The sequence below is a fragment of the Catenovulum adriaticum genome, from assembly GCF_026725475.1.
Taxonomy (GTDB): Bacteria; Pseudomonadota; Gammaproteobacteria; order Enterobacterales; family Alteromonadaceae; genus Catenovulum; species Catenovulum adriaticum.
The window spans coordinates 1613977-1671647 of sequence record NZ_CP109965.1 but is presented as its reverse complement, the minus strand read 5'-3'; the positions used below and the strand labels follow the sequence as shown (position 1 = coordinate 1671647).

The following is a 57671-nucleotide window of genomic DNA, read 5'->3' as shown; positions in this document are numbered from 1 at the left end:
GTTAAAAAGAGGTGTTGATGGTTTAAGATTAGATGCCATTACTTTTTGTTTTCATGATCAAGCATTACGAGATAACCCAGCTAAACCGGAAAATGAAAGAGCAGGGCGCGGGTTTAGCGAAGACAATCCTTACGCTTACCAATATCACTACTTTAATAACGAAAGGCCTGAAAATTTAGGCTTTATAGAAAAAATTAGAGCCCTGTTAGATGCTTACCCAGGCACAGTTTCTTTAGGTGAAATCTCATCAGAAGATTCTTTAGCGACTATGGCAGAATACAGTAAAGGTGATGATCGTTTGCACATGACCTATAGCTTTGAGTTGCTAACAGATGATTTTAGTGTTGATTATATTAAAAATACAGTATTAACGTTGGAAAACGCGTTAACTGATGGCTGGCCTTGTTGGGCGGTTGGTAATCACGATGTAGCACGTGTTGTTAGTCGCTGGGGAAATAATACAAATAATCCAGATTTTGCCAAAATGGTGACGGCTATGTTGGGGTGTTTACGAGGCAGTTTATGTATTTATCAAGGTGAAGAGCTAGGGTTAACCGAAGCTAATGTACCTTATGATGAATTACAAGACCCTTACGGGATTGAATTTTGGCCTACTTTTAAAGGGCGAGATGGTTGCCGTACTCCCATGCCTTGGGATAGTAAAGAAATTAATGCGGGCTTTTCACAAGGTCAGCCTTGGTTACCAGTTGACCCTGCGCACCTTGAAAAGTCAGTCAATGTGCAGCAAGCACAGCCAGACTCAGTATTAAATGCTTACCGGGCCTTTATGCATTGGCGTAAAGCACAACCCGCGTTAGTATTAGGAGATATTGAATTTTTAGATTGGCATAGCAGCTGTTTAGCCATTAAGCGGATTGATCGTTTATCGGGCCAAACTATTATTGCTGTATTTAATCTATCATCTAATCCGGTCACCTTTGTATCCGGTTTAGCAGAAGATGCGCAACAAATTAAACTAGAACTTCATAATAACGGAGAAATTAACGGCCAAGAGTTGACAATTCCCGCATTTGGCGTATTTTTCTCTACCTTCCAATAAGCCTTAGCATTAGCTTCGGGCGGTTTGCTCTAATCCTGACTGTTTTAGTCAAGTATAAACTTGACTAAAACAGTCAGGTAATAGATAATAGCAACATCGACCACGGAGAATAATGTAATATGAGACTAACATCAAAAGGGCGCTACGCCGTAACAGCCATGCTAGATGTTGCTCTGCATACAGAAGCGGGGCCTGTTCCACTTGCTGATATTTCAGAACGACAAGATATCTCTTTAAGTTATCTCGAACAATTATTCGCTCGGCTTAGAAAAAATGGTGTTGTTAGTAGTGTGCGAGGACCTGGCGGCGGCTATTTACTCGGGCGTGAAATGAGCAACATTTCTATTGGTCAAATCATCAGTGCCGTTGATGAGTCTGTTGATGCAACTCGTTGTAACGGTAAATCTGGTTGTCAGGGCGGTGCCCAATGTTTAACTCATAGTTTGTGGGACGAGTTAAGTAATCGCATTGCGTCGTTTTTAAATGACATCAGTTTACAAGAATTGGTCGAAAAGCAAGAAGTGAAACAAGTTGCTGAACGTCAAAACAATAAACAAAAAACACATTCAGCTTTTGCTTTAGGTGATATTTCATTAGATGAAATCAGCTAAGACCTATTAAGTTAATAATTTATCTATTTATATGATTGTTTGCGGAGAGATTAATGAAGTTACCGATTTACCTTGATTATTCAGCCACAACCCCGGTAGATCCACGGGTTGCTGAAAAAATGATGCAGTGTTTGGGACCAGACGGCGTGTTTGGTAATCCCGCATCTCGTTCTCACCGTTTTGGTTGGCAAGCAGAAGAGCTTGTGGATATTGCACGTAGCCAAGTCGCTGACTTAATTAATGCTGACCCAAGAGAAGTTATTTTTACATCGGGTGCGACCGAATCAAATAACCTTGCAATTAAAGGTGCGTCTAAATTTTACAGTAAAAAAGGCAAACATATTATTACTGTAAAAACAGAGCATAAAGCAGTATTAGACGCCTGTCGTGAAATGGAGCGTCAAGGCTTTGAAGTGACTTATTTGGATGTTGAACAAGACGGCTTAATCAACATAGATACATTTAAAGCAGCGCTTCGTGAAGACACTGTATTAGTGAGTGTTATGCACGTAAACAATGAAATTGGTGTTATTCAAGATATTGAAACTATTGGCGAATTATGTCGCGCCAATAAAACTATTTTTCATGTTGATGCGGCCCAAAGTGCTGGTAAAGTTGACATAGATTTAACACAGCTTAAAGTGGATTTAATGTCGTTTTCTGCACATAAAGTTTATGGTCCTAAAGGGATTGGCGCTTTGTATGTTAGACGTAAGCCACGTATTCGTTTAGAAGCACAAATGCACGGTGGCGGTCATGAACGTGGTTTCCGTTCAGGCACGTTAGCAACTCACCAAATAGTGGGTATGGGCGAAGCATTCCGCATTGCTAAGGCCGAAATGACAGCTGAAAACGAACGTTTAATGGGACTTAGAGATAAGTTGTTAGCCGGTGTTAAAGATATTGAAGAAGTTTATATTAACGGTTCGGTTGAACATAGAGTTGCTGGTAATTTAAACATCAGTTTTAACTATGTTGAAGGTGAATCTTTAATTATGGCGTTAAAAGATATGGCAGTTTCATCAGGCTCAGCTTGCACTTCAGCGAGTTTAGAACCGTCTTATGTATTACGCGCATTAGGATTAAATGACGAGTTGGCGCATAGTTCAATTCGTTTTAGTATGGGTAGATTTACCACTGAAGAAGAAATTGATTATGTGGTTGATGTTATTCAAGATGCAATCACCAAACTTCGTGAAATGTCGCCTTTATGGGACATGTTTAAAGACGGTGTTGACCTAAGTAAAGTTGAGTGGGCTCACCACTAAGATAAGAGGTATTGAATCATGGCATATAGTGAAAAAGTAATTGACCATTATGAGAATCCTCGTAATGTAGGTAGTTTCGAAAAATCAGATAGCAGTGTTGTTACTGGTATGGTTGGTGCGCCAGCATGTGGTGACGTAATGAAATTGCAATTGAAAATTTCAGATGATGGTATCATTGAAGACGCAAAATTCAAAACTTACGGCTGTGGCTCTGCTATAGCTTCTAGCTCATTAGTAACTGAATGGGTTAAAGGTAAGTCAATTGAAGAAGCCTCAACGATTAAAAATACAGATATCGCACAAGAGCTTGCGTTACCACCAGTTAAAATTCACTGTTCAATTTTAGCTGAAGATGCAATTAAAGCCGCGCTTAACGATTATAAATCAAAGCGTAGCTAAGCCTTGTTTTATTCATTAAATTAGGAGTTATACCCAATGGCAGTGACATTGACCGACGCCGCAGCCACCCGAGTTAAGCACTTCCTTGACAATCGAGGAAAAGGCATAGGTTTGCGCTTAGGGGTTAAAACCTCGGGCTGCTCGGGTATGGCTTATATTATTGAATTTGTAGATGAACTGAATGCTGACGATCAGGTTTTTGAAGATAAAAGCGTTAAAGTGATCGTTGATGCGAAGTCATTGTTATACCTTGACGGTACTGAACTTGATTTTGCAAAAGAAGGTTTAAATGAAGGTTTTCAATTTAATAACCCGAATGTATCTGATGAGTGTGGTTGTGGGGAAAGCTTCCACGTTTAAACCCAAGTTCAAGCAAACTTTATAACGAGCATCGATAGGTGATAAATGAATTTTTTTGAGTTGTTTAACTTAGAAGCGGGTTATGACCTTGATGTTAAATTATTAGCTGAGCGCTACCGTCAGTTGCAGCGTGCTTTTCATCCTGATAAATATGCATCTGGGAGTGAATCTGAACGTTTATTGGCGGTAAAAAAATCAGCTCAAATCAATGATGCATTTTCTACACTGAAGTCACCCGTTGCTCGTGCTGAATATCTACTTAATTTAGTAGGTATTGATTTAGCACACGAAACGAAAACGCTGCAAGATCCAGAATTTTTAATGCAGCAGATGGAGTATCGTGAGCACTTAGAAGATGTGCAAGCAATGAGTGACCCTTTTCCCGCAATTGTTGATTTTGAAAAAACATTAGCGCAAGAACAGGCAACACTTCAACAATCCATTAGTCAGCAGCTCGCTGACGCTGCATACGACGATGCAGCCAACTCAGTTCGTAAATTAAAGTTTATTATTAAGCTTAATCACGAGCTCGAACGACTTGAAGACCAAGTTACTAACTAACAATCAATTAAATCAATCATTATGGCTTTATTACAAATATCTGAGCCTGGTCAAACTACCGCTCCTCACCAAAGAAAGCTGGCGATTGGTATTGACTTGGGTACAACAAATTCTTTAGTTGCAACAGTACGAAGCGGTGAAGCTCAGCCCTTAGCGGATGAGTCAGGCGTTAAAATGCTGCCGTCAGTTGTACAGTACGCAGAATCTGAAACACGGGTTGGCTACGCTGCGCTCGCGCAAGCTGAAGCTGATCCTGAAAATACTATTATTTCGGTTAAACGCTTTATGGGGCGTTCGTTAGATGATGTATTAACGACTTATCCAGAATTACCTTACCATTTTGAAGGAGACTCAGCTCAACTGAGCAGAATTAAAACTCGCCAAGGCGATAAATCGCCTATAGAGGTTTCCGCTGATATTTTGGCGAATTTAAAACTTAGAGCAGAGCGAGTATTAGGCGACGAATTACAAGGTGCTGTAATTACCGTCCCCGCTTATTTTGATGATGCTCAACGCCAAGGTACAAAAGATGCTGCACGCATTGCAGGGTTAAAAGTTTTACGCTTATTAAATGAACCTACCGCCGCCGCTATTGCTTATGGACTGGATTCAAAGCAAGAAGGTGAAATTGCCGTTTACGATTTAGGTGGCGGCACTTTTGATATTTCAATTTTAAAGCTGGATAAAGGTGTATTTGAAGTTTTATCAACTGGCGGTGATTCCGCATTAGGTGGCGATGATTTTGACCAAGCCATTGTTGATTGGATTAAACAAAATGCGAAATTAACTCAAACATTATCATCGCGTGAGCGTCGGGTTTTAAAAGAGCAAGCCAAAAAAGCGAAAGAAGCTTTATCAGATGCTGACTCAACGCAAGTGCAAATTAAGTTAGATGATGGGAATCAAATCAATCTAAGGTTGACCTTGGTTGAATTTAACGAGTTAATCGCGCCTTTAGTGCAAAAAACCATGATCGCTTGCCGACGCGCGTTGAAAGATGCAGAATTAAAGCCCGATGAAATAAAAGATGTAGTTTTAGTGGGTGGTTCAACTCGCGTACCTTTAGTGAGAGAAAAAGCGGCTGAATTTTTTGGTCAAACGCCATTAAATTCAATTGATCCTGATGAAGTTGTCGCGGTTGGCGCTAGTATTCAAGCCGATATTTTGGTTGGCAATAAGCCAGATTCTGATATGGTTTTATTGGATGTAACGCCATTGTCTTTAGGCCTTGAAACTATGGGCGGTCTAACTGAAAAAATCATTGGCCGTAATACAACGATTCCCGTCGCTAAAGCTCAAGAATTTACTACATTTAAAGACGGTCAAACAGCTATGGCTTTACATGTAGTTCAGGGTGAACGTGAATTAGTTAAAGATTGTCGATCGCTTGCTAAATTTGAATTACGCGATATTCCACCAATGGCTGCTGGTGCTGCGCACATTCGAGTCACATTTCAAGTGGATGCAGATGGATTGCTATCGGTAACCGCAATGGAAAAATCAACAGAAGTGCAAGCCAGTATTCAAGTTAAACCTAGCTATGGCTTGGAAGAATCTGAAATACTAGATATGTTGAAATCGTCAATTGATAATGCACAAGATGATGTTGAAGCTCGACGTTTAGCCGAACAAGTCGTGGAAGCAGCTAGAATGCTCGAATCATTAGGAAATGCATTAAAGGCAGATGGTCATTTGCTAGAGGACGATGCAAGAAATGCTTTATATGCAGAGTTAACTCAATTACAAACGCTTTCTCAGCAATCAGATGTAGACGCAATAAAAAAACAAATTGAAAAAATTGATCACTTGAGTCAAGATTTTGCTGCTGCGCGTATGGATGAATCAATAAAACAAGCCCTTAAAGGCCAACAGGTAGACGAGATATAAAATGCCACAAATTATTTTTTTACCTCACCCAGAGCTTTGCCCTGATGGTGCGGTATCGGAAGCTGAAACAGGTGAAACTGTATTAGACGTTGCTTTAAAAAACGGAATTGATATTGAACATGCTTGTGAAAAATCTTGTGCATGTACAACTTGTCATGTCGTTGTTCGTGAAGGTTTTGACTCATTAAAAGAAAGTGACGAATTAGAAGACGACATGTTAGATAAAGCTTGGGGATTAGAGGCTGAATCTAGGTTAAGTTGCCAAGCTTATGTTACAGACGAAGACTTGGTGGTAGAAATACCCAAATATACCATCAATATGGTGAGTGAAAATCACTAAATAAAAAGCCAGCAACTTTGCTGGCTTTTTTATAACCAAAATTATAATAAATTTTAACCAGTTATATATGAATTCGTTAACTTTATCGCATTTAGTTGAAATTGCTTGACGAACCCTATAAAAAGCTTGGTAAGATTAAAGAACCTCAATGTAAATATGACTCAGGAATATAATAATGGCAATTGAACGCACTCTATCTATTATCAAACCAAATGCAGTTAGCGCACGTAAAATTGGTGCAATTATACAACGTTTTGAAGCGGCTGGTTTTTCGATAGTCGCTTGTAAAATGGTAAAATTAACTGAAGAGCAAGCCCAAGGGTTTTATGCTGAGCATAAAGAACGTGATTTTTTCCCAAGGTTAATGCAATTTTTATTAACAGCGCCTGTGGTTGCTTTGGTACTTGAAAAAGAAAATGCAATTGAATCTTACCGTGAAATTATGGGCGCAACGGATCCAGAATCTGCGGCGACAGGTACAATTCGAGCTGATTATGGTCAAAATGTAACAATTAATGCGGTACATGGTTCAGATAGTCCTGAAAGCGCAGCGCGTGAAATTGCTTACTTTTTTGCAGAAAGCGAAGTAAACAGCTACGAATAGGCCCAGTATTTATCGATTGTGCAAATTTACCGCCAATGCGGTGTTTATTTTATCATCGAATTGATTGGCAAACTGCGCTATTGATTGCATTGTGCTGTGAATTCCGTAAAATTACTGGCTGTTTGTTTATGTTAGGTGTTAGCAATGTCGTCCAATGAAACCAAAATTAATTTACTTGATTTAGATCGCGCCGGAATGCGTGATTATTTTGCTTCTATCGGTGAAAAAAGCTTTAGGGCAGATCAAGCCATGAAATGGATTTATCACTATGGCATGGATGACTTTTCGCAGATGAACAACTTTAGCAAGGCTTTGAGAGCTAAGTTAGAGCAAGAATGTACTATAGAAGGCCCGGAGATTTCAGTTCGCCAAGCCTCTAAAGATGGTACTATTAAATATGCGATGAAACTCAAAGGCGGCCAAGAAGTAGAATCGGTTTGGATTCCAGAAGGCGAACGTGCCACTTTATGTGTGTCTAGCCAAGTTGGTTGTGCACTGGAATGTACGTTTTGCTCAACCGCTCAACAAGGTTTTAATCGAAATTTATCAGTAGCAGAAATTATTGGGCAGGTGTGGCGAGTTGCTAAAGATATTGGTCCGGTCAAAGTGACGAATAAGCGACCTATCACCAACGTGGTCATGATGGGGATGGGTGAACCTTTACTTAATCTAAATAATTTGGTTCCAGCCTTAGATTTAATGATGGATGATTTAGCTTTTGGCTTATCTAAACGCCGGGTAACTGTGAGTACTTCAGGTGTTGTACCAGCATTAGATAAATTAAAAGAAAAAATTGATGTTGCACTAGCAATATCTCTGCATGCGCCAAATGATGAGTTGCGAAACGAGATTGTCCCTATTAATAAAAAATATAATATTGAAGCATTTCTTGCCGCCTCTCGTCGTTATATTGATGGTTCGAAAGCGAATGAAAAAGTGACTGTGGAATATATTATGTTGGATCATGTCAACGATAGCACAGATCAAGCGCATCAATTGGCTAAAGTGCTTAAGGGTACGCCAGCTAAAATTAATTTAATTCCATTTAACCCGTTCCCTGGCAATGAATATGGTCGTTCTAGTAATTCAAGAATTGACAGATTTGCAAAAGTTTTATCCGAATATGGTTTAACGACGGTTGTACGTAAAACACGGGGTGATGATATTGATGCAGCCTGTGGTCAGCTAGTTGGCGAAGTGGTCGATAGAACGAAGCGAATGCTGAAAAAACAGCAAAAAGGCCAAAATATTGATATTCGAACGGCCTAATATGATTCGCTTTTATCACAAGCCGCTTATTTGTTTAGCGGCTTGTTTGTTATTAGCTAACACAGGTTGCGTTCAACATAAAACCTATGTTGGCAGCGATAAGCCTGTGGTTGATAAACAAGTTAACCAAATTGAAGCTGCGCAAACTCGAATTTCGTTAGGGTTAGCTTATTTACAAAAAGGCAATGCAGCTCAAGCAAAATATAATTTAGAAAAAGCATTAGAATTTGCACCTGATTTAGCGCAAGCGAATTATTCGCTTGCTTATTATTATCAAACGGTCAATAACTTGGATAAGGCACAATATTATTATGAAAAAGTAATAGCCTTAGACGAGCAAAATGGCGATGCGTTAAATAATTATGGTGCTTTTTTGTGTGATCAAGGCAATATTGAAAAAGCGAAAAAACTTTTTTTACAAGCCGTTGAACTTGATAGTTATATTAGGGTCGCACAAACGTATGAAAATTTGGGACTGTGTTTATTAAACACAGATAAACCAGAATATCGTGAGCAGGCAAAGTCATATTTTATAACTGCTTTGGGTTATGATCGTAAAATGACCAAATCGATAGCCAGTTTAACTCAAATTGAAATTGATCGACAAAATTGGGATAAAGCGTGGCAGTATTTCAAAATGCTAGAACAGCTTAATAAGCAGAGCCCTGTGTATTTATGGCTTGCTTATCAGCTTTATCAACAAAAAGGAATGGCGTCACAAGCAAAACAATATCAAACTAAATTGATGACAAAATTTCCCAATAGCCCACAAGCCAAATTTTATAAAGAATCTGTATTAAAATGATGAGTGAATTAGAGCAACAAGAGCAAGCAAAAGAGACTGGCATTGAAACTCAAACGCCAGGTCAGTTACTACGTCAGGCACGAATTCAAAGTCAATTATCTGAGCAAGATGTAGCCGATAGCTTAAATTTAAAATTGATTGTTGTTCAAACAATAGAACAAGATCACTTTGATCAAATGCCCGCCGCCACTTTTACAAAAGGCTATTTGCGATCATATGCAAAGTTGTTAGGTGTTGATGATCAACAGGTTATTAGTTTATATGAAAAGCAGGGCGTTAAACCGGCCGATCCTAAGTTGGATATGAAGAGTTTTTCAAAACGACCCAAGCTAGATAATGGAGATCATAAATTTTCATTTGCGCCTTTTTTATTGTTACTTATTATTTTAGCCGCAGCTGGCTTCTTTTGGCTTAAAGGTGACAGCCTGTTGTCAGTTGAGCAAAATGCTGAAGCACAAAGTCGTTTGTCGCCTGTTACTAATGGGTTGCCTAACAACGCTTTGCAAGCAGGTAATAACATCCAAACGAATAAATCAGTTGTAACGCCAGCAGAAAGTGCAAGTACAAAAGAATCAAATTTGGTTCGAGTTGAGAATAGCAATCAAATTGAAGATATGAGCGTCGCTAAACCTGAAGCAACTAATCCAACTACTGAAGCTGTTTCATCGATTGATGCACAAAATGCAAATTCAGGTCAAAGCAACGAGCAGACGACTGCTAGAACCGCTTCACAAAGCTTAGACATTAAAAGCGCAGAAACAGCTATTTCAAAAGCCGATGTTAATCAGTCTAATTCAAACAACATTCAAACCAATGATGTGGCCCAAGGCGAAACGCTAGATTCTGCCTTAGCGAATCAAATCAGTATGGAATTTACAGAAGACTGCTGGATTAATGTTGTCGATTCAACGGGCGAGCGAATAGCATATGGTGTTAAAAAAGCAGGACGCAATATGCAAGTAACCGGTGTTGCGCCATTTAAAGTTACGCTGGGTGCGCCTGAAAATGTTGCTGTTCGCTTTGAAAGTCAAAATGTCGATATGAGTCAATTCAAAAAAGGCATGGTCGCTCGTTTTTCATTACCGCTAGAGAATGGATAATTATGTTTAAAGAAACGCCAATTCAACGTAAACAAACCAAAAAAATCTGGGTCGGCTCTGTACCTGTTGGTGGTGATGCGCCAATTGCCGTGCAAACCATGACGAACACATTAACCACAGATGTTGCAGCAACAGTTGCTCAAATTAAACGTGTAGAGCAGGCTGGTGCTGATATTGTCAGAGTTTCAGTGCCGACCATGGAAGCGGCAGAAGCGTTTAAATTAATTAAACAGCAAACTAATATCCCTTTGGTTGCTGACATTCATTTTGATTATCGAATTGCCTTAAAAGTTGCCGAGTATGGCGTTGACTGTTTACGTATTAACCCTGGTAATATCGGTAGAGAAGATCGAATTAGAGCGGTAGTCGATTGCGCTAAAGACAAAAATATTCCTATTCGAATAGGGGTTAATGGCGGCTCACTTGAAAAAGAAATTCAAGAAAAATATAAAGAGCCCAACGCTCAAGCATTATTAGAATCCGCAATGCGTCATGTCGATATTTTAGATAAATTGAATTTTGATCAATTTAAAGTCAGTGTTAAAGCATCAGACGTATTTTTAGCGGTAGATGCATATCGGTTGTTATCACAACAAATTAATAATCCTTTGCATTTAGGTATTACGGAAGCCGGCGGTGCTCGAACGGGTGCCGTAAAATCTGCAATCGGGTTGGGTATTTTATTAAATGAAGGTATCGGTGATACGATTCGAATTTCGCTAGCAGCCGATCCAGTAGAAGAAATTAAAGTTGGGTTCGATATTTTAAAATCGCTTAGAATACGTAGCCGAGGCATTAATTTTATTGCTTGTCCAAGTTGTTCAAGACAAGAATTTGATGTGATAAAAACCGTAAATGCATTAGAACAGCGACTTGAAGATATTACGACCTCGATGGACGTATCTATCATTGGCTGTGTTGTAAATGGGCCGGGTGAAGCTTTAGCGTCTGATATTGGGCTTGCAGGCGCGGCTCAAAAAAGTGGTTTTTATGTTGATGGTGAACGGCAAAAAGAGCGAATTGATAATAATAATATTGTTGATCGCTTAGAAAAACATATCCGTGCTAAAGCATCCATGAGCGAAGAAAAAAACAAAATTGCGATTCAGCAACTAGATGAATAAATTGGCTTTTAGCCTACAAGCGAATAGAGCAGCGATAGTTTTACCTTTTATAGTAAAAACTTTATAATTCGGCCTTTATTTTAAATTATTAAATCCCGCTAAAGTTTTAAACTTGAGTGAAGTTAAGCGAGAAGAAAAGCGTGTCAAAAAATATTCAGGCGATTCGAGGCATGAACGACTGTTTGCCAAGTCAAACTCCAATCTGGCAAAAAGTAGAATCAGCACTTAGAAACGTAGTCAATAGTTATGGCTATAGTGAAATCAGAATGCCAATCGTAGAAGCTACCGAGCTATTTAAACGTTCAATTGGTGAAGTGACTGATATTGTCGAAAAAGAAATGTACACTTTTGACGATCGAAATGGTGATAGTTTAACCTTAAGACCTGAAGGCACAGCAAGTTGTGTTAGAGCGGGTAACGAACACGGTTTACTTTATAATCAAATCCAACGCTTGTGGTATATGGGACCTATGTTTCGTCACGAGCGACCTCAAAAAGGACGTTACCGTCAATTTCATCAATTCGGAGTTGAAACCTTTGGGATGAATGGTCCTGACATTGATGCGGAATTGATTGTGTTAACGGCGCGGATGTGGAAAGTATTAGGTATTGAAAACCAAGTTCGATTAGAAATCAATTCATTAGGTTCAAACGAAGAGCGTGCAAATTATCGAGAAGCCTTGATTGAATTTCTAAAACAGCACGAAACGGTTTTAGATGATGATTGCCGTCGCAGAATGTTAACTAATCCATTGCGTGTATTAGATACAAAAAATGCAGATGTTCAATTAATTTTAAAAGATGCGCCACGGTTAAATGATTACTTTGGTGACGAGTCAAAACAACATTTTTCAAATTTATGTGAACGTTTAGATGCATTTGGCATCCAATACCAAATTAACGAACGTTTAGTGCGTGGTTTAGATTATTACAACTATACGGTATTTGAATGGATTACCGATAGTTTAGGTGCGCAAGGCACAGTGTGTGCAGGCGGCCGTTATGATGGATTAGTAGCCCAGCTTGGTGGTAAAGCAACACCGGCAGTAGGGTTTGCAATGGGGCTAGAACGTTTAGTTTTAATGTTAGAGACTCTGTCTTTAACCCAAGATGTGCGCCGTACCGTTGATGTGTATGTGGTTATGCTTGGAGAGCAGGCTGAAATTAAAGCCCCTGCATTAATTGAACAGTTAAGAGATGAGTTACCCGATGTGCGAATTCAAGTGAATTGTGGTGGTGGCAATTTTAAAAAACAATTTAAAAAAGCAGATAAAAGTGGTGCTGAGATAGCGTTGGTGTTTGCAGAAGATGAAATTGCAAACCAAACGGTCAGTGTAAAACACCTACGTAAACAACAAGAACAAACAACCGTTAATTTGAGTGATGCCGCTCAAACTATAACAGCAGCACTGTAAGGGGACAGTCATGGAAATTTATTCTACAGAAGAACAACAAGTTGAAGCTATTAAATCATTTTGGAGTAAATACGGTAACGCGATTATCGGTGGGGTAGTGGTTGGTTTAGCCAGTATCTACGGTTGGAATTGGTACCAATCAAACCAAAAAGCAGAGCAAGAAGCTCAGTCTTTAGCTTATCAAGATGCTACTGAAAACTTGTCAGTCGCTAACAGCGAACAAGTACAAACTTTTATTGAAAGTGAAGCTGATTCTGGCTATGCAAGTTTAGCGGCTCTACAACTTGCAAAATCATTCGTTGAAGCTGGTGAATTAACACAAGCTTCAACTCAACTGAAATGGGTTGCCGATAATAGTAATGATCCAGCACTGATTGATTTAGCGACTTACCGTTTAGCACGAGTGTTAATTGCTTCAGGTGATAGCGAACAAGCATTAGCGCTTGTTCAGCAGCCTGAAACCACAGCTTTCACTGCCCAATTTTCTGAGTTAAAAGGTGATATCCTGTTAGAAAAAGGTGATGAATCAGGTGCACGTAGTGCATATCAAACTGCAGCAGATAACGATGGCTTAGCAGGAAACCCAGGTTTAAAAATGAAACTTGATAACTTAGCGCAAGATAACGGGACGGTTTCGTTATAATGAAGTTGAATTACGCGAGTAAAAAACTAGCCATTAGTTTGGCGTTGTCAGCTGCTTTAGCAGGATGTGCGTCAAATGATGAAGATCCTGATTTGTTACCGGCAGATCGGCCTGAAATTCAAAATCAATTCTCGACTAAAGTTGAGTGGCGTGCGTCGGTGGGTGAAGGCGTAGAGGACTATTACTCGCGTTTAACACCTGCAACAGGCTACGAAAAAATATTTGCAGCGGATCGTTCTGGTTTAATCGCTGCTTATGAGCAAGACACAGGTAAGCTAGTTTGGAAAACAGATACTAGAGCCGAAGAAGATAGCTATTTACGTTATATTGGCATCAATTTATCGCCAGATGTTCGTATTTCTGGGATGGTAACATCTTATGAAAAACTATTTGTCGGTTGTGAAAATGGTCAAATATTGGCGCTGGACGTTAATTCAGGCGAAATTTTATGGCAAGCTGATGTGTTAGGTGAGGTTTTATCTCCGCCTATTGCAGAAGAAGGTAAAGTGATTGTAAACCTAGGATCGGGTAATACCGTGGCACTAGACGCTGATGATGGTTCTACCTTATGGGATTCATTATCCGATGTACCTTCATTAACCATTCGCGGTGCGTCATCACCAACGTATGCGCAAGGTGGCGTATTTGTCGGTGGTGCGAACGGCAAAGTACTTACTTATGCGGCAGCGACAGGTCAGTTAGCTTGGGATGTTCCTATCGCCAAACCGCAAGGTGCAACTGAACTAGCACGTATTGTAGATGTTGACGCAACCCCAGTTATTTCTGGCTATAATTTGTTTGCGTTGTCAGCGGGCGGGTCATTAAGCGCTGTTGATATGCGTAGTGCCCGAATTGTATGGAAGCGTGATTACGCCGGTTATCAAAATATCAGTTTAGATGGTTCACAGTTATTATTAAGTGATGAACGGAGTGTTTTATACGCAGTAGATACCCGTACCGGTGTTGAAAATTGGTCTAATCTTATTTTACGTAATCGTCAGGTAACGGCAGGTGTTGTTTATCAGGATTATTATGTAGTAGGGGACTTTGAAGGTTACCTTTACTTTTTTAACAAAGAAGACGGTAAGCTCAGCTACATGAGACAGCTAAATAGTAATGAACTGCTGGCTCAGCCGATTGTTGAAGATGGCAAACTTTATGTTCAAACTCGAGATGGCAACTTATTTGCCCTGAGCATAGTTGAATAATCACAACAGATGAGTGCAAGTTGGCCATTTACGGTCATTGGCGAAGTTGATTCGCCTTTTAAAGAAAAATTTTCAGTACCTCGTCAGCCTAATTTGGCTGACGAGGTTAGAGGGCGAGTAGTTTTTTTCTCACCTTTTAATCAAGCTGCTTTGTTTTCAGGCCTTGAACAATATAGCCATATTTGGTTGCAGTTTGTATTTGACCAAACGGCGAAACAAGGCTGGAAACCAAGTGTGCGTCCGCCACGTTTAGGCGGGAATAAAAAACTAGGTGTCTTTGCAACCCGTTCACCATTTCGTCCTAATCCCGTGGGACTATCCTGCGTTAAATTAGAATCGGTTGAAATTGATAATAAGCAACAAGCTTCATTGATTATATCGGGTTTAGATTTAGTGGATAAAACTCCGATCCTTGATGTTAAACCTTATGTGCCTTATGCCGATTGTTTAAGAGATGCCAGCAGTGAGCTTTCAGCTGAGCCTCCTAAGCATTTATCTGGGGTTACTTTTTCACCCGTTTTAACTGATTTGTTGGCTGATATACATCACATAGAACCGAGTTTTCAAAAGGTGGTTGAGCAGGTGTTGTTGCAAGATCCTAGACCAGCTTATCACCAGCAATCCCAATCCGATCGAATTTATGGCGTGCGTTTATTTAAATGGAATGTGCGTTGGACGGTCAGCAATAATACATGCTATGTGAGCGATATACATTTATCTTAATCATTTGCTTGCCGGTAAAATGCCCGACTAAATAGTAAACCTGCTAAAGCGGCTAGAAAAAGCATTAACCTACCATTTGAACTTTGTTTTTGTAATATGTCATTTTGTGCGGTTTGAAATGCTTGGCTATGAAAGCTAATTCTCAAATAACCTAAAGGCTGGTTATTGTCATCGCGTATTTCAGTTACCGTTGGAATTATGCCTACTGAGCCATATGCATTTAGGCCACTAGCATCAGCAACGGATAAACTATTATTGGAACGGGCAATTGCAATGCCTTGGTTATCGTATAAAGCAGCATCAATCACACGCTCAGATAAAACAATCTGATTAAGTACTTGAGTTGCTTGCTCAAATCCATCCAATTCGGTAAAACGTTGGCTTAATAATTCACTGAATGCTTTAGCTGTTTTATAGTTATCATTTTTATACGACACTTCAAAATAGCGGTTTTGATCTAACCACAGCCCAACAATAACGAACACAATTAAGCTGCCTAAGCAGGCTTGAACTATTTTTCGGACGATCCAGCGTTTGTCGTTTCGGTACAGGCTTTTTATTAAATTCATTAAGTGACGTTTAGTTCCAAAGTATAACTGCCAGAATATTAAAGGATAGTAGCGGATAACGCAAAATCCATTTATGAAAGATAAACCAGACGGACAGCAGATTGCTGGTGTAAAAGTTTATTTTTTTAAGTACAATATCGAAAAAATTATCAGCAAGAGAATTACGTGAACCCATTCGTACAGTTAAATGCACAAGCGATACAAGCTGATCAGCCTATTGCTCAATTATTTTCTCAACCTATTTCAGCACTTGGTAATCAAACCATAGAACTAGAGCCGTTAAACCCACTAAATTATCGTTTAACGCAAGCGAGTTTGGTTCATTCTCCTGAATTAGTTATTTATGCTAAAGCGATCACTTTGGCACAATGTCAGCATATAATTCAATTATGCCAGGCAAACCAAGTTGAATTTATTTCCGCTCGATTGATTAATGCGATAGATGGTGGCGACGACTGTGCAATCAGTTGGCAATTAGCTAAACCATTAGAAACTTCATTATTAGCGCAAATTAAAGTATGGGCAGAACAGCAAAAGATTGAAGTTTGGCAATTATTACAGCGCCCAAACTTATCAGAACCCGGTTTACTATTAATGGATATGGATTCAACAACGATAAAAATTGAATGTATTGATGAGATAGCCAAATTAGCGGGTGTAGGAAAACAAGTAGCCGAAGTAACTGAATTAGCGATGCAAGGCAAACTTGACTTTGCTGAAAGCTTACGCGCTCGTGTTGCCACTTTAAAAGATTGTGATGAAGCAGTGTTACAATCTGTAGCCAACAACTTACCTTTAATGCATGGCTTAGAGCGACTCATTTCAGCACTTAAAAAACATGATTGGAAAGTGGCAATTGCATCAGGTGGTTTTACTTTTTTTGCGGATCAATTGAAAACACAATTAGGTTTAGATGCTGCAGTTGCTAATAGCTTATCGATAGAGTCAGGAAAATTAACCGGCAAAGTAGAAGGGGAGATTGTTGACGCTCAAGTCAAAGCTCGAACTTTGACAGAACTGGCTAATGAATTTGATATTGCTCAGAGCCAGACGGTTGCCATGGGTGATGGTGCTAATGATTTAGTGATGATGGATGCTGCTGATTTAGGGGTTGCCTTTGAAGCTAAACCAATCGTTCAGCAAAAAGCTGATGTAGCTATTAATCACCATGGTTTAGATGCACTACTTTTTATGTTAAAGGCTTAACTATTTATAAATAAGCTATCTATACTATCTAAATAGTATAGTGCTAAATATACCCAAGACAGGCATATAAATTCGTATAAACTTGTCTTGGGTAAACATTTAATTGGTAATAATTATACGCTAGCCAGATTATTTTAAGCGTTATTCTTGATGTGCAAGTTGGTGTTTAAGCTGAATTTGCTGTTCTGACTTTTGCTTTGAAAAGTTAAACCTAAGCATCACTTCTTGAGTGATGTCAATGATATCGCCAACGCCCTCTACTGACCAAAGCTCCTCTTCTAATAGTTTGGCTTTGTGAATTGCATACTGGCTAATATACAATAGTTCATTAGCAATAAAATCTGTATCAGGTCTTCCGGTTCGCGACAAATAAATTCTTAACGCGAAAAAGGCAGTGCTATTTTGGCATGATTGCTTAATAAAGTTATATTTAGCATCATTATCACGGAAGCTTGCGTAGGATATGGTTGTAAATCGCCTATCAATTTCTGTTTCATATAATTTAACTCGAACAAAAATATCGCGGTATTTAGGTTTATCATTTCGTTGTAGACGCCTTAGCATATCCACTATTAAACTATTAAATAAATTGTGCTGCAAGATTGGATGAAGGTTTAGCATATCTGTGTTTGCTTGGTATGAAAGTAAACTCACAACCGGGTTAGGAAGTTGTGAAAAACCAACGGTTTTTAGTTCATGTTTAACGCCATGTTTATGAACAAAATAGCCAGTATTTACAATACGCTGAATACAAATATTTCTTAATGCTTCAGCAAGGTCAGGTATTAATGAACTTTCATCATTTGCTACTAATTTTTCGCGATTGTGACTAATTAACGATTCAAAAAAGCGTTTAGCTTTATGTTTTTTATATTTATCTTGATGAATTTTTAAGTTTATTAGGGTTTTATTTTTATTAATATCAACGACTTCGTATTCTAAGTTTTTTAATTGTTGTTGCTTGCCTTTTAATTCAAGTGTCGGGAAATTAACTTGCACTTTGTTCGAAATTTCAACGGCTAACGCAGATGCTAGCTCTACTTGTAAGCCTTCGGTTGAAAAATTCTGTGTCATTCCGTCTATTTGTTTTTTTGCAAAGCTAATACTGACTTGTGTTTTGTAATTAAAGCGAGTTTCTTTTCGTAAATTAACATAACGAATCGGAATTTCTTTTATAGGTTCAAAACGTTCGGTCTTATCATGTTTAAACTGGTTTAGCTGATTAACATCTTCTAAATTATAATGATTTTGCTGATACCAGTATTTACTTTCTTCGTTATTTAAATCAGTTAAAAATGCGATATATTTTAAATCTTGTATTTGTTTATGCAGTTTGACTGATGTGGTTTTTGGCTGGTTGTCATTGGGTAAGGTTTGAGCGAGTTGAGAAAGCTGAGGTTTTATATCAACTAACTGTATTTTATAACTCATCCAATTATTTTTATGAGACGCAAAACCAAAAAATAATGATTTGAGCTCAGAAGATTGTTCAAGCTCTGTTTCTGTCGCTGAATAAAAGTGGATTTTACCTTTGTAAATATGGGTGAACGCATAAATTAATGACTCTTTTACTCGTCCAGGTTTGTCTGATAGGTTTTTAAGCCTAGTATGACTAAGCAATTGAGTTAAGCAGTTTTGATTGTTTTCATCATACCATTGTCGGCAAAGATCAATATTATTGTCGGTGAGTAAAGCAAATTTTGCACTGAGCTTTCCCTGTTCGCTAGCATTAATATAAATAGGAAGCGAACAAATACGGGGCAAATAATATTGCTCATAACCTTTGTTTATAATGGCTTCTATGGTGTTATCTAAGTTAAGTTTGTAGCGCCTTTTATTGCCGTTAATAAATTTATGTAAAAAATTATCAAAGCTTTTGGTGCTTTGTTGATCGCGGAGACGCTCGCAGCTTAAGTAATAAAAATCATTTTTTTCTTCAATTTGAGTTACTTGGTATTGGATTTTATCTTTTAAACCCAGCGCGAATTCTCGTTCAAGCCCAGTCAATTCCAAATAAAAAATTTGTCCGTGTTCAAACTGAACCGGTTTTAATACTTTTATTCGACAGCCACTGACGGATAAATCGGTTGTTACCGCTTGAATCGACTTTTTTAAGTCAACTTCAATTTCAACTGGCATTGAATAATTCATTCGTTCTTCTTTTCGTGGCCCTCGATCGCCAAATAAAACGGTATTCGTTAACGGGTGATTATCTTCATTTGGTTGTGGTAAAGCGTTAGCTGGGCTGGCATCTTGCAGTCTTTGCTGCTGTTCTTGCTTATGCATAACCCTGTGGTTGTTTTCCGCATTGTGAACTTGTTCGTAGACACCGACACTGTAATGGCCATAGGTTTGAATGCCTTGCTCAAATAGTTCTATCGCTGTGCTATCCATAAAATGAGTAATACCATTATGCTGATATTCTCGGCAATAGCCATTAACATGTCCACGCAAATCAATCCGTCGAGTGCAGGGAGCACTTAACCGAGTTAATTCCATTTTGACTAAAAAACGCTGGGGTCGTGTTAAATCGGGCGTTAGCTCGGTAAAAATTGAGTTAAAGTCATGATTTTTGAGAAGTGGCTTTAACGAGTTTATCAACTCTGCATGCTCAGCTAAAGCTGGATCTAAATTATCCATATTTATCCATTCATTATCTAATCAGTCTATTGGGTCACTAACCATCTGTGTTAAGCTTAAAAGCTCATTAATAGGTATATATATCAATATCTTTCTAAGTTTAATGTAAACTGAGAAATTATGTAAATAAATCCGGGTTTTTTATGGCAAAAGCAAAAACAGCATGGGTATGCAACGAGTGCGGTGCTGATTATTCTCGATGGCAGGGCCAGTGCAAAGAATGTAAAGCATGGAACAGTGTAACGGAAATTCGTTTGGCCAAAGGTCAGTCCGGTTCGGCACGTTTGCAAGGGTATGCAGGGCAGGTTGAAAGTAAAATTGAAACCTTAGAGTCGATTGAATTAACTGACTTGCCTAGATTTACCAGCGGCTTAAAAGAATTTGACCGTGTGTTGGGGGGCGGAATTGTTCCTGGTTCAGCCGTGCTTATTGGTGGCTCTCCTGGTGCTGGTAAAAGCACAGTGTTATTGCAAACCATGTGTTTTTTAGCACAAAATATGACAGTGTTATATATTACCGGTGAAGAGTCATTACAACAGGTTGCAATGCGAGCTGATCGTTTAGGGCTACCAAAAGATCAATTAAAATTATTGTCTGAAACAAACGTTGAAACCATTTGCCAGCTAGCTAATACCATCTCACCTAGCGTTATTGTAATTGATTCAATTCAGGTTATGCATATGCCAGATGTGCAATCTGCGCCCGGCAGTGTTTCTCAAGTTAGGGAATCCGCTGCATTTTTAACACGCTACGCTAAACAAAATAATGTTGCTATTTTTATGGTTGGGCATGTCACTAAGGACGGGAGCTTAGCAGGCCCTAAAGTATTAGAACATTGTATTGATTGTTCTATTTTATTAGATGGCTCATCAGATAGTCGTTACCGTACTTTACGGAGTCACAAAAACCGTTTTGGCGCTGTTAATGAGCTGGGCGTTTTTGCAATGACTGAAAAAGGCATGAAAGAAGTATCAAACCCCTCTGCCATTTTTTTATCTCGAGCCGAGGTACCATCTTCCGGTAGTTTAGTGATGGTTGTTTGGGAAGGAACTCGCCCTTTAATGGTTGAGCTTCAAGCTCTGGCAGACGATTCAGCATTAGGCAATCCAAGGCGCGTTGCGGTTGGTTTAGAGCAAAACCGACTCGCTTTATTACTGGCCGTTTTACACCGTCATGCGGGTTTACAATTAGGCGATCAAGATGTTTTTGTGAACGTGGTTGGGGGGGTTAAAGTATCAGAAACCGCAGCCGATTTAGCTCTACTATTAGCGTTAGTGTCCAGTTTTAAAAATTTAATATTGGCACAAGATTTAGTGGTGTTTGGTGAAGTAGGTTTATCAGGTGAAATAAGACCTGTTCCAAACGGGGTTGAGCGTTTAAAAGAAGCCGCTAAACATGGGTTTAAGCGTGCTATTATTCCAAAACAAAATGTGCCTAAAGGTGGCATCGACGGTGTCGAAATTATCGGTGTTAGCCAGTTAGTTGAAGCTGTAGAAGTTATTTAACTCATTTAACCAAATATGAATTAAATGAGTTAAAAATTAAAAGGTTATGCTTAGCATAACCTTTTTAACACACCACTGATTTTATTGATTATATATTTAAAAATAAGTTAATCATCAGCCTCTAAAATAACATCGACATGATTATCACGTTCGTCTAAATGAAAGCTTATATGAATGCTATTACAGCATGCAGGACAATCTTCGTAATAATCTTGATCACCATTTGAATCATCTAAAGTGATATGAATATGGTGGCCACAATGTGGGCATTCAGTTGATTTATCGATTAAATGCATTCTAAACTCCTTAACTTTAACCAGCAGTAAATTTCATTTGAATTAACAATATTAAGTGTTCACTTAGGGAAGGTATTTGCATCTTGCTTAAAAAGCGCAACGACGCAATGGATAGACTTAGTACATCCAATACCTCACGAACATAACAAACTAGGTTTCGCTTTCGTTATTTAATCAACCTTTAACTAAATATAGCCTAGCTCTTGTTAATTAGAGAGGATCATTGCTGATTATATCCAGTTTAAAACGGATATATATGTAGAGTGTGATTTACATTTAATTTTGACAAGTTAATTGGGTTAATACTTGTTTAGCTTGCGCAACATATGGGCCTGAAAATAGGTTCGCATGATTTAATATATGATAAAAATTATAAATTAGCTGTCTTTTATGATAACCGGGTTCTTGCGGAGTAATGCTATGGTATCCGCTATAAAAAGCTTTAGGGTAGCTTCCGAACAATTCTGTCATGGCTAAATCGGCTTCATAATCACCATAATAACAAGCCGGATCAAAAATATATGCTTGTTTGGTATCAAAACCAATATTCCCGCGCCATAAATCGCCATGCAGCAAACTGGCTTGGACTTTTCTTGGCCTGAGTAAATTGTGAATTAAAGCGACAATGTCGTCAATATCACCAATTTTAATGTTTTTCTCAGCTAATAATTCAAGTTGATAGCCAATGCGCTGCTCTGCAAAAAAGTTGGCCCAATTGTTATTCCAGCGGTTATATTGTGGCGTGTGGCCAATAAAGTTATTGTCATCATAGCCAAACATAGGCTGCAAACTGACTTGATGCATGTTAGCAAGTTCAATACCCGCCTGGTGCCAGCTATCATCAGCGGGGGACGCGTTAAAGGGTATATAATCTAAAATTAGGTAAGCATGAGCTTTCGAATCACCAGCTTCAATGACTTTTGGTACATGGATTGTTTGTGTGTGGGTAATGCTATTGAGTGAGGCGGCTTCACAGTTAAAATTTTCAATAAAAGCAGCCTCATTCACTTTAACAAAATATTTTCGTGAACCTTGGCTAATATAATATGCTTGGCTAATGTCGCCGCCACTTAGCATTTGTTTTTGTTCAATTCGAAAAGCTTGTTGGCTGTGTTCGCTAATTGCTAATTCAATTTGATGCCACATGGGTAAAGTCCTTTGTGTTTGCTAATTTGAGCTTAGCAAGCAATAGGCTAATTTTCTATGGCTGCGCTGCTTTTTTAATATGTTCATAGATATGCATTAGCCCATTATTACGAGATTGACTTAATTGTTGACTTAAACCTAACTCGCTAAAGTAGCCGGTTATATCAAAATTCAGTATTTGACTAGCGGTTTTGTGATTTAAAGCGGCCAATAATAGCACGATAAGGCCACTGACAATCCGAGAGTCACTGCAGGCATCAAAATAATAAACTTGGTTTAATTGGCCGGTTGATAACCAAACTTGACTTTCACAACCTTGAACTAAATTTTTTTCTGATTTTTCTGTCGCAGAAGTTTTATTTAGTTGGCTACCTAGTTTCATTAAGTAGCGGTATTTTTCTTGCCAAGGCCCAAGCTTTTTGATTTGTTCAATTAATTGCTCAGGCGGAATTTCAACGGTGTTATTCATTGTGTCGCTTGTCTGTTTGTTGTTTAGTTATTCAATAAAGTCAGATAATTGATCTAGGCAAGCTAAAAAGTAGTCAATTTCTTCCACTAATGTATAAGCGGCGATTGAAACTCTTAAGCTACCTTTGGGCGATATACTATCCATTAATGGCATTGCACAGTGGCTACCAGCTCTTAGTGCAACACCCAACTGGCTTAAAATTTCAGCTGCATCTGCGCTGTGCCAGTCAGTGATAATAAAACTAACTGCGCCCTGTAAATGTTGAGTTGCTAATATTTTAATGTTGTGGCGTTGCTGTAACTGAGAGAGTAAGTAATCAAGCAGTTGGGTTTCATACGCGCGAATATCGTCGGTCATTTCATTTTGAATAAAACTTAACGTTTGACCAAAGGCGAATACACCAGCAATGTTAGGCGTGCCAGCTTCAAATTTATAGGGCAATTGATTAAATTCAGTGGTGTCTTGTTTGACACGTTTAACCATTTCTCCGCCAAATTGATAGGGATGCAGTTGTTCAAGCCAACTTTCCTTTACGTAACACACGCCCAAACCTGTGCCCGCAAACATTTTATGAGCTGAAAAAAAGTAACAATCACAATTAAGCGCTTGCAAGTTAATGTTTATATGGTTTACCGCTTGCGAACCATCAATAATAGTAAAAATATCGGCTTTTTTTAATTTTTTAAGTATCGGCTCTATCGGTTGCGTCACGCCCGTCGCATTAGCAACGTGACAAAGCGCAACAACTTTTGTTTTTTCGTTAACAAGCTCATCCAGTACATCAAAATTTATTTGTAAATTTGCATCTAGTTTAGCAATTTTTAAAATAAGTCCATGCTGTTTGGCAATTTGCTGCCAAGTAACAAAGTTAGCATGATGTTCGGTGAGTGAAATGATGATTTCGTCGCCCGCTTTTAGGTGACTTTGCGCAAGACAATGTGCAATTAAATTGGCCGCTTCGGTTGCGCCTTTTGTCCAAATAATTTCTTTTTCACTGTTCGCATTGAGCCACTGAGCACATTGTTTTCGAATGTTTTCAAATTGATGACTCGTACCTAACGCTAATTGATGCGACGACCTATGCACATTGGCATGCTGATATTGATAATAATGATTGATCGCAGATAAAGCGCTTTGGCATATATGAGTAGTCGCCGCGTTATCTAGGTAAGCCTGATTAATGGGGCGCGTTTTATCTACTTCATCAAAAAAAGGAAAATTTTCGCGAAAATGAACAATATAATCAGGGGTTTTCATTAAGACATATCCAGCCCAAAGGCAGTTTAAAGACAGGTGCAAACTAACTTAAGCGCAATAAATTACGTTTATTTTACAGCGCACATTATATAGCTATGATAGCAAAGCCTTTTAAAAAACAAAATCTTGCTTTTTAATAAACCAATCATCTTCGGCTGTTAATTTTTGTGTTATTTGCTCGCTCGTTAGAGGCTTAGAAAAATAGTAGCCTTGAATATATTTACATCCTTGCTGGTTTAAAAAGGTTAATTGCTCTTTATTCTCAACACCCTCTGCAATCACTTTTAAATCTATGCTATTTGCCAAACCAATAATCGCTTTAACGATGCAAACATCATTATAATTTTGGGGTAGCTCTTGAATGAATGAGCGGTCAATTTTTAATGTATCGACTGGGAAATTTTTTAAATACGAAAGCGATGAATAGCCGACACCAAAGTCATCAATAGATAATGAAACCCCGCTATTGGTAAGCTTTCGCATAAAGTTTTCATGTTGAATGATGTTTTCAATAAATACTTGCTCTGTTAATTCTATTTCAATTGCACTACTCGGTAGCTCATAGCGGGTATATGCTTGATAAATATCTTGATAAAGGCTGCTTGCTTGAATTTGTCTTCCTGATAAATTAATCGCCATTGATAGTTCCGGATACCCCATATCGTGCCATTGTTTTAATTGGGCACAAGCTTGTTCTAATATCCATTTACCTAATGGAATAATCAATCCGGTTTCTTCTGCTATCGGAATAAAAATATCGGGACGTACGAACTCGTTTGTTTCTGGATGACGCCATCTTAATAAAGCTTCAAACCCAATACAGCTAACACTTTCGCTATCAAATTTTGGTTGATAGTGAAGTTCAAATGTTTTGTTATCTAACGCTTGTCTCAGTAATCTAGCTAATTCAACGCGATTTAAAATGCTCTGATGTAACTGATTATTGTAACGATAGATACAGTTTTTACCGTTATCTTTAGCTTTATTTAAGGCACTGTCTGCGTTTCTAATGAGGTCGGTCAGGTTATGGTTTTGACTATCGGCGTATGTATAACCAATACTAGCGGAAGTACTAAATTCATAATCATCTAACTCAAAGCGCGTGTCTAAGGCTTTTAATATTTGCATTGCGGTACGTTCAAGCATGACTAAGGAAGGTACGTCATCGATATAAATTCCAAACTCGTCTCCACCAACGCGAGCTAAATAATGAGTTTCGTTGAGTTCTGCTTTTATATTTGTACAAATTTTAGTTAACAAGCGATCGCCCGATGCATGCCCCAAAACATCATTTACGTCTTTAAACCTGTCTAAATCAACCAACATAACAGCGACTTGTCTTGGTTTTTTATTCGTTAGTTTATTTTTAATATGTTTGTCAAACGCCGCTCTGTTAGCTAAGCCGGTCAATTCGTCATAATTGGCGGTTTTAATTAAATCTTGCTCAACCTTTTCTCGTTCTGATATTTGGTATTCTAAATCCTGATTTATTTTATTTAAAAATCGACTGTAGCTGCGCGCGGATATGAGTAATTGGCATACAAATGCGAAAATAATAGACAATAATAAACCAATCCACGCGGTATAAGTTGAATACGCGCTTGAGATTATGCCAAGTTGTTTACTTGTGGGCCATAACTTAATTTGCCAATTGTGGTTAAAGACTTTTATGTCTCGAGTAATTGCAATTTCATCGCCAGAAGACGTTTGATTATGAGAGTGATAAATTTCTCTATCATTGGCTAAAACACTAAATTGATAACCCGACAGGGTCGTTGTTTGAGCAATTGAATTTAAAAATTCTTTTTGCTTAATTACACCTGAAATATAACCTTGTATATCTTCGCCGGCACCAATAGGCGCATATATTAATAAACCATCAATACCTTGCACTAACTTCCAATTGCTTACTGCGGCTATCTCGCCTGTTCGTGCAGCTTGCTCAAGTACATCATTAATAAAGGGAATTTTGGCTAAGTCTAAATTAAATGCGGGTTGGTTGGTAATAAGTGGCTCAATCCAACGAATAGTCTTGTGTTTATCAACCCATACAACGGCCTGTAAATAATTGTGGTTATCAATAATGAGTTTGGCTTGTTGATGCCATAAATAAGCGTCGGGCTGGCCAAAAGTTAGCCATTGCTTAGCCATCCAGTTATATAAAAACATTTGTTCGTTTAAAGCGGAATCAATTTGTTCAGTTAATTTGTTAACTTCGACACTTAACGTATTCTTAACTTCTTGAGTTTCATGTTTTTTAACGATATTGACACTTACATAGGTAATCCCAATTCCTAGTAAGAGTATAAATAGCGCATGTTTTAAGTGTAAAAATAACTGCATTAATCGATCTTATTAAAATTTAGACTTTAACAACGGGGGTTAAATTGATGAATTAATAAACGTTTAATTCAATTTTTGCAACTCAATAATTTATATTTGGATGATAAATATGCAAAAAAATGGTTGTAAAGTTTATTCGTTTAAATAGCTGTACGCGAGGATATATTATATCGAGGGAAGATTCTAAATTATTTTACTAAAAATGATTGAAAAAAGCCCCAACTGCAAACAAATAGGGCAAAGCACATTTACACTAGCATTTTATATAGGCAACTGGACTTGCAAAAAGTTCACTTACCGTAATAATTATTTTGTTTTAATGTTAATTGACATTCTTATGATTTAAACGTAAATTTTAAACAAGTGTTTGAATTTGGAATGGTGACGTGAAAAAACTTGATACAAAATCACGTATTTTAAATGCCGCAGAGCAATTATTTGCGCGGTATGGTTTTAATAACACATCGCTTCGCCAAATTACGAGTGAAGCGAATGTTAATTTAGCCTCTGTTAATTACCACTTTGGCTCTAAAAAATCTTTGATTCAAGCGGTAATGGCTCGCTACCTTGAAGTATTTATGCCGACCGTTTTTTCTGAATTGCAATTATTGGTCAATAATCAAGATTCGGATAATGCTCAGCCTAGTGTTGATCAATTATTGAATGCATTTGTTAATCCGTTATTGGCGTTAAATAAAATTAATAATCAAAGTGCGCGTCATTTTATGGTTATGATTGGCCGCGGTTATTCTGAAACGCAAGGCCATTTACGAAGATATATTAGCGAACAATATAGCCAAGAGCTCAATCAGATTATTGAATTGTTTGCTAAAACATTACCGCACTTAACTAAAAGTGAATTGTTTTGGCGCTTGCATTTTTCACTCGGTTCTCTTGTATTTATGATGACTTCTGATTCAGCGTTGTCAGAAATAGCCGAGGCAGATTTTAGCGAAAAAGCATCGACAGAATATATCGTGAATAAATTGATTCCTTACATAGCAGCGGGTTTACAAAGTTAACCATAAACAGAGTAAAGCAAGAGTGATTTAATAATCGCTGAGTACAAAAACACACCATAATGCAGTGGCAATTTTAACTTAATTTTTTACAGGCTGGAGGTCGATTTATGTGGTTTTTAATATTACTAATTATCGCAATAGGCATTTTATTTGGGGTTAAAGATATCCGACAAAAGTATATCACTGAACCCGTGTTTAAAATGTTTAAGCGTATTTTACCTCCGATGTCGGAAACTGAAAAACAAGCAATGGAAGCCGGTGATGTATGGTGGGACGGTGACATTTTTTCTGGTAAACCAGATTGGCAAAAGTTGCATCAATATCCTGACGTGAAGCTTTCAGCCGATGAACAAGCTTTTATTGATAATCAGCTAGAAACTTTATTATCTATGCTGGATGACTTTAGCATTGTCCACGAAACCAAAGATTTACCTGAATCGGTTTGGCAATACTTAAAGCAAGAAGGTTTTTTTGCCATGATCATCCCCAAAAAATATGGTGGGTTAGAATTTTCAGCGACAGCCAATTCAACCATAGTGACAAAAATAGCAACGCGCAGTGTCAGCACGGCTGTTTGTGTGATGGTGCCAAATAGCTTGGGTCCTGGTGAGTTATTAATGCATTATGGTACACAAGACCAAAAAGATAGATGGTTACCAGGTTTAGCTAATGGTACAGATGTTCCTTGTTTTGCATTAACCGGACCTGAAGCCGGATCGGATGCAGGTGCTATCCCGGATAAAGGGATTATTTGCGAGCAAGAATTTAATGGCGAAAAAACACTTGGTATTAAACTGACTTGGGACAAACGATATATTACATTAGCGCCAGTGGCGACCGTATTAGGTTTAGCTTTTAAATTATATGACCCTGAGCATTTACTTGGTGAAGAAGAATCGTTAGGTATTACTTGTGCGCTTATTCCTACTGATCATCCGGGCGTTAACATTGGCGATCGTCACATGCCGATGGGTTTGGCTTTTATGAATGGCACAACCACAGGTAAAGATGTATTTATTCCAATTGACTGGATTATTGGTGGTCCAGATTATGCCGGTAAAGGTTGGAGAATGTTGGTTGAATGTTTATCTGCAGGCCGCGGCATATCGCTTCCAGCATTAGGTTCTGCAGTTGGTCATTTAACCACTAAAATGACCTCAGCTTACTGTTATATCCGTAAACAATTTGGCTTGTCGATAGGCCGATTTGAAGGCGTACAAGAATCGTTAGCTAGAATGGGCGGCACCGCTTATACCACAGAAGCCGCACGACGTTTTACGACGTCAGCGTTAGATACAGGTTTTAGTCCATCTGTTGTAACAGCCATTTCTAAATACCATTTAACCGAAATGGGTCGTGAAATGATAAATGATGCAATGGATATTCATGCAGGTAAAGGTATTCAATTAGGGCCTAAAAATTACTTAGCGCATTTGTATTGGGGTGTGCCGGTGGCTATTACGGTGGAAGGCGCTAATATTTTAACCCGTAATTTAATGATTTTTGGCCAAGGGGCTACTCGTTGTCATCCATATGTGTTTGCAGAGATGCAAGCAGCAGCTGATCCTGACTATCAAAAAGGGTTAAATACGTTTGATGGTTTATTAATGAAGCATATGCTTCATACCGGACGAAATTTTGGTTATGCCTTATTTCATGGCTTAACTTTAGGTAAGTTGAGTAAAGCGCCGGTGGCTGGTGAAACTGCACAATATTATCAACAGTTAAACCGTGCGAGTGCTGGTTTAGCTTTAGTGTCTGATATTTCGATGCTTATTTTAGGTGGGGCGCTGAAACGAAAAGAGATGATTTCGGCCCGCTTAGGTGATATTTTCAGCCAACTTTATCTAGCATCTGCTGTACTTAAACGATATGAAGCAGATGGTCGTCAAGTATCTGATTTGCCATTTGTGCACTACGCAATGCAAACCGCACTTTATAAAATTGGGGTGGCGTTTGATGGCTACTTTAATAACTTTAGACCTAGATGGTTAGCGCATGTAATAAAACGAGTGGTGTTTCCATTTGGTATCCATTATAAGCAACCATCGGATATTTTAGCTCGCGCTTTATGCCGAAGCTTGTTAAAACAAAATGAAACTCGGGAAAAAATTACCCACTTATGCTACATAGGTAAAGGTGAAAATGATCCGACACGTGTAATGGAATCGGCTTTTATTGCAATGCAAAAATGTCAACCAATTGAGCTTAAAATTAGCGCAGCGCAAAAAAATAATAAGATTCCACGCAGGGTGCCTTTTGTTGAAGCGATCGAGTTAGCGCTTACCGCCAACATTATTAACGAAGATGAGGCTAAGCAAATTAGAGACGCTGAAAAATTACGGCAATCGGCGATTGCAGTAGATAGCTTTTCGGCTGAACAGTTGTCTAAATAAAGCAAATTAGAGATAAACAATGATGAAAGCCGAGATTATTCTCGGCTTTTTTATGACTATTGTTCAAATCCACAGCTTTGATGATTTCAAGCCTTATTATGATATGTTACATTTCAATCAATTATTCATTTTAATGTACTAGTGTATGAGCGCTTTAATGCTTGATCTGCATGGCTATGAAATAGATGCAGAAGAAAAAGAAATTTTACAACACCCTATGGTTGGAGGATTAATTTTATTCAGCCGTAATTTTGACAATGTGAAGCAACTAACCGAATTAACCCAACAAATAAAAAAGCTTGCCAGACAACCCATTTTAATTGCGGTTGATCAGGAAGGGGGGCGAGTTCAGAGATTTCGTCAAGGGTTTAGTCCAATTCCTGCGATGCACGATTTACATAAAGCAAAATTGGGCCTTAGCACAACGCAGCTTTGTCTTGAAATGGGGTGGCTGATGGCGAGTGAAATGCAATCAGTCGGGATAGATTTAAGTTTTGCCCCCGTATTGGATTTAAATGGCATATCTGAAGTTATTATGAATCGAGCTTTTCATAGCCAATCCGATAAAGTCATCGAATTGGCTGGGGCGTTTATTCGTGGAATGAAACAAGCCGGTATGAAAGCAACAGGCAAACACTTCCCAGGACATGGTAGTGTAAAAGCTGATTCACATATTGCAGCGCCAATAGATTCACGTTCTAAAAACACTATTTTTTCGCAAGATATGCAAGTTTTTAGCTCACTCATCGCACAAAACGATTTAGATGCCATTATGCCTGCACATGTGATTTATTCACAAGTTGATGATAAACCAGCAGGCTTTTCACCGCATTGGTTACAACACATTTTAAAAGAAAAATTGGATTTTAATGGGGTCATATTTAGTGATGATTTATCCATGCAAGCTGCGAATATCGCGGGTGATTATGTGGGTAAAGCGCAAGCGGCTTTAAGTGCTGGCTGTGATATGATTTTAGCCTGTAATAACCGAAGTGGCGCAGTGCAGATATTGGATGCATATCAGACATTGCAAACTTTTATCAAACCAAGTTCGGACAAAAAAATTAAGGCTTTGCTGAGTCAATATTCGCTCAATAAGTTACAGTTAGAGCAAACCGCTCGCTGGCAACAAGCAAATAAATTGGCCCAGCGCCTTTCAGAATAAACCAATTTATTTTTATAAAATATATCTAACTCTAATATGGAGACTCTGCTGCTATTATGGCAAATACTCAAAATTTAAACGCACGCTCTATTTTATTCGTTTGTTTAGGCAACATTTGCCGCTCGCCGACCGCGCATGCTATTTTTCGCCAACTAGCTCAACAAGCTGGCTTGTCAATTGAAATAGACTCTGCAGGCACGGCTGGTTATCACAAAGGTGCAGCGCCAGACAAAAGAGCAAAAGCCGCAGGGGTAAAGCGTGGATACGACTTTTCTAACTTATCGGCCAGGCCCGTGATCACTGCAGATTTTAAAAAGTTTGATTTAATTTTAGCGATGGATCAATCTAATTATGATGAGTTGGTTGCAGCTTGCCCTAGTGAGCACCAGCATAAAATTCAGCTATTTCTAGATTTCGCTGAGCAATATCCCGACGAGTCTGAGGTTCCAGATCCTTATTATGGTGGTGCGGCAGGCTTTGAATATGTACTTGATTTAGTTGAAGATGCCTCCAAAGGATTATTAAATCAACTTAGCCGTTAATATCCAGTAAAATTGATGCTAAAAGCAGTATGTTTTTGCACAAATTTGCGGTAGGGTTAACTTACTTTCATTCAATTAATTTATAGGATTTACTAACGTGTCAGATTGGTCACCGAGTTCATGGCGAAACTTTCCCATTTTGCAACAGCCAAACTATCCGGATCATGCTCATTTAAAACAAGTTGAAAGCCAACTAAGTACTTATCCACCTTTGGTTTTTGCGGCTGAAACTCGATCCTTATTTGACCAATTAGGTGATGTTGCACAAGGCAAAGCATTTTTATTACAAGGGGGTGATTGCGCCGAATCATTCACCGATTTTAATGCACCTAAAATTCGCGATACTTTTAAAACCTTATTACAAATGGCAGTGGTGTTAACCTTTAGTGGGAGTTGCCCGATTGTAAAAGTCGCACGAATGGCCGGGCAATATGCCAAACCAAGATCTGATGATATGGAAACACGAGATGGGATTGCGTTGCCAAGCTATCGTGGCGATATTGTAAATGGTTTTGATTTTACCGAAAGCTCACGTGTGCCTAACCCTGAACATTTATTAACGGCTTATCATCATTCATCGGCAACCCTTAATTTATTAAGAGCGTTTGCGCAAGGTGGTTTGGCTGACTTACACCAAGTTAATCGTTGGAATATGGACTTTATTGGTAATTCACCTATTAGTGAAAAATACCATGATGTTGCGTTGCAAATTCAACAAGCACTTGAATTTATGGAAGTGATTGGCATAAACCCCGATAACACACCAAAAATTAAAGAAACTGACTTGTACACCTCGCACGAAGCTTTACTGCTAAATTATGAAGAAGCACTGACTCGTCGTGATACTTTAACCGGGTTATGGTACGACTGCTCTGCCCACATGGTTTGGATTGGTGAAAGAACTCGTCAATTAGATCACGCACACATTGAGTTTTTCCGTGGGATTAATAACCCCATTGGGGTTAAAGTTGGGCCGAGCATGAAACCAGACGAATTAATTCAGCTGATTGATGCGCTAAACCCCAACAACATACCAGGTCGTTTAACGTTAATTACGCGAATGGGCGCAGATAAATTAGCAGCCAACTTACCGGCATTAGTGAAAAAAGTGAAACAAGAAGGTCGCCACGTTGTTTGGATTAGCGACCCCATGCATGGAAATACCATTAAAGCGGCTAACGGTTATAAAACGCGTAACTTTGATAGTATTTTGTCAGAGATCGAACAGTTTTTTGCCGTACATCGCAGTGAAAATAGTTACGCCGGTGGGATTCATTTAGAAATGACCGGCCTTAATGTAACTGAATGTACAGGTGGCGCTTATCAAATTTCTGAAACAGATTTAGCTCAGTGTTATCAAACGCAATGTGATCCACGCTTAAATCAAACTCAGGTATTGGAAATGGCATTTAGAATTTGTGATACTTTAAAAACAGCTCGAGCTGATTATTTAGCGACCAGCTAATTTAAGTTTAAAAAGTTGCGCTTATTCTTGATAGATAAGCGCAACTGCATTATCAACCCACATTTTCAACTAAAGCCTTAATTGATTTTGATTATTTAATCAGCAATGTTATTGCAAAATTCAGCTAATTTTAGATCTTTTACTGCTTAAACTGTTTTTAATTAATTAAGCCAGTATAATATTGGGCTTAATTACTTTTAGCTAGGCAAACCAACTCGATGCATTTATTCGTAAACGACTTAACCATAATTGACTTTTCTTATCTTGATACCAAACGAGGCATCGTGGGTGAAAGTTGGATAGTAGATGTTGCTTTAATTGGCCAGTTAAACGATCAAAACATGGTGTTGGATTTTGGGGTAGTCAAAAGCCAAATTAAGCGCATTATTGACCAAGAGTTTGATCACAAACTACATATAGGCGAAGACTCATCTGCGTTGGTAAGCAAAATCATGCAGCAAGATAACTTAAATATTTTGTATAAAACCGACGCGCTTGAGTATATTTTTATGTCGGCGCCGCCTTCAGCTTACTGTTTTTTACAGGCCGATAAAGTTAATATTGACGAAGTACTACCACTTATTCGCGCTACCATTATGCGCCATATGCCAGAAAACGTAAAAGATATTGAAATTACACTTAGACCAGAACAAATTAATCAAGCGTATTATCACTACAGTCATGGCTTGAAAAAGCACGATGGTAATTGTCAGCGAATTGTTCATGGCCACCGCTCAAAAGTAACGGTTTATGAAAATGGTCAAGTGAGTGAGGCATGGCAAAGTTATTGGGAAAAACGCTGGCAAGATATTTATATCGGTAGTGAAGAAGATGTTTCGGTTGAATTATTAACCGAGTTTTGTCATCAGCATCATTTAAACAGTGATCAATATGTCGGTTTTGAATATTCAGCCAGCCAAGGTGAATATAAATTAGTTTGCCCAACGAGTTTAGTTGATTTGATTGACCGAGACACAACGGTTGAGTGTTTAGCTGAATTTATGCTTGAAGTCATGCAACAACGAGCGCCTAACAGTCAATTTAAAGTGATGGCGTATGAAGGGGTTTCTAAAGGTGCAATTGCGCAAAATAATTAATCGAAGATTAAGCGATTTAACTCAGTTTACATCAGTTTTATTTACAGGCATTTTGGGGCTGTTACTAGCCTCAATGGCCAACGCACAACCTACATCAGCACAGGTTAAAGTTAGCGCTCAAGCGCTACAGCAAGGCGGCTTTGTAAAAGGTCGTTTAGCAAATTGCCAGTCATATAAAGTAGTTGATAGCCAAACCACACAACAAGGTTTATGTACCGAAAACGGAGATTTTGTATTTGGTTTTGGTCGTGACGCCGATTTAAAACAAACAGTCACTTTTACTTTGTCTAATAACCAGCAAATCAATTATCCTCTTAAATTAACTAAACGCAGTTACAAAGAAGATAAAGTAAACGGTGTGCCAAGCAAAACAGTCAACCCGCCTCAATCCGTTTTAGATCGAATTAGTAAAGAAAACGGCGAAATTTGGCTTGCGCGTAACCAAGAATCTAACAAAACCGCTTTTTTACAAAACTTTATCTGGCCAGCCAAAGGGCGTATATCTGGAGTTTATGGTAGTCGACGCATTTTTAATGGTGTCCCCAAGCGACCTCATTTTGGCTTAGATGTGGCTGCGCCAACGGGTACACAAGTAGTAGCACCGGCGGATGGTGAAATTACCGTTGCTCACAAAGATATGTTTTATTCTGGTGGTACGCTTATTTTAGACCATGGGTATGGGCTTTCATCTACCTTTATTCATTTATCTAAATTACATGTCAAAAAAGGCGATACAGTGAGTCAGGGTGATCTGATTGGCGAAATAGGTCAAAGTGGACGCGCTACCGGTCCTCATTTAGATTGGCGAATCAATTGGTATCAAATCCGACTCGATCCTCAATTTTGGGTAAAAGCGGGTGGTAATCAGTAAATCAGCAACAGGTATTTTAAGTTGATATAAGCAGTTAAATACTAAGCTTGTTCATATCTAATTTATCTTAAATTATGTTGTCTTTGGCTGATTCAACTCTCAGCTGCTAACCGTAATTGCTTTGGATGAAATCCTGCCGGATTAAAAACTTTAGCTTTAATCCGTCAGGCATTTGAGCTGGGCGAACATGCTCACTTTTTTAACTGACAATTATTAAGAACAACAGCCTTAATGGTATAAGGCTGTATGTAGTTAAACTATCTCTTGCCAGTTTTTCGCTTTTTCTGCATTAACAACAGTTAATTGGCTAAGTTCGTTAATTGCATCACTTAATTGAATAATGGAGTTAAATAGTTCACCATTTCTAATATAAGAAACTGTGTATTCTTGATTTAATGCGAGATTATTAACGACGTTTTCAAAATTAGCTTTGTTCACCACAATATTATCAATGGCAATAATATTATCTTGAACGCTAATACCTGCTTTTTCTGCAGGCGAATCTTCCAGCACTTGCATTATATCTACGCCTAATTTTGATTCTTTAAACATAAACCCCAGATAAGGGCTATGTTCATTAGATGAAACTTCTAGCAATGATGCTGCTTTAGAGGGTACTTGTTTTAATTCAACCCCAAAATCAGCTAATAATTCAGTTAATGGAATAGGGGATTTATCATTTAATAACTGATAAAACTCGTCTTGGATGCTTGTCGAATTGTTACCTGAAGCTGTTGTATCTGAAAAAATAAGACTATCTACAATATTAATAATAGTATCTAATTGCGTCCCTTTGTAATCCGCCCCTTTATTAACAAATTCAGCCCATAAAGCACGCATAACATCGTCTAGCGATTTAGTCGCGTTCGTCGCTTTACGAATGGTTAAATCAAGCCACAAGGCGATTAACGAGCCTTTAGTATAGTAACTGACAATATTGTTAGCCGCATCAGCGCCTTGCTGATAAAACTTAGTCCATGTGTAAAAACTAGATTCAATTAAGTTTTGTTTTAACTGACCTTGACCTCGGTTAACACGGCTAATGGTTTTGCTTTTAAGTTTTAAATAATCTTCAAACGAAATAATCCCAGTTCTGAATAAACTAAAATCATCATAATAAGACGTAATCCCTTCAAACGCCCATAATTGCTTAGTGTAACTTTCGCTGCTTAAACTATAGGGAATAAATTCTTCAGGCTTGATTCTGCATACGTTCCAATTATGAAAAAATTCATGTGAAACTAAGCTTAAAAAGGTTCTATAGCCATCTGATAATTCATCTGGCTTGTTCACGTTTGGAAAATCAAACGTTGAACATAACAAAGCAGTAGAGTTTTTATGCTCTAATCCACCAAAACCACTTGGCAGAATGTTTGTTAAAAACCAGTATTCTTTGAAAGGCGGTTTACCACCGGTTTCTTTTTCAAATAAATCGATATGGTGCTGACAAAGCTTGGTAACGTCTTTTACGAGGCGCGCAGTATCAGCGTAGTGTTTACCGTTTAAAATTAAATAATGTGGTGTGCCTGAAACTTCAAATTCAAGATGGGTAAAATCACCAATTTCGACAGGGCAATCAATTAACTGAGCGTAATCATCACTGTAATAATGACCAAAATGATAAACCGAGGTTTCTGCTGCTCTTTGTAAGCCAGTCGCCACTTTCCAATTATCAGTAAACTCAGGTGCTATTAATTCAACTTTATGTTTTTGATCTTGAAATTCATTCACTGAAATAAATAAGCTAGTACCGTTAAAAAAGGCTCGGCTTTGATCTAAATAAGCGGTTCTTACTGAACTATCAAAAGCATAAACCTGATATTCAACCGTGAATGCTTCACCGCCAGAATGAATCGACCAATTTTGTTTATCAATAAGGTTTATCGCTAATTTTTCACAGTCTTTAGTTGCACTTAAATTAATAATATTTTTAGAAAAGTCACGGATCATGTATGAGCCAGGAATCCAAGCCGGCAAGGATAAATGCAAAACTGAATGTTCGTGTTTGGGGATAGCTATTTTAACATTAAAAATATGCTTATTTGCTTCATCAAAATTAACGCTGTATTGAATGCTCATTATTTAAATTCTAATTATCTAGGTTAGTTAACATTATAAATATTTTACTATTTATTTCCTTAAGCTTGTTAGCTTTCAGTTAGGCTAAATTTTTATTTTGTGTTTTGCAAATTAACCTCATTAATTTGGGCGGTTTACAATGCAAGATTTAAATGTTTAAGGTTTAACGCAATACTCTGTTGATGAATGTGCGGCTGGTTAATTTGGCTACTAACGAATTACCCGTTTCTTTTGATGAAAACGACGACATAGTAATTCAGTATAAATAAAAAATGATAAACTTATCTTAGTGTTAAATTTAACTGAATTCACCTGCAAGAGCATGTTAGACTTAGTTATTTTTAATTCGTTTTTAATTAATAGCTTAAAATAATTTAGAGAACCTATATGTCAGTCAATTCAAAATTATCAATTGAAACCAGTGAATACGGTATCACGCCAGCGGGTAAAAATGTTCAGTTATTTACGTTAACAAATGCGAAAGGGGCACAAGCCAGCATTACAAACTTTGGTGCAATTTTGGTAAATTTGATGACACCAGATAGCCAAGGGCAGTTTGCCGATATTGTATTAGGTTTTGACCATTTTGAAGAATACCTAACGAACCCAGCTTATTTTGGCGCAACGATTGGACGTTTTGGTAATCGTATTGCCAATGGACAATGTAAAATTGATGGCAAACTCTACACATTTGCGCAAAACAACGGTACAAACCAACTACATGGTGGTTTGGAAGGGTTTGATAAAAAAGTATGGCAAGCAAGCACGTTTGAAACACCCTCCGCGGTAGGCGTTCATTTTGATTTACTAAGCGAAGATGGCGATCAAGGATACCCGGGTAATTTAACGGTGCGCACCACGTATCAGTTAGATAATAACAATAAACTTAGCATTGAATACACAGCGACCACAGATCAAACCACCGTCATTAATTTAACTAACCACAGCTATTTTAATTTAAATTTAGCAAACCATACTCAAGTGTTAAACCACGAGCTAAAAAGCCCTGCTAAATTTATTACTGAGCTTAATCAAAATAGTATTCCTACAGGTGAGTATTTACCCGTTGAAGGTACAGCCTTTGATTTTTTACAATTTAAAAAGATTGGCCAAGATATAGATAGCCAAAATGCTCAAATTGAAATTGGCTCAGGTTATGACCATAATTTTGTGTTAGATAATGATGCAGAGCAGCTAACGTTAGCGGCTGAAATTATCGAGCGGGAAAGTGGCCGACGATTAAAAATACAAACGACAGAACCTGGTTTTCAATTTTATACCGGTAATTTTTTAGACGAAAACTTAAAAGGTAAAGGCCGAGCGTTTGGTTCGCGTTCTGGCTTTTGTATTGAGCCACAACATGTACCTGATTCACCTAATCAAGCTAAATTTAAATCAACTTTATTAAAACCCGACGAAACTTATAATAGTAAGATGGTATTTGAATTTGACGCGCTTTAATCAGTTAAATTAACGCGTATTGACTATAATACTGAGAGATACTAGGTTGGGTCGAGCGCAGCGAACCCCAACAATCGAGTTTAATAATGAGTTTACATAACGAGCCTAAATTGGCTCGTCTTGGTTTCTGTCCTAATAATTATTGTTGAATTTTAGTCAACCAAGGCTTAAGTTTATGAAATAATTAATTTAAAACTAATGGGAATGGCGTTTATAGACTCAATGTTAAAAAGTTCTATCCGCTCTTCTAATGATTAAGTTGTTAGGACTACAAGGAGAGGTTCAGCTTATGAATTATATTTCAGATTGGGATGCAGATAAATTCAAGGACGATATTAGTGTTCTGATTGCAAATTTCAATTCTATGTTTTTATCTGACATTCATTCTCTTATAAGTAACCCTAATGGAGATCGAAAAGAATCTATGAAGGGTTTCATCTCTTTAGATATAGCTAAAATTCAAAGGGACTTACATGAAGTTATTTATAAAGTTGAGGATAAATTAAAAAGTAACGCATTAATTCTTTTAGCTGAGCATAATTATTCAGAGTTAGAAGCTCAATCATATTTAGCAAGATATTTTTTCTCTGGATTTATCAAATCAAACATAATTAATGAACTTAATTCGACATTATCTTTATTACAGGAGCTAACTGTTCTTGCTGTATCCCATCTTAATGTTCTAGAAACCAACTCCGGCTCAAGTGGCTTTTTTCGTGGTTTATTTAAAGGGTATACGAATCCAGTAGATGGTGTTTCTCATGTATTCGGGCAAGGTTCAATGCAAATAGAGGTTAATTCAAGTGTGCAAGGGTTTAACTCAGCTTCAGCTTTGGTTGGGCAATCTATTGATGCAGTATCTAACTCATTACATAATGTTATACTCGAAAAGTGGAATAATTTCGGGGCTATGTTGGAAAAAACTAGAATCAATGACAGCCATCTATAAAAGATATTAAAAACAGTCAGTTAGTGATTTTTTTTTGGGCTCGTTGTTTTTTTGATGAAATTTTTAAACTTGGTAATCATTTAACGGATGTGTCGGATATCTTGTATCAGTTAGCTGCTGACTGGTTTTTAGGTGTGCCTGTCTTTTACTTATTGTGTTAATTTATTTTTTTATGTCTTTTATTTTTACTTATTGGGTCATATTGTTACTGTTAATAGGCATATAATTTTAGAATCAATTTCAGGAGCTAAATAAATGAGTACAGATAAAACTGAAAATAAGCAACAGGGTATAGCTGATTTTGCTGCATTAAAAACCGCCATTGCTAATGGTGAAGAGCAATTACTAAGAGACTTACTAGACGAACAACCCATACAAGATTTACAAAAAAGTTACCTCATTGATCTGGCTAAGCTAAATAATAATCAGTCGATCATAAAGCTACTTGAAGACGTACCCATAAAAAAATAAGACGATAGTGCGAAAGCAATGACAGCGTTATGCTCATTTTTTAATTGCTTAGGTTTTTATAGCTTTTATTGTGTTGCGCAAAATAATCCAATAATTCTTAAGCTTTAAAAGCCAGCCATCTATAAAAGTTTATAAAAACAGTTAGTGATTTTTTGCTTTGTATACACAGCGCGGTAGGTTGGAACGAGCGGAGCGAATCCCAACATTTTTATTAATATACAAATATGTAGGGAGTCTCTCCGCTCGTGCCAATCTACAATAGAACGAAAATTTGAGGTGTAAAAACGTCTGCTTATCACCAGCCAGCTGGCATTCAAGTTTAATAAGCCAGTTTCCGAAAATGGTAATGTGAGACTGTCAGATTTGAGTTAATCCTATAAATCAAATCTGACAAAAGTTAATACTTATTCAATTTAGGTTAGGTTATTTACCCAACCTAGCTTCTATTGCATCAAATAATTTACCGGTAATGCTAACAGGGTAGGCTGCTTCTATTTCGCGAATACAGGTTGGGCTGGTCACATTGATTTCAGTAATTTTATCGCCAATCACATCTAAGCCAACAAATATTAAGCCTTTTTTCTTTAAAGTTGGGCCAACATGCGCAGCAATTTTTTTATCTGAATCAGATAAAGGTCTAGCAACACCTCGTCCTCCGGCTGCTAAATTACCACGCGTTTCGCCTTCTGCCGGAATCCGAGCTAAGCAGTATTCTATTGGTTCACCGTCAATTAATAAAATACGTTTATCGCCGTCTTTAATTTCTGGTAAATAAGTTTGCGCCATTGCATATCGGCTTTGATGTTCAGTTAAGGTTTCTATAATAACCCCAACATTTGGGTCATTCGGTTTTAATCTAAAAATAGATGCGCCACCCATGCCATCCAGAGGTTTTAAAATAACGTCTTGATGAGTTTGGTAAAAAGCCTTCAACTTTTTAGCGCTGCGGGTAACTAATGTGGTTGGCGTGTAATCGGAAAACCACGCAGTATAGAGTTTTTCGTTCGCGTCGCGCAAACTTTGTGGTTTATTTACAATTAAACAGCCGGCATCTTCGGCTCGTTCTAATAAATAAGTCGCGTATATGTATTCTGTATCAAATGGGGGATCTTTGCGCATTAAAATGCAGTCTAGCGCACTGAGTGGTTGATCGCTTGTTTCACCCAATTGGTACCAGTTATCTGGGTCTTCCTGCACGCTTAAGCGGCGCATATTTGCATAGCTTTGACCATCTTCTAAATAAAGGTCGGCCATTTCCATATAATAAATTTCATAACCGCGTGCTTGCGCTTGAAGTAGCATCGCAAAGCTGGAATCTTTTTTGATGGTAATTTGACTGATAGGATCCATCACGATCCCAAGTTTAATTGTCATAGAAGGCTCTTTGTTTTGTGAATCGAGTTTCAATATATTTATCTATATATTGTTTCATAATTACCTAAATCAAGTGCTAGTTGGTTTTATCTTTATACGTTTTTATAATTTATTATTAATTAATCCCAACACGCAATATTGATGTAAAATTACATATACAAACTAAGGTGGCGCCATATTACAATTAAAATAAATAAGTTATACGCCGCTTAAGTTTTAATCAATGCTTGTTTCCTGCGTGTAGGCTGATAACATCCTAATCAAAATATCAATAATTGCACTGACTTAGTTGAATTTAAACAATGAAACAAACTTCATTACCACTTGAAAGTACACCTGATACAAGCTTATCTTCAAAGGCGGACTCTAAAAAAATAAAAGCGGGTTCGAGCGTTCAGGTGAATTCTACCGATCGACAAGATGTCAACCTACCTAAAAAAAAGAAGCACCATTTGGGTTTATTACTAACTCTTGTTTTAAGCAGTTTGGTGCTATTGTTGGCTGCAAGCCAATGGTTAACTGAAACAAAGCAGCAATCTTCGTTGTTAAACTACAATCAACATAGTCAAGTGTTAGCTCAATTATTAGTAACACAAGAAACCTTAATGAGTCACCCAACTTTGGTTGATCAGCAGCCTGATTTAATTTTAAACGGCCTTCAAAAAACCGCTAAGCAGCTAGCATTAATGAGTCAGTATCCTATTTTTAAATCAAATTTTAGTGCATTTGAACAAAACTTGAATAACGCGCTTAATCAGCAAAATAAAATAGCGGCTAACCTAACAGCACATCAACAAACTCAGTTAGCCTTTGCCGAGCAAATTAAAACCATTGACGACGCTAAATTTAATTTAGCCCAAGCATTAAAACCAACAATTGAGCGTTTGCAAACTTATAAAGTACAAGCCGAGTTTGAAAAATTGACAGCAAATGCCAACCGTAGCGAGTTATTTAACGCTTTGAATCAACAGCAAGGCGAAGAAAAATTTGAAGCCTTACAAGCCAGCGCGGAAAGCTATATACAATCGATAGAAGCTAGTTTTTATGTTCATCAGTCGGCAGATTTACAACGTTTTATTGAGCAATCTCAAGCTTCGGAAAAAGCGTTTCAACAAGCGCTTAGAGATTTTTCAGATATGCCAACACGCGTCGCATTAAAAAATTGGTATCAAACGATTAATGACAACCAAAATTTAACGTATCCAGAAATTAAACGCTTTAATTTAAATAGGTTAGAGTTAGAGCAGCAACTTAATCAACAAATTAATAGCTGGAAAAATACATTCAAAAAGAGCCAACATTTATTGATACAAATCAATCAACACAGGCTAAAAAATGAGAATAATTCAGTAAACCCAGCTATATTATTAGTTATTATTGGGCTTAGCTTGATTCAAATTATTGTTTTGTTAAGCAGGTTTGTTAACACCCGACACATTTGAATATAAATTTTTGTGTGCTTTTAACGCAATCAATATTAACCTAGCTAGTTTCTTTTTTAATTTTGATAAAGGCGACTAGGAAACGTGTTTAGTTACAACTAAATAGGAAATTAGAATGGAATTAGCAGAATCACTCAACGCCATCTATTTATCAGCTGAAGATATTAATATTGCCAGTTCGCTATTATATTTAGCTTATCATGATGATCCTTTTTTTATGGATTGTTTTGCAAGCCATGAAGATGGATACGAGCAAAGATTACGGGCCGCCATCCGCGAAGAATTATTAGTATTTTATGATCGGTCTCAACCTATGGTTGGAATTTATAACGACGATGAACATTTATTAGCCGTGGCTTGTTTAATACAGCCAGGTGCTGGCTTTGGCGCTGAACGATTTTGGCATTGGCGTTTAAAAATGATGTTGACGACAGGCTATGTATCTACTCGAAATATGATTGAGAAAGAACAAAAAATTCGCGAAAAAATTCCAGCTGAAAACTATTATTTAATGGCATTTGTTGCTGTGCATCCTCATTACCAGCATCATGGTGTAGGGCATTATTTAATGCAAGCCATAGATACCATGGTACAAGAAAACCAAGCGAGTGAAGGGGTAGGGGTTTTAGTGACAGTTGAAAAATACCAAGGTTTTTTTGAGGCGGCAAATTACAAAAATATCGCGCAATTAACCGTGGGTAAAGTGGGTTGTTCGTTAATGTTTAAAGAAAAAAGCAACTAAAAAATATCCGCTTTTAGACAAAACAAACCACAAAGCGAAAGTTAACAACTCGTTAACTTGCTTAACGCTATATACCCGTGTTAAGCAAGATACGGATTTCAGCCGGAGAAAAAATGCATGAGACAAGATAAATTGTTGTTGATATAGTTATTCGACATCAAAACAATTGGACGCAGTATCAGGCATTGTTAGCCCGGCCCTTTGGGAGCTTCACAGCGCTGTGATAGCTCTGAAACATGCACCTTGAACTAGCACGGGGATATACTATGACTCGTACGCTAGTGGATCGGTCAAACCATTTTGCTCGAATGCTTCTAAGCGTTCCTGACAAGCCCCGCATTGACCACAAGCTTTTTCTCGGCCGTTGTAACAAGTCCAGCTTTTTGCGTAATCTAAACCCATTTTTAAACCATGCGCCAAAATTTCAATTTTTGAATTATTTAAAAATGGAGTTTCAATATCAACGGGTTGATAATCGGCGATGGCGCAAACCGCCTTCATTTTTTCGACAAATTCGGGTCGGCAATCAGGATAAATAGCATGATCGCCAGAATGTGCCCCATAAAAAACTTTTTTGGCTCCAATAGAAACCGCATAGCCAACCGCTAACGACAATAAAATCATATTTCGGTTTGGAACAACTGTCGATTTCATGCTGTCTTCTTCGTAATGACCTTCCGGTATTTCAATATCATCCGTTAATGAAGAGCCCGCTAATAATGTATTAATTGCAGAAATATCCACGACTTTATGATTAACTGATAATTCATCACAAACGGCTTTGGCAAAATCTAACTCTTTTAAATGGCGTTGCCCATAATTAAAAGATAAAGGGTACACCTGATACCCCTCGGCTATCGCTTGATTGAGCACGGTAAATGAGTCCATACCCCCAGAATAAATAACAACTGCTTTTTCAGACATGATTTCCTCAAAAAATAGCCTATAATGCGCGCTAAGTTTACTGATACCAGCAGAGGTTACAAGTCTGATATGAATTATCCTGTTAATGAAATTTTTGAAACGATTCAAGGCGAAGGCTGTATGACGGGCGTACCGTCTATTTTTATTCGTTTACAGGGCTGTCCTGTTGGTTGCTCTTGGTGTGATACTAAACATACTTGGACGGTTGAAGACCAACATAAAGTCGATGCCAGTCAGGTGATTGATGTTTCAAATGAATCAAATAACTGGGCAGAATTAAGCAGTGAAAAAATTATTGAAATAGTAAAGCAGTATCAAGCTAAACATATTGTGATTACTGGCGGCGAACCCTGTTTGTACGATTTAACGGAATTGACAACTCAGTTGGATGGAATTGGCTGCTCAACTCAAATTGAAACCAGTGGTACTTTTGAGATTAAAACATATGACAAAACTTATGTGACGGTTTCGCCAAAAGTGGGGATGAAAGGAGGCTATCAAGTGCTGACTTCAGCGCTAAACCGAGCTGACGAAATTAAACACCCAATCGCGACAGAGCAACATATTGATGATTTAAAAGCATTATTATTACAGCGGAATTCAGATAAAGTAATGACAGTTTGCTTGCAACCTATTAGTCAAAAAAAGAGAGCAACAGAGCTAGCGATTGAAACCTGTATTGCTAATAACTGGCGTTTGTCGGTGCAAGTTCATAAATATTTATCAATAGATTAAAAAATAAAAAAAGAGGGGATTATGGAAGTCTATTTTTTAACCGTAGATGTGTTTACTCAATCACAATTTCAAGGGGCTCAAATTGCAGTCGTGCCAGACGCTAGCCAATTATCTGCAGAGCAAATGATGCAAATAGCTGCTGAATTTAATTTATGGCGAACGGTTTTTATTATGCCAAGTGAAAAAGCCAGCAAAAAAATACGGGTATTTAATGGTAAAAGGGAATTTGATTTTGGCGGGCATCCTACCTTGGCGGCTATTTTTTCAATTGCACACTTAGCTCAGCTTGAGTTTGTAGAAGGCGACAATGAGTTTACCTTAGAAGAATCGCATGGTTTAGTGAACTGCAAAGTGAAAATAGAGCAAGGCTTGCCAGTATTTAACCAATTTACGATTAATGCATCGCCTGAATACGATGCTTTTACACCTACACAAGCTGAGTTAGCTGATATATTAACAACAGAGCCAAAAGATTTAATTGTAAACCAATATAAACCTATGCTGGTTGCGACCGAAATTCCTTATCTTATTGTACCTGTTGATAATATCCAAGCGTTAAAAGCGGCTAGTTTTAATTATCAAGCTTGGGCTATTTCAACTGCTCCGGCGACGTGTGCCAATGCAATATTGTTGTTCTGCAAAGCGGAAAATTCAAACTCAGCAGATTTTCATTGTCGGTTACTAGGGCCTGTCTTTAGTACCCATGAAGATCCACCTGTTGGTGCAGCAATGCCAGCATTTACCGGTTATTTGAATCAGTTTGAGCATTCGCCAGAAAAATTTGTGGTTGAACGTGGGGTATATCAACAAAGATTTAGTTACTTACACATTAACTTAGTTTCAAACGCTAATGATAAGATTCGTGTCAATATAGGTGGTCACGCAACTTTGTCATCAAAGGGCAGTATGATTGTTTAATTGTCTGTTTGGGTAAATTGTTAAGGTAGCGGCCAAAATTAATGGATGCAGGTTTTGTTATTTAATTAAAAAACCTGCAGCTCCTGCACCTGACTTGCTAATCAGCTAACTGCGCATATTCTTCTAAAATTTGCACACACCAGTTATGAATGCGTTCTTCACTGAGTTCAAACTGTCTTTCATCATCTAAACTTAACCCGACAAATTGAGCGTTGTCTTTGGTTAATGCTTTAGAGGCTTTAAACTCGTAACCTTGATTTGGCCAATAGCCAATGCGATGTGTGGTGTTATGTGCAATTGCATCATGTAGCATACCAATTGCATCTTGAAACCAATCGCCGTAGTCTTCTTGATCACCTTGGCCATAAATAGCAATTGTTTTGTTGGTTAAGTCTAAGCTCGCAACATCTTGCCATTTTGATTCCCAGTCTTCTTGTAACTCGCCAAAATCCCATGTCGATATGCCAAAAATGATAAAATCATACTGCAAACATTGCTCAATTGGCGTATCTTTAATATTAAAGATATCGACAATGTCAGCGCCAATAAAAGCTTGTATTTTTTCAGCTGACATTTCTGTATAGCATGTAGTAGAACCGTAAAATAAACCTATTTTCATTATAACAACTCGAAATTTAAAACTGCGACTATTGTAACAAAAAATGAAGAAACTTAAGCAATATTACCTAGATGATTTTATAGTTTGTGGCAAAAATCGAGTCATATACCCAACGCATATTCTAAATGTGTTGAGTATAGAATGAACAGGGAGAACATTATGAAGCCATTAGCGCAGGCTTTGGTTAATACACCTATAGGTAAAATAGCCATTTTTAATACCGAGGAAAAATTAACTCGAATTGATTTATATGCTGACAGTTTTCCTTATCAAGTTGCCGATGCCAACGTGTTAACTGAAGAAATCACCTCGCAAATTAATGCTTATTTTAAAGGGCAGCATATCGCTTTTGACTTACCTTTATGTCGTCAGGGCACCGATTTTCAACAAAAGGTATGGCAGCAACTGCAGACAATTCCTTATGGTGGCAGTTTAAGCTATGGCGAATTGGCTAAAAAAATAGAATCAAGTGCACGTGCAATTGGCGGCGCTTGTCGGCATAATCCTATTCCAATTGTTATTCCGTGTCATCGCATCGTCGCGGCAAACGGAATTGGTGGTTATTCAGGTCAGTGGCGATTAGGTCAAAAGGTTGATACAAAACAATGGTTGTTAACTCATGAAAAAAAATGGTGTTAAGCACCAAGTTAAAAAGCAGTTTCCATTAATTGAAGATTTTATCCAACATTTATGGTTAGAGAAAGGCTTAAGTCAAAATACGCAATCAGCTTATCAAACGGATTTAAGTCAATTTGCTTTATTTATTTATAAGCGTGACTTAACGTTAGAAACTGTATCGACTACAGATATTGAAAGTTATATGCATGAACTCAAGCGTATAAAAATTAGTGCGCGTAGTGCAGGTCGAAAATTAAGTTGTTTAAAAAAGTTTTATCATTTTTTAATTCTCGATAAAATTATAGAGCAAGATCCTACCCGAGAAATCGAAACGCCTAAACAAGCGTTATATTTACCAAAAAGTTTATCTGAGCAAGATGTAGAAGCCTTACTCAATGCCCCCAATTTAGAAGATGCGATAGAGCTTAGAGACAGAGCCATGCTTGAGCTATTGTACGCGACCGGATTGCGCGTAACTGAGCTGGTATCGCTACAATACGAACAAATTAACTTTAGATTAGGTTTAATTCGCGTAATAGGTAAAGGTAATAAAGAACGGTTAGTACCGCTTGGTGAAGTCGCCTTAGAGTTTATTCAAGTTTATTTAAAGTTGGCTCGGCCTCAACTCAATACAAAACAAAGTCCTATTTTATTTTTGAGTAAAAGGGGCGTGCAAATGACTCGACAAACATTTTGGCATCGCATTAAAATTTATGCACTGCGAGTTAATATTACGAGTAGTTTATCGCCGCATACGCTTCGTCATGCCTTTGCTACGCATTTAGTGAATCATGGTGCAGATTTACGCGTTGTGCAAAGCTTATTAGGACACAGTGATTTATCAACCACTCAAATTTATACGCATGTAGCCACTCAAAGATTGCAGCAGCTACATCAAACTCACCACCCTAGATCATAGGGCGCAATTTATGCAAAAGGTTAACTCAATAGCCTCAGTTTAGATAATAATTTCAAGTGATAAATTTTAGCTTTCTGCTAAGGTATCAATAGAGCTAATTAATATTATAAAAAAGGGTCTTTTATGGATATTACCGAATTATTGGCATTCAGTGTTGAACACAAAGCTTCTGATTTACATTTGTCGGCCGATGTGCCCCCGATGATTCGGGTAGATGGCGATGTACGAAAAATCAATATTCCTGCGTTAAATCATAAACAAGTTCATCAGCTGATTTATGACATCATGAATGATAAACAGCGAAAAGAATACGAAGAACATTTTGAAGCTGATTTTTCATTTGAAGTGCCCGGCCTTGCTCGATTTAGGGTTAATGCGTTTATTCAAAATAGAGGCGCAGCAGCTGTATTTAGAACTATTCCATCTGAAGTATTAACATTGGAAGATATCCAAGCGCCAGATATTTTTAAAGAGTTATCAGACAAACCCAGAGGTTTAGTACTAGTAACAGGGCCAACTGGTTCTGGTAAAAGTACAACTTTGGCGGCCATGGTTGATTACATTAATCAAAACAAACATCATCATATTTTGACGATTGAAGATCCCATCGAATTTGTACACCAAAACAAACAGTCACTGATTAATCAGCGTGAAGTGCACCGCGATACTAAGTCATTTAACAACGCACTCCGATCAGCGCTGCGCGAAGATCCAGATGTTATTTTGGTGGGTGAAATGCGAGACTTAGAAACGATACGTTTAGCAATGACAGCTGCAGAAACCGGGCATTTGGTGTTTGGGACCTTGCACACCACCTCAGCACCTAAAACAATAGACAGAATTGTCGATGTTTTCCCAGCTGCGGAAAAACCTATGGTGCGTTCTATGCTTTCAGAATCGTTACAAGCTGTTATTTCGCAAACCTTATTGAAAAAAAGTGGTGGCGGGCGAGTCGCAGCGCACGAAATTATGGTTGGTACGCCAGCGATACGTAATTTGATTCGTGAAGATAAAGTCGCACAAATGTATTCGGCTATTCAAACAGGCATGGGGTTTGGTATGCAAACTATGGATCAATGCCTAACGGATTTAGTTAACCGAGGTATTGTTACACGTCAAATTGCCGCTGAAAAAGCGACTAACAAACAACAATTTTAAGAGCAAGTTATATGCTAATTGAATCTTATTTAAAACAGATGAGCGAGCTAAATGCCTCTGATTTGTTTATTACTCAAGGCCGACCCGTTAGCGCTAAAGTTAATGGTGAAATGCAGGCACTGGACGACACTTTATTGTCTGCTGATGACAGCCATAAACTCGTGATAGATACCATGACATTGGCTCAACAAAATGAGTTTTTAAATAGTAAAGAATGTAACTATGCAATAGCACTTGAAGGTATAGGTAGGTTTAGATGCAACGCCTTTGTCCAACGCGAATATACAGGCATGGTAATTCGTAAAATAAATACAGATATTCCCAGTGTAGATGCGCTTAATTTGCCAAATGTGTTAAAAGAAGTGATTATGGCTAAGCGCGGTTTATTTTTATATGTTGGTGCAACAGGCACAGGTAAATCGACCGCACTAGCTGCATTAATGGGTTACCGCAATCGTAACTCTCGAGGCCATATTTTAACCATTGAAGATCCAATAGAATTTGTTCATCAACATGAAAAATGCATTATTACCCAACGTGAAGTTGGGGTGGATACTGAGTCGTTTGATGCGGCGTTAAAAAGTTCACTTCGTCAAGCGCCAGATGTCATTATGATTGGTGAAATTCGTTCGGCTGAAATTATGGAATATGCCTTGTCATTTGCTGAAACTGGCCATTTATGTGTTGCCACTTTACATGCTAATAACGCAAATCAAGCGATTGATCGCATTATGCATTTAGTGCCTAAAGATTTAAAAGATAAGCTCATGTTTGATTTGTCGCTTAACTTAAAAGCAGTCGTAGCGCAGCAATTGGTGCCAACTAAAGATGGTGAAAATCGCGTAGCAGCAATTGAAGTTATGCTAAATTCACCGTTAATATCAGACATGATAGCGCGCAATGATTTAGGCGGCATAAAAGAAGTGATGGAAAAATCACGAGAGTTGGGCATGCAAACCTTTGATCAAGCATTATTTGATTTATACGAAGCAGGCCAAATTAACTTTGCCGATGCGCTCGCACATGCTGATTCACCTAATGATTTAAGGCTTAAAATAAAATTAAGAAGCAATCAAGCTCATGGTGGCCAAGGGTTTTTAGATGGAGCAACGGTTGATTTAGACTAATCTGAAAAACATTATGTTGCTTGAGATATAAGTAATGCATATGTAAAAAAGCCGGATTTGAAATAGCTTATTATTTAAATAAGGCATTTCAAATCCGGCTTTTTATTTTGCTAAATTCGTCTGGTAAATTAAGCGCTTTTATTTTCGCTTAACAATTCTGCTTTCAACCAATTGATGGTTTCTTTATATTGCGAAGGTAGCATTGGTTCAATTTGCTCAAGTGCAATTTGAATATTCTTTTCGCCGGTTTTACTAAAGTTTATATGACCTACTTTACGACCTTCGCGAACTGATTTTTGGTACCAGAATAATTCAGAACCTTCAACTGATAGCCAATCTTTATCTAGTTCAGTACCAATTAAATTGATCATAAAGTTAGTATTGCGAACGCTTGGCTGAATCATAGGTAAGCCTGTTACACATCTTACATGGCTTTCAAACTGGCTGATATTACTGCCGGCTTGAGTCCAATGTCCGCTATTATGAACTCTTGGCGCTATTTCGTTAATCAATAATTCATCATTAACATGGAAACATTCCATCGCCATAACACCAACATATTCTACGGCATCCATTAATTTAGTTAGCATAGCTTCAGCTGTTGCTTGTAATGGTTTAAGCCTGTCTAATGGGCTGATTGACGCGGTTAAAATACCATTTTGATGAAGGTTTAAGGTTAATGGATAAAAATAGCACTGGCCATTTTGGTCTCGAACCCCAATTAATGAAACCTCTTCATCAAACTTAATACCTTGTTCAGCAATTGCGTTTTCATGCCAGTCATCTGGTATGGTGCTGTTTTTGGCTTGTGTTAGCCAATGTTGGCCTCGACCGTCGTAGCCACCTTTTCGGCGTTTTAATAAAACCCGTTCGCCTAAATTTTGAAAAATTTTAGCTTCGGTATCGTCACTTTTTACCAACTGCCATGGCGCAGTTGCTAGGCCCAATTTGTCTAATAAAGATTTTTGCAAATACCTGTCTGCTATGGTTGCAAAAAAGTCTTGATTAGCAAAATTGTTATGTGACGATAATACATCAGTGACCGGAGTTTTCGGCCATTCTTCTCGCTCTGCGGTAACAACATCGTTGTCATCTAATACAGGCGGCTTTGCTGCATCAATATCAATTGGATTGACTTTGACACCCAAAGGGTAGGCTGCATGCTGTAACATGTTACCAAGCTGTCCTGCGCCTAATACCCATAAAGTTTTATTAAAATAACCAGACATTATGCTTCTTCTCTAGGATCCGAGTTGGCTAATACAGTTTCGGTTTGTTGCTCGCGAAAGGTTTCAATACGTTGCGCTAATGCAGCATCATTATTGGCTAAAATTTGAGCCGAATATAAGCCTGCATTATATGCGCCTGCATCACCAATTGCTAAAGTACCAACGGCAACGCCCTTTGGCATTTGCGCAATTGACAATAAGCTATCCATGCCGTTAAGTGCTTTACTTTGTACAGGCACACCTAACACAGGTAAACGTGTTTTCGACGCAACCATACCTGGTAAATGTGCAGCACCACCAGCGCCAGCAATAATAACTTGATAACCGTTGTCTACTGCTTGTGCTGAAAAGCTAATGAGTTTATCAGGGGTTCTGTGAGCAGAGACAACTTCAACATTGTATTCAACTTCAAGTTTGTCTAAAACATCTGCTGCATTTTTCATTGTAGCCCAATCACTTTTTGAGCCCATTATAATGGCGACTTTTGCTTTCACCTTTCACTCCTGTTAACACCAGTAAAGTTTCAATCACTGGTCATATTTTGCAACTATACTTAAATAACTTTAACTCGGTACTATTATAACCAGATAGATTCATGCGGTTATAATTTTAAAAAACCGAGCTAAGCCAACTAAAACCGAAAGTTGCGCTAAATTCAGTATCACTAAAAACCAATAGTAAAAGCACCACGTTAACGTAGTGCATCTTTAGGTATTTAGTATGATGTTTGGATAACAAGGGGGTATCCACACTTGCTATCAACTTAGTTTAATGCGAAAAATTGGTCATTTAGCTGTGAAAATATTTTTCAGCTTGATTGCGATTGCATTAAACAGTAATGATAACATGGAACGGCTTATAAAATACAAATAAAAGATTTAGGTAATTTAATAAATGAAACTTTCTCAATTTGGCAAACAGCTTACCAATGACGCGGGCATTGTCGATTTAATGGCTGATTTAGGTGAAGCGCTCAATGTAAACCCAGACTTATTATTTTTGGGGGGTGGTAATCCTGCTAAAATTGAAGCCTTTGAACAACTTATTTCACAGCATTTACATCAAATCGCAGATGATCCGGCCGCGCTGAATCAATTGGTTGGTATTTACCAGTCTCCGCAAGGCTCAGAAATTTTAATTGATCTTTTGGTTGATTATTTTAATCAGTATTATGATTGGCCAATCACGCGTGACAACATTGCGTTTGCCAATGGCAGTCAATCCGCCTTTTTTATCTTAATTAATATGTTAGCGGGCTCCGATGGACAGCATCACAAACATTTTTTATTTCCATTAGTGCCGGAATATTTAGGTTATAGCGATCAGGCCTTAGGTGATGATTATTTTATTGGGTGTAAACCGCAAATAGCTTTAATAGACGATGATATGTTCAAGTATAAAATTGACTTTGAGCAGCTTGAAATCACCGAAAAAACCGCCGCCTTATGTATTTCTCGGCCGACTAATCCAACAGGTAATATGATAACGGATCACGAGCTTAATCATTTATCTGAACTGGCACGGGAGCATCAAGTACCGCTCATTGTTGATTGCGCGTACGGTGCGCCATTCCCTGATGTAACGTATCAGCCTAGCCAACATCCATGGGATGATAATCATATTAATGTTTTTAGTTTATCTAAATTGGGATTACCAGCGGTGCGAACCGGGATTATTATTGCTAATAAAACGGTTATCCGTGAATTTGTTAAAGTTAATACCATTATGAGTTTAGCAAATGGCAATTTAGGGCCAGCGTTACTGACCAAATTGCTTAAACAGCAACAACTTAACTATGTATGTGACAAGCTTATAAAACCATTCTATCAAATTAAACGAGATTGGCTTATGGCAGAAATTAGACGTTTATTTGTTGGTATTCAATACCGTATTCACCAGCCAGAAGGTGCTTTCTTTTTATGGATTTGGTTTGAAGGGTTACCAATTGATTCAACTAAGCTATATCAATTACTGAAACAAAAAGGCGTTTTAGTCATGGACGGCTTACCGTTTTTCTTCGCTTTAGATGAAGATTGGCCACACAAACATGAATGTTTACGCCTGTCATATTGCCAGCCAGAAAAGGTATTAACTCAAGCGGTAGAAATTATGGCTGAGGTTATCAAAAATTTAAAATAATTGATTAAAAATAAGAGGCTTAAGTAACTTAATTTTAATTTAGTTAAATCACGAAAAAAAAGATTGCGAAAATTTTTTTTAATGCAATGATACGCGAAAAATCCCCCATAAAGCGATTTTTTAAACTAGGCTAAAACAGGAAACTGTTATTTAAGGTAATTATTTAGGAAATCGAATGAAAATAGCCATTTTGTCTCGCAACGCCAATTTATATTCTACTAAACGTTTAAAAGAAGCGGGGGAAGCCAGAGGCCATCAAGTAGATATTATCGACACTTTGCATTGCTATATGGATATCACCAGCAGTAAACCGGGTGTTAGATATCAAGGTAAAACTTTACCCAAATACGATGCCGTAATTCCAAGAATTGGTGCATCAGTTACGTTTTATGGCACGGCGGTTGTTAGGCAGTTTGAAGTATCGGGCACCTTTAGCGTAAATGAATCTGTCGCAATCAGTCGTTCACGCGATAAACTCAGATCTTTGCAGTTATTATCTCGAAAAGGTGTGGGCTTGCCTAAAACGGGTTTTGCGCACCACCCGGATGATATAAGTGATTTAATTAAAAATGTAGGTGGCGCGCCAGTTGTTATTAAACTATTAGAGGGCACTCAAGGGATAGGGGTTGTACTGGCCGATACTGAAAAAGCAGCGACTAGTATTATTGAAGCTTTTATGGGATTAAAAGCGAATATTTTAGTGCAAGAGTTTATTAAAGAAGCGGGCGGTGCTGATATTCGATGTTTAGTCGTTGGCGGAAAAGTAGTTGCAGCCATGAAACGCCAAGCGGGTGAAGGTGAATTTAGATCTAATTTACATCGAGGGGGTACAGCTGAACTTGTTCGATTAAGTAAAGACGAGCGTGCTACCGCTGTAAATGCCGCTAAGGTGATGGGGCTTAATGTATGTGGGGTTGATTTACTGCGTTCTAACCGAGGGCCAGTGGTAATGGAAGTTAATTCCTCACCCGGTTTAGAGGGGATTGAACGTGCAACTCAAAAAGATGTTGCACAAATGGTCATTGAATTTATTGAAAAAAATGCTAAACCTTACGCAACTAGAACGAAAGGCCAAGGCTAAAGTTTACCCCAAAACCTAGGGGCTGTTGACCTTTTGGGTACAATTTTGCAGCAGTTTGTTTGGTATTTATACAAGGCATAGCGATTGACGTGTAGTGGGCTACATAAATGAGCTATAACACAGTAGAAATGCTAAACAAACGCTGCCCTTCGGGTTCGTCCTAAACGCTTTTTGCTCTTTGTTGCTCGATATTGACATAGAATAACTATGCTACATATCTCGCGTCGCGATCAAAAAGCGTTTAGTTAGAACAAAATTTGTACTCCAAACGTCAACAGACCCTAGAGATTAGATTAAACAAAGGGTTAAGCGTGATCTGTGCGCTTAACCTGCTCAATTGTTATAAGGAAGTCGATATTTGAATAGCACAACCACCGCACACGAACCTTTTGAAATAGCGGGTATTGACGTTAAACCCGGCGAGTTTAAAACGATTGATTTACCCTCTGTTAAATTATACACCGATGTTGATATTTCAATGCCGGTTCATGTTATTCGTGGAAAACGACCAGGACCGACTATTTTTATCAGCGCGGCTATACATGGCGACGAACTTAACGGTATTGAGATTATTCGCCGTTTGTTAGATAAAAAAACGCTCAAATCGCTAAAGGGCATTTTAATTGCTGTCCCCATTGTGAATGTTTATGGTGTATTAAATCAAAGCCGTTATTTACCAGACCGGCGAGATTTGAACCGCAGTTTTCCTGGTTCAGCCAAGGGGACGTTAGCGGGACGCGTTGCTCATTTATTTTTAAAAGAAGTTGTGCACAAGTGTGATTATGGTATCGATTTGCATACGGGGGCTATCCACCGATCGAATCTGCCACAAATTCGAGCTAATTTAGATGATCCTGAAACACGAGATTTGGCTAAAGCCTTTGGCGTGCCTGTTTTGCTTAATTCTAATATTAGAGATGGCTCGTTAAGAGGTGCCGCCGGTGAGCAAGGCGTTAAAGTGTTATTGTACGAAGCTGGCGAAGCGCTAAGATTTAATGAGCTGTCAATAAGAGCTGGTGTCTCAGGTATTTTAAATGTTTTAGCCTATTTGGGGATGATACGTAAATCAATAAAACAAAAAAACTTAGAGCCTTTTGTTGCGCGATCTAGTAGTTGGGTCAGAGCCAACTCAAGCGGTATATTGCATGCGCTTAAACATTTAGGTGATTTTGTTGAAAAAGGCGATTTATTGGCTGAAATTGGCGATCCACTCGGCTTTGAAAAAGAGCCTTTATATTCAAATGTATCAGGCATTATTATTGGTAAAAGCAATATTCCTTTAGTTCATGAAGGCGAGGCTATGTTTCATATTGCCTATTTTAAAACCAGTGATGATGTTGCCGGTGAAGTAGAGCAAATGCCAGAAACCTTTTTACCAGATGATTATTCGAGTGTGATTCAATGAATATAAACATGGTTTTATTAATTTTAGTGTTAACTGTGGGCTACTGGCTAAGCCGACAAGGCGTTAGCCAAGTTATCCGAAAAATTGGTCGTGAAAAGAAAATCGACAATAAACGAGTGCTTTATGTCAAGGCCGTGATTAATTTTGCGCTATTAATGGTTTTTCTATTAATTGGCAGCATTTTATTGGGCATTGATTATAGCCATGTCGCGATCTTTTTCTCATCTGCATTTGCAGTGATTGGGGTCGCTTTTTTTGCTCAATGGTCGATTTTAAGTAATATCACCGCCAGTATTATTGTATTTTTCTTTTTTCCATACCGGGTTGGCGATAAAGTTAAAATTGTTGATGGTGAAAATACTATCAGCGGACGTATATATGAAATTAGCTTGTTTCATGTATTGCTCAAAGACAAAGACGAAATTATAACTTATCCAAATAGTTTAGTTTTTCAAAAAGCAGTGATTATTAATCCAAGTGAAGAGCACAGTGTGGATAAAGCTCAAAGCTCGTCAGTTGAACCAATACCAGCCCCGATCGAGCATAAGCCAAATGAAAAATAAAATAATAGTAGGCGCACTAGAGGTGTGTCATTTACCTAAATTAGGGATAAAAAATTTATCCGTTAGAGTGGATACAGGCGCGCAAACGTCTTCAATTCATGTTGATAATTTGAAAAAGGTGACCAAAAAAGGCAAACCTTGGGTTGAATTTGATATTCATCCTAATCTTTATGATGTGAATGAAGTAACACGCTGCGAATCAAGCATTAAAGATATTCGCTGGGTTAAAAGTTCAAACGGGACTCGCCAACAAAGGTTTGTAATTGAGACCGATTTTCAAATAGGTGAGCAAAGTTGGCCGATATTAATTACGCTAACTGACCGCTCTGATATGACTTACATGATGTTATTG

55 protein-coding genes (2 of these 55 only partly in view) are annotated in these 57671 nt (G+C 38.0%); 42 read left to right on the top strand and 13 right to left on the bottom strand.

The window, feature by feature from the left end; translation table 11 throughout:
- From OLW01_RS07440 to tsaA, 17 genes are all read left to right on the top strand, one after another.
- Nucleotides 1–1060 carry the 3' portion of an alpha-amylase family glycosyl hydrolase gene (locus tag OLW01_RS07440; RefSeq protein ID WP_268073155.1) on the top strand. The gene continues 572 nt to the left of window position 1, outside the view, so only the last 1060 of its 1632 coding nucleotides appear in the window; the start codon falls outside the window, past its left edge; its stop codon occupies nucleotides 1058–1060.
- A gap of 119 nt (nucleotides 1061–1179) precedes the next feature.
- Entirely contained in the window at nucleotides 1180–1671 is a 492-nt protein-coding gene (iscR, locus tag OLW01_RS07435; protein WP_268073154.1) for a Fe-S cluster assembly transcriptional regulator IscR, read from the top strand.
- A gap of 53 nt (nucleotides 1672–1724) precedes the next feature.
- A complete protein-coding gene (locus OLW01_RS07430) occupies nucleotides 1725–2939 on the top strand; it encodes an IscS subfamily cysteine desulfurase (RefSeq protein WP_268073152.1) in 1215 nt (404 codons plus the stop codon).
- Nucleotides 2940–2957: 18 nt separating this feature from the next.
- The gene (gene iscU / locus OLW01_RS07425; protein WP_268073150.1) at nucleotides 2958–3338 is read left to right on the top strand and encodes a Fe-S cluster assembly scaffold IscU; all 381 of its coding nucleotides are present in this window, start codon (nucleotides 2958–2960) and stop codon (nucleotides 3336–3338) included.
- Nucleotides 3339–3374: 36 nt separating this feature from the next.
- Nucleotides 3375–3698: an iron-sulfur cluster assembly protein IscA gene (gene iscA, locus OLW01_RS07420; RefSeq protein ID WP_268073148.1), complete on the top strand. Its 324-nt coding sequence runs from the start codon at nucleotides 3375–3377 to the stop codon at nucleotides 3696–3698.
- 45 nt (nucleotides 3699–3743) lie between these two features.
- Nucleotides 3744–4259, top strand: coding sequence for a co-chaperone HscB (hscB, locus tag OLW01_RS07415; RefSeq protein WP_268073146.1), 516 nt, complete (start codon nucleotides 3744–3746; stop codon nucleotides 4257–4259).
- A gap of 21 nt (nucleotides 4260–4280) precedes the next feature.
- Nucleotides 4281–6146 (top strand): Fe-S protein assembly chaperone HscA, encoded by a 1866-nt coding sequence (gene hscA / locus OLW01_RS07410; protein WP_268073144.1) that lies wholly within the window; start codon nucleotides 4281–4283, stop codon nucleotides 6144–6146.
- Nucleotide 6147: 1 nt separating this feature from the next.
- The gene (gene fdx / locus OLW01_RS07405) at nucleotides 6148–6486 is read left to right on the top strand and encodes an ISC system 2Fe-2S type ferredoxin (RefSeq protein WP_268073142.1); all 339 of its coding nucleotides are present in this window, start codon (nucleotides 6148–6150) and stop codon (nucleotides 6484–6486) included.
- Nucleotides 6487–6661: 175 nt separating this feature from the next.
- Nucleotides 6662–7090 (top strand): nucleoside-diphosphate kinase, encoded by a 429-nt coding sequence (gene ndk, locus OLW01_RS07400; protein ID WP_268073140.1) that lies wholly within the window; start codon nucleotides 6662–6664, stop codon nucleotides 7088–7090.
- Nucleotides 7091–7234: 144 nt separating this feature from the next.
- Nucleotides 7235–8359 (top strand): dual-specificity RNA methyltransferase RlmN, encoded by a 1125-nt coding sequence (rlmN, locus tag OLW01_RS07395; protein WP_268073138.1) that lies wholly within the window; start codon nucleotides 7235–7237, stop codon nucleotides 8357–8359.
- Between the two features lies 1 nt (nucleotide 8360).
- Entirely contained in the window at nucleotides 8361–9164 is an 804-nt protein-coding gene (pilW, locus tag OLW01_RS07390; protein ID WP_268073136.1) for a type IV pilus biogenesis/stability protein PilW, read from the top strand.
- On the top strand, nucleotides 9161–10264 hold the full coding sequence (locus tag OLW01_RS07385) for a RodZ domain-containing protein (protein WP_268073134.1): 1104 nt from the start codon (nucleotides 9161–9163) through the stop codon (nucleotides 10262–10264). Before pilW ends, OLW01_RS07385 begins: the two co-directional genes overlap by 4 nt.
- A gap of 2 nt (nucleotides 10265–10266) precedes the next feature.
- Nucleotides 10267–11388, top strand: coding sequence for a flavodoxin-dependent (E)-4-hydroxy-3-methylbut-2-enyl-diphosphate synthase (gene ispG, locus OLW01_RS07380; protein WP_268073132.1), 1122 nt, complete (start codon nucleotides 10267–10269; stop codon nucleotides 11386–11388).
- A 140-nt stretch (nucleotides 11389–11528) separates the two neighbouring features.
- Nucleotides 11529–12803, top strand: coding sequence for a histidine--tRNA ligase (hisS, locus tag OLW01_RS07375; protein ID WP_268073130.1), 1275 nt, complete (start codon nucleotides 11529–11531; stop codon nucleotides 12801–12803).
- Between the two features lie 10 nt (nucleotides 12804–12813).
- Entirely contained in the window at nucleotides 12814–13446 is a 633-nt protein-coding gene (locus OLW01_RS07370) for a YfgM family protein (protein WP_268073128.1), read from the top strand.
- Nucleotides 13446–14654, top strand: coding sequence for an outer membrane protein assembly factor BamB (gene bamB, locus OLW01_RS07365; RefSeq protein WP_268073126.1), 1209 nt, complete (start codon nucleotides 13446–13448; stop codon nucleotides 14652–14654). The genes OLW01_RS07370 and bamB overlap by 1 nt, the downstream gene beginning before the upstream one ends.
- Nucleotides 14655–14663: 9 nt before the next feature.
- The gene (gene tsaA, locus OLW01_RS07360) at nucleotides 14664–15377 is read left to right on the top strand and encodes a tRNA (N6-threonylcarbamoyladenosine(37)-N6)-methyltransferase TrmO (protein WP_268073125.1); all 714 of its coding nucleotides are present in this window, start codon (nucleotides 14664–14666) and stop codon (nucleotides 15375–15377) included.
- Here tsaA and OLW01_RS07355 read toward each other — a convergent pair.
- Nucleotides 15374–15946: an AhpA/YtjB family protein gene (locus tag OLW01_RS07355; RefSeq protein WP_268073124.1), complete on the bottom strand. Its 573-nt coding sequence runs from the start codon at nucleotides 15944–15946 to the stop codon at nucleotides 15374–15376. The genes tsaA and OLW01_RS07355 overlap by 4 nt on opposite strands.
- A gap of 165 nt (nucleotides 15947–16111) precedes the next feature.
- Here OLW01_RS07355 and serB point away from each other — a divergent pair, with 165 nt between their 5' ends.
- Entirely contained in the window at nucleotides 16112–17152 is a 1041-nt protein-coding gene (serB, locus tag OLW01_RS07350) for a phosphoserine phosphatase SerB (RefSeq protein WP_268073123.1), read from the top strand.
- A gap of 141 nt (nucleotides 17153–17293) precedes the next feature.
- Here serB and OLW01_RS07345 read toward each other — a convergent pair whose 3' ends face one another.
- The gene (locus tag OLW01_RS07345) at nucleotides 17294–19792 is read right to left on the bottom strand and encodes a PilZ domain-containing protein (RefSeq protein ID WP_268073122.1); all 2499 of its coding nucleotides are present in this window, start codon (nucleotides 19790–19792) and stop codon (nucleotides 17294–17296) included.
- Nucleotides 19793–19935: 143 nt separating this feature from the next.
- Between OLW01_RS07345 and radA the strand changes: the two genes are divergently transcribed.
- The gene (gene radA, locus OLW01_RS07340) at nucleotides 19936–21297 is read left to right on the top strand and encodes a DNA repair protein RadA (RefSeq protein WP_268073121.1); all 1362 of its coding nucleotides are present in this window, start codon (nucleotides 19936–19938) and stop codon (nucleotides 21295–21297) included.
- A gap of 107 nt (nucleotides 21298–21404) precedes the next feature.
- Here radA and OLW01_RS07335 read toward each other — a convergent pair whose 3' ends face one another.
- From OLW01_RS07335 to OLW01_RS07315, 5 genes are all read right to left on the bottom strand, one after another.
- A complete protein-coding gene (locus OLW01_RS07335; RefSeq protein ID WP_268073120.1) occupies nucleotides 21405–21593 on the bottom strand; it encodes a CPXCG motif-containing cysteine-rich protein in 189 nt (62 codons plus the stop codon).
- A gap of 276 nt (nucleotides 21594–21869) precedes the next feature.
- The gene (locus tag OLW01_RS07330; RefSeq protein ID WP_268073119.1) at nucleotides 21870–22739 is read right to left on the bottom strand and encodes a fructosamine kinase family protein; all 870 of its coding nucleotides are present in this window, start codon (nucleotides 22737–22739) and stop codon (nucleotides 21870–21872) included.
- Nucleotides 22740–22794: 55 nt separating this feature from the next.
- Nucleotides 22795–23208 (bottom strand): SufE family protein, encoded by a 414-nt coding sequence (locus OLW01_RS07325; RefSeq protein WP_268073118.1) that lies wholly within the window; start codon nucleotides 23206–23208, stop codon nucleotides 22795–22797.
- Nucleotides 23209–23235: 27 nt separating this feature from the next.
- Nucleotides 23236–24465, bottom strand: a complete 1230-nt coding sequence (locus OLW01_RS07320) for an aminotransferase class V-fold PLP-dependent enzyme (RefSeq protein WP_268073117.1) — start codon at nucleotides 24463–24465, stop codon at nucleotides 23236–23238.
- 111 nt (nucleotides 24466–24576) lie between these two features.
- Entirely contained in the window at nucleotides 24577–26808 is a 2232-nt protein-coding gene (locus OLW01_RS07315) for a bifunctional diguanylate cyclase/phosphodiesterase (protein WP_268073116.1), read from the bottom strand.
- A 386-nt stretch (nucleotides 26809–27194) separates the two neighbouring features.
- On the opposite strand from OLW01_RS07315, the gene OLW01_RS07310 reads away from it, so the two are divergent.
- From OLW01_RS07310 to OLW01_RS07280, 7 genes are all read left to right on the top strand, one after another.
- Nucleotides 27195–27830, top strand: coding sequence for a TetR/AcrR family transcriptional regulator (locus tag OLW01_RS07310; RefSeq protein ID WP_268073115.1), 636 nt, complete (start codon nucleotides 27195–27197; stop codon nucleotides 27828–27830).
- Nucleotides 27831–27937: 107 nt separating this feature from the next.
- Complete coding sequence (locus OLW01_RS07305; protein ID WP_268073114.1) at nucleotides 27938–30226, top strand: acyl-CoA dehydrogenase; 2289 nt, start codon at nucleotides 27938–27940, stop codon at nucleotides 30224–30226.
- A 145-nt stretch (nucleotides 30227–30371) separates the two neighbouring features.
- Nucleotides 30372–31391, top strand: a complete 1020-nt coding sequence (gene nagZ, locus OLW01_RS07300) for a beta-N-acetylhexosaminidase (protein ID WP_268073113.1) — start codon at nucleotides 30372–30374, stop codon at nucleotides 31389–31391.
- A 56-nt stretch (nucleotides 31392–31447) separates the two neighbouring features.
- A complete protein-coding gene (locus OLW01_RS07295) occupies nucleotides 31448–31933 on the top strand; it encodes a low molecular weight protein-tyrosine-phosphatase (protein WP_268073112.1) in 486 nt (161 codons plus the stop codon).
- A 97-nt stretch (nucleotides 31934–32030) separates the two neighbouring features.
- Entirely contained in the window at nucleotides 32031–33398 is a 1368-nt protein-coding gene (locus OLW01_RS07290; protein ID WP_268073111.1) for a class II 3-deoxy-7-phosphoheptulonate synthase, read from the top strand.
- Nucleotides 33399–33616: 218 nt separating this feature from the next.
- The gene (locus OLW01_RS07285) at nucleotides 33617–34495 is read left to right on the top strand and encodes a 6-carboxytetrahydropterin synthase (RefSeq protein ID WP_268073110.1); all 879 of its coding nucleotides are present in this window, start codon (nucleotides 33617–33619) and stop codon (nucleotides 34493–34495) included.
- The gene (locus tag OLW01_RS07280) at nucleotides 34473–35366 is read left to right on the top strand and encodes a M23 family metallopeptidase (protein WP_268073109.1); all 894 of its coding nucleotides are present in this window, start codon (nucleotides 34473–34475) and stop codon (nucleotides 35364–35366) included. The genes OLW01_RS07285 and OLW01_RS07280 overlap by 23 nt, the downstream gene beginning before the upstream one ends.
- Before the next feature lie 252 nt (nucleotides 35367–35618).
- Here the strand turns inward: OLW01_RS07280 and OLW01_RS07275 are convergent, their stop codons facing one another.
- Nucleotides 35619–37445 carry a M61 family metallopeptidase gene (locus tag OLW01_RS07275; RefSeq protein ID WP_268073108.1) on the bottom strand — a complete coding sequence of 609 codons (1827 nt, stop codon included), beginning with the start codon at nucleotides 37443–37445 and terminating at the stop codon, nucleotides 35619–35621.
- A 387-nt stretch (nucleotides 37446–37832) separates the two neighbouring features.
- Here OLW01_RS07275 and OLW01_RS07270 point away from each other — a divergent pair, with 387 nt between their 5' ends.
- The 3 genes from OLW01_RS07270 to OLW01_RS07260 all read left to right on the top strand — a co-directional run bounded on the left by OLW01_RS07270 (nucleotide 37833) and on the right by OLW01_RS07260 (nucleotide 40326).
- Nucleotides 37833–38906: an aldose epimerase family protein gene (locus tag OLW01_RS07270; RefSeq protein WP_268073107.1), complete on the top strand. Its 1074-nt coding sequence runs from the start codon at nucleotides 37833–37835 to the stop codon at nucleotides 38904–38906.
- A 289-nt stretch (nucleotides 38907–39195) separates the two neighbouring features.
- Nucleotides 39196–39855, top strand: coding sequence for a hypothetical protein (locus tag OLW01_RS07265; protein ID WP_268073106.1), 660 nt, complete (start codon nucleotides 39196–39198; stop codon nucleotides 39853–39855).
- Nucleotides 39856–40110: 255 nt separating this feature from the next.
- Complete coding sequence (locus OLW01_RS07260; protein WP_268073105.1) at nucleotides 40111–40326, top strand: hypothetical protein; 216 nt, start codon at nucleotides 40111–40113, stop codon at nucleotides 40324–40326.
- A 423-nt stretch (nucleotides 40327–40749) separates the two neighbouring features.
- Here OLW01_RS07260 and gshB read toward each other — a convergent pair whose 3' ends face one another.
- Complete coding sequence (gene gshB / locus OLW01_RS07255; RefSeq protein ID WP_268073104.1) at nucleotides 40750–41700, bottom strand: glutathione synthase; 951 nt, start codon at nucleotides 41698–41700, stop codon at nucleotides 40750–40752.
- A 302-nt stretch (nucleotides 41701–42002) separates the two neighbouring features.
- On the opposite strand from gshB, the gene OLW01_RS07250 reads away from it, so the two are divergent.
- Entirely contained in the window at nucleotides 42003–43142 is a 1140-nt protein-coding gene (locus tag OLW01_RS07250) for a hypothetical protein (RefSeq protein WP_268073103.1), read from the top strand.
- Between the two features lie 115 nt (nucleotides 43143–43257).
- Complete coding sequence (locus OLW01_RS07245; RefSeq protein ID WP_268073102.1) at nucleotides 43258–43884, top strand: GNAT family N-acetyltransferase; 627 nt, start codon at nucleotides 43258–43260, stop codon at nucleotides 43882–43884.
- Nucleotides 43885–44148: 264 nt separating this feature from the next.
- Here OLW01_RS07245 and queC read toward each other — a convergent pair whose 3' ends face one another.
- Nucleotides 44149–44808, bottom strand: a complete 660-nt coding sequence (queC, locus tag OLW01_RS07240; protein WP_268073101.1) for a 7-cyano-7-deazaguanine synthase QueC — start codon at nucleotides 44806–44808, stop codon at nucleotides 44149–44151.
- A gap of 69 nt (nucleotides 44809–44877) precedes the next feature.
- On the opposite strand from queC, the gene queE reads away from it, so the two are divergent.
- Nucleotides 44878–45543 (top strand): 7-carboxy-7-deazaguanine synthase QueE, encoded by a 666-nt coding sequence (gene queE / locus OLW01_RS07235; RefSeq protein ID WP_268073100.1) that lies wholly within the window; start codon nucleotides 44878–44880, stop codon nucleotides 45541–45543.
- 21 nt (nucleotides 45544–45564) lie between these two features.
- Nucleotides 45565–46461: a PhzF family phenazine biosynthesis protein gene (locus OLW01_RS07230; protein WP_268073099.1), complete on the top strand. Its 897-nt coding sequence runs from the start codon at nucleotides 45565–45567 to the stop codon at nucleotides 46459–46461.
- A gap of 97 nt (nucleotides 46462–46558) precedes the next feature.
- On the opposite strand, the gene fldB is transcribed toward OLW01_RS07230, so the two are convergent.
- Entirely contained in the window at nucleotides 46559–47080 is a 522-nt protein-coding gene (gene fldB, locus OLW01_RS07225) for a flavodoxin FldB (protein WP_268073098.1), read from the bottom strand.
- 159 nt (nucleotides 47081–47239) lie between these two features.
- Between fldB and OLW01_RS07220 the strand changes: the two genes are divergently transcribed.
- The 4 genes from OLW01_RS07220 to OLW01_RS07205 all read left to right on the top strand — a co-directional run bounded on the left by OLW01_RS07220 (nucleotide 47240) and on the right by OLW01_RS07205 (nucleotide 50902).
- Nucleotides 47240–47719 (top strand): methylated-DNA--[protein]-cysteine S-methyltransferase, encoded by a 480-nt coding sequence (locus OLW01_RS07220; RefSeq protein ID WP_268073097.1) that lies wholly within the window; start codon nucleotides 47240–47242, stop codon nucleotides 47717–47719.
- Entirely contained in the window at nucleotides 47700–48617 is a 918-nt protein-coding gene (xerD, locus tag OLW01_RS07215) for a site-specific tyrosine recombinase XerD (protein WP_268073096.1), read from the top strand. Before OLW01_RS07220 ends, xerD begins: the two co-directional genes overlap by 20 nt.
- 123 nt (nucleotides 48618–48740) lie before the next feature.
- The gene (locus OLW01_RS07210) at nucleotides 48741–49775 is read left to right on the top strand and encodes a type IV pilus twitching motility protein PilT (protein ID WP_268073095.1); all 1035 of its coding nucleotides are present in this window, start codon (nucleotides 48741–48743) and stop codon (nucleotides 49773–49775) included.
- 11 nt (nucleotides 49776–49786) lie between these two features.
- Nucleotides 49787–50902, top strand: coding sequence for a PilT/PilU family type 4a pilus ATPase (locus OLW01_RS07205; RefSeq protein ID WP_268073094.1), 1116 nt, complete (start codon nucleotides 49787–49789; stop codon nucleotides 50900–50902).
- Between the two features lie 128 nt (nucleotides 50903–51030).
- Here the strand turns inward: OLW01_RS07205 and purK are convergent, their stop codons facing one another.
- Together purK and purE are read right to left on the bottom strand one after the other, a co-directional pair.
- A complete protein-coding gene (gene purK, locus OLW01_RS07200; protein WP_268073093.1) occupies nucleotides 51031–52131 on the bottom strand; it encodes a 5-(carboxyamino)imidazole ribonucleotide synthase in 1101 nt (366 codons plus the stop codon).
- A complete protein-coding gene (purE, locus tag OLW01_RS07195) occupies nucleotides 52131–52625 on the bottom strand; it encodes a 5-(carboxyamino)imidazole ribonucleotide mutase (protein ID WP_268073092.1) in 495 nt (164 codons plus the stop codon). The genes purK and purE overlap by 1 nt, the downstream gene beginning before the upstream one ends.
- A 400-nt stretch (nucleotides 52626–53025) precedes the next feature.
- Between purE and OLW01_RS07190 the strand changes: the two genes are divergently transcribed.
- From OLW01_RS07190 to OLW01_RS07170, 5 genes are all read left to right on the top strand, one after another.
- Nucleotides 53026–54270 (top strand): valine--pyruvate transaminase, encoded by a 1245-nt coding sequence (locus tag OLW01_RS07190; RefSeq protein ID WP_268073091.1) that lies wholly within the window; start codon nucleotides 53026–53028, stop codon nucleotides 54268–54270.
- Nucleotides 54271–54445: 175 nt separating this feature from the next.
- Nucleotides 54446–55351 carry a 30S ribosomal protein S6--L-glutamate ligase gene (gene rimK, locus OLW01_RS07185; RefSeq protein ID WP_268073090.1) on the top strand — a complete coding sequence of 302 codons (906 nt, stop codon included), beginning with the start codon at nucleotides 54446–54448 and terminating at the stop codon, nucleotides 55349–55351.
- A gap of 358 nt (nucleotides 55352–55709) precedes the next feature.
- The gene (locus OLW01_RS07180) at nucleotides 55710–56756 is read left to right on the top strand and encodes a succinylglutamate desuccinylase/aspartoacylase family protein (protein ID WP_268073089.1); all 1047 of its coding nucleotides are present in this window, start codon (nucleotides 55710–55712) and stop codon (nucleotides 56754–56756) included.
- On the top strand, nucleotides 56753–57319 hold the full coding sequence (locus tag OLW01_RS07175) for a mechanosensitive ion channel domain-containing protein (RefSeq protein WP_268073088.1): 567 nt from the start codon (nucleotides 56753–56755) through the stop codon (nucleotides 57317–57319). The genes OLW01_RS07180 and OLW01_RS07175 overlap by 4 nt, the downstream gene beginning before the upstream one ends.
- On the top strand, nucleotides 57309–57671 hold the 5' portion of the coding sequence (locus OLW01_RS07170) for an ATP-dependent zinc protease family protein (RefSeq protein ID WP_268073087.1). The gene runs 63 nt beyond the window's last position; only the first 363 of its 426 coding nucleotides appear in the window; the start codon lies at nucleotides 57309–57311; the stop codon falls past the right edge of the window. The genes OLW01_RS07175 and OLW01_RS07170 overlap by 11 nt, the downstream gene beginning before the upstream one ends.

What these genes read in the sequence shown, in the direction of transcription:
- pilW (WP_268073136.1), top strand. Translation starts at nt 8,361, where the DNA reads ATGATTCGCTTTTATCACAAGCCGCTTATTTGTTTAGCGGCTTGTTTG.
- OLW01_RS07295 (WP_268073112.1), top strand. Translation starts at nt 31,448, where the DNA reads ATGGCAAATACTCAAAATTTAAACGCACGCTCTATTTTATTCGTTTGT.
- OLW01_RS07220 (WP_268073097.1), top strand. Translation starts at nt 47,240, where the DNA reads ATGAAGCCATTAGCGCAGGCTTTGGTTAATACACCTATAGGTAAAATA.
- OLW01_RS07210 (WP_268073095.1), top strand. Translation starts at nt 48,741, where the DNA reads ATGGATATTACCGAATTATTGGCATTCAGTGTTGAACACAAAGCTTCT.
- iscR (WP_268073154.1), top strand. Translation starts at nt 1,180, where the DNA reads ATGAGACTAACATCAAAAGGGCGCTACGCCGTAACAGCCATGCTAGAT.
- OLW01_RS07260 (WP_268073105.1), top strand. Translation starts at nt 40,111, where the DNA reads ATGAGTACAGATAAAACTGAAAATAAGCAACAGGGTATAGCTGATTTT.
- iscA (WP_268073148.1), top strand. Translation starts at nt 3,375, where the DNA reads ATGGCAGTGACATTGACCGACGCCGCAGCCACCCGAGTTAAGCACTTC.
- OLW01_RS07230 (WP_268073099.1), top strand. Translation starts at nt 45,565, where the DNA reads ATGGAAGTCTATTTTTTAACCGTAGATGTGTTTACTCAATCACAATTT.
- OLW01_RS07270 (WP_268073107.1), top strand. Translation starts at nt 37,833, where the DNA reads ATGTCAGTCAATTCAAAATTATCAATTGAAACCAGTGAATACGGTATC.
- OLW01_RS07175 (WP_268073088.1), top strand. Translation starts at nt 56,753, where the DNA reads ATGAATATAAACATGGTTTTATTAATTTTAGTGTTAACTGTGGGCTAC.
- OLW01_RS07315 (WP_268073116.1), bottom strand. Translation starts at nt 26,808, where the DNA reads ATGCAGTTATTTTTACACTTAAAACATGCGCTATTTATACTCTTACTA.
- OLW01_RS07245 (WP_268073102.1), top strand. Translation starts at nt 43,258, where the DNA reads ATGGAATTAGCAGAATCACTCAACGCCATCTATTTATCAGCTGAAGAT.
- queC (WP_268073101.1), bottom strand. Translation starts at nt 44,808, where the DNA reads ATGTCTGAAAAAGCAGTTGTTATTTATTCTGGGGGTATGGACTCATTT.
- fldB (WP_268073098.1), bottom strand. Translation starts at nt 47,080, where the DNA reads ATGAAAATAGGTTTATTTTACGGTTCTACTACATGCTATACAGAAATG.
- OLW01_RS07265 (WP_268073106.1), top strand. Translation starts at nt 39,196, where the DNA reads ATGAATTATATTTCAGATTGGGATGCAGATAAATTCAAGGACGATATT.
- gshB (WP_268073104.1), bottom strand. Translation starts at nt 41,700, where the DNA reads ATGACAATTAAACTTGGGATCGTGATGGATCCTATCAGTCAAATTACC.
- OLW01_RS07385 (WP_268073134.1), top strand. Translation starts at nt 9,161, where the DNA reads ATGATGAGTGAATTAGAGCAACAAGAGCAAGCAAAAGAGACTGGCATT.
- ispG (WP_268073132.1), top strand. Translation starts at nt 10,267, where the DNA reads ATGTTTAAAGAAACGCCAATTCAACGTAAACAAACCAAAAAAATCTGG.
- OLW01_RS07190 (WP_268073091.1), top strand. Translation starts at nt 53,026, where the DNA reads ATGAAACTTTCTCAATTTGGCAAACAGCTTACCAATGACGCGGGCATT.
- OLW01_RS07430 (WP_268073152.1), top strand. Translation starts at nt 1,725, where the DNA reads ATGAAGTTACCGATTTACCTTGATTATTCAGCCACAACCCCGGTAGAT.
- OLW01_RS07205 (WP_268073094.1), top strand. Translation starts at nt 49,787, where the DNA reads ATGCTAATTGAATCTTATTTAAAACAGATGAGCGAGCTAAATGCCTCT.
- rlmN (WP_268073138.1), top strand. Translation starts at nt 7,235, where the DNA reads ATGTCGTCCAATGAAACCAAAATTAATTTACTTGATTTAGATCGCGCC.
- xerD (WP_268073096.1), top strand. Translation starts at nt 47,700, where the DNA reads ATGAAAAAAAATGGTGTTAAGCACCAAGTTAAAAAGCAGTTTCCATTA.
- OLW01_RS07370 (WP_268073128.1), top strand. Translation starts at nt 12,814, where the DNA reads ATGGAAATTTATTCTACAGAAGAACAACAAGTTGAAGCTATTAAATCA.
- OLW01_RS07345 (WP_268073122.1), bottom strand. Translation starts at nt 19,792, where the DNA reads ATGGATAATTTAGATCCAGCTTTAGCTGAGCATGCAGAGTTGATAAAC.
- ndk (WP_268073140.1), top strand. Translation starts at nt 6,662, where the DNA reads ATGGCAATTGAACGCACTCTATCTATTATCAAACCAAATGCAGTTAGC.
- hscB (WP_268073146.1), top strand. Translation starts at nt 3,744, where the DNA reads ATGAATTTTTTTGAGTTGTTTAACTTAGAAGCGGGTTATGACCTTGAT.
- tsaA (WP_268073125.1), top strand. Translation starts at nt 14,664, where the DNA reads ATGAGTGCAAGTTGGCCATTTACGGTCATTGGCGAAGTTGATTCGCCT.
- OLW01_RS07355 (WP_268073124.1), bottom strand. Translation starts at nt 15,946, where the DNA reads ATGAATTTAATAAAAAGCCTGTACCGAAACGACAAACGCTGGATCGTC.
- hscA (WP_268073144.1), top strand. Translation starts at nt 4,281, where the DNA reads ATGGCTTTATTACAAATATCTGAGCCTGGTCAAACTACCGCTCCTCAC.
- nagZ (WP_268073113.1), top strand. Translation starts at nt 30,372, where the DNA reads ATGAGCGCTTTAATGCTTGATCTGCATGGCTATGAAATAGATGCAGAA.
- OLW01_RS07250 (WP_268073103.1), top strand. Translation starts at nt 42,003, where the DNA reads ATGAAACAAACTTCATTACCACTTGAAAGTACACCTGATACAAGCTTA.
- OLW01_RS07330 (WP_268073119.1), bottom strand. Translation starts at nt 22,739, where the DNA reads ATGTGGCATCAAATTGAATTAGCAATTAGCGAACACAGCCAACAAGCT.
- queE (WP_268073100.1), top strand. Translation starts at nt 44,878, where the DNA reads ATGAATTATCCTGTTAATGAAATTTTTGAAACGATTCAAGGCGAAGGC.
- bamB (WP_268073126.1), top strand. Translation starts at nt 13,446, where the DNA reads ATGAAGTTGAATTACGCGAGTAAAAAACTAGCCATTAGTTTGGCGTTG.
- OLW01_RS07320 (WP_268073117.1), bottom strand. Translation starts at nt 24,465, where the DNA reads ATGAAAACCCCTGATTATATTGTTCATTTTCGCGAAAATTTTCCTTTT.
- OLW01_RS07305 (WP_268073114.1), top strand. Translation starts at nt 27,938, where the DNA reads ATGTGGTTTTTAATATTACTAATTATCGCAATAGGCATTTTATTTGGG.
- OLW01_RS07285 (WP_268073110.1), top strand. Translation starts at nt 33,617, where the DNA reads ATGCATTTATTCGTAAACGACTTAACCATAATTGACTTTTCTTATCTT.
- OLW01_RS07335 (WP_268073120.1), bottom strand. Translation starts at nt 21,593, where the DNA reads ATGCATTTAATCGATAAATCAACTGAATGCCCACATTGTGGCCACCAT.
- radA (WP_268073121.1), top strand. Translation starts at nt 19,936, where the DNA reads ATGGCAAAAGCAAAAACAGCATGGGTATGCAACGAGTGCGGTGCTGAT.
- fdx (WP_268073142.1), top strand. Translation starts at nt 6,148, where the DNA reads ATGCCACAAATTATTTTTTTACCTCACCCAGAGCTTTGCCCTGATGGT.
- iscU (WP_268073150.1), top strand. Translation starts at nt 2,958, where the DNA reads ATGGCATATAGTGAAAAAGTAATTGACCATTATGAGAATCCTCGTAAT.
- purK (WP_268073093.1), bottom strand. Translation starts at nt 52,131, where the DNA reads ATGTCTGGTTATTTTAATAAAACTTTATGGGTATTAGGCGCAGGACAG.
- OLW01_RS07275 (WP_268073108.1), bottom strand. Translation starts at nt 37,445, where the DNA reads ATGAGCATTCAATACAGCGTTAATTTTGATGAAGCAAATAAGCATATT.
- rimK (WP_268073090.1), top strand. Translation starts at nt 54,446, where the DNA reads ATGAAAATAGCCATTTTGTCTCGCAACGCCAATTTATATTCTACTAAA.
- OLW01_RS07325 (WP_268073118.1), bottom strand. Translation starts at nt 23,208, where the DNA reads ATGAATAACACCGTTGAAATTCCGCCTGAGCAATTAATTGAACAAATC.